This is a genomic window from Sphingomonas sp. Y38-1Y, from assembly GCF_032391395.1.
In the GTDB taxonomy this organism is placed as follows: Bacteria; Pseudomonadota; Alphaproteobacteria; order Sphingomonadales; family Sphingomonadaceae; genus Sphingomonas.
Window position 1 is genome coordinate 3514695 of the sequence record NZ_CP135916.1, and the last position, 55550, is coordinate 3570244.

General features: G+C 69.5%; 55 protein-coding genes, 1 tRNA gene and 1 pseudogene (2 of these 57 cut by a window edge). 24 read left to right on the forward strand and 33 right to left on the reverse strand.

Annotation, left to right across the window (positions count from 1 at the left end; all coding sequences use genetic code 11):
* From RS883_RS16755 to chrA, 3 genes are all read left to right on the forward strand, one after another.
* On the forward strand, window positions 1–476 hold the 3' portion of the coding sequence (locus RS883_RS16755) for a thioredoxin domain-containing protein (protein ID WP_315761318.1). Its footprint begins 250 nt before the window's first position; the window shows 476 of its 726 coding nt (coding positions 251–726); its start codon lies beyond the left edge, outside the window; the stop codon is at window positions 474–476.
* A gap of 35 nt (window positions 477–511) precedes the next feature.
* Entirely contained in the window at window positions 512–3916 is a 3405-nt protein-coding gene (gene smc / locus RS883_RS16760; protein WP_315761319.1) for a chromosome segregation protein SMC, read from the forward strand.
* A gap of 127 nt (window positions 3917–4043) precedes the next feature.
* The gene (gene chrA / locus RS883_RS16765; protein WP_315761320.1) at window positions 4044–5216 is read left to right on the forward strand and encodes a chromate efflux transporter; all 1173 of its coding nucleotides are present in this window, start codon (window positions 4044–4046) and stop codon (window positions 5214–5216) included.
* A gap of 83 nt (window positions 5217–5299) precedes the next feature.
* Here the strand turns inward: chrA and RS883_RS16770 are convergent, their stop codons facing one another.
* Window positions 5300–6175 carry an LOG family protein gene (locus tag RS883_RS16770; protein WP_315761321.1) on the reverse strand — a complete coding sequence of 292 codons (876 nt, stop codon included), beginning with the start codon at window positions 6173–6175 and terminating at the stop codon, window positions 5300–5302.
* 38 nt (window positions 6176–6213) lie between these two features.
* A complete protein-coding gene (locus RS883_RS16775) occupies window positions 6214–6888 on the reverse strand; it encodes an extensin family protein (protein ID WP_315761322.1) in 675 nt (224 codons plus the stop codon).
* A 204-nt stretch (window positions 6889–7092) separates the two neighbouring features.
* Between RS883_RS16775 and RS883_RS16780 the strand changes: the two genes are divergently transcribed.
* Window positions 7093–7521 (forward strand): cupin domain-containing protein, encoded by a 429-nt coding sequence (locus RS883_RS16780; protein ID WP_315761323.1) that lies wholly within the window; start codon window positions 7093–7095, stop codon window positions 7519–7521.
* A 3-nt stretch (window positions 7522–7524) separates the two neighbouring features.
* Here RS883_RS16780 and RS883_RS16785 read toward each other — a convergent pair whose 3' ends face one another.
* The 6 genes and pseudogenes from RS883_RS16785 to RS883_RS16805 all read right to left on the reverse strand — a co-directional run bounded on the left by RS883_RS16785 (window position 7525) and on the right by RS883_RS16805 (window position 14193).
* Window positions 7525–8346, reverse strand: a complete 822-nt coding sequence (locus RS883_RS16785) for a CoA ester lyase (protein WP_315761324.1) — start codon at window positions 8344–8346, stop codon at window positions 7525–7527.
* Entirely contained in the window at window positions 8343–8792 is a 450-nt protein-coding gene (locus RS883_RS16790; protein ID WP_315761325.1) for a MaoC family dehydratase, read from the reverse strand. Before RS883_RS16790 ends, RS883_RS16785 begins: the two co-directional genes overlap by 4 nt.
* A gap of 94 nt (window positions 8793–8886) precedes the next feature.
* Entirely contained in the window at window positions 8887–10773 is a 1887-nt protein-coding gene (locus RS883_RS16795) for an acetyl/propionyl/methylcrotonyl-CoA carboxylase subunit alpha (protein WP_315761326.1), read from the reverse strand.
* A gap of 144 nt (window positions 10774–10917) precedes the next feature.
* Window positions 10918–11166: pseudogene (locus RS883_RS17155) on the reverse strand (endonuclease domain-containing protein); the annotation flags it as partial.
* Between the two features lie 110 nt (window positions 11167–11276).
* Window positions 11277–12878 (reverse strand): carboxyl transferase domain-containing protein, encoded by a 1602-nt coding sequence (locus RS883_RS16800; RefSeq protein WP_315761327.1) that lies wholly within the window; start codon window positions 12876–12878, stop codon window positions 11277–11279.
* A 145-nt stretch (window positions 12879–13023) separates the two neighbouring features.
* The gene (locus RS883_RS16805; protein ID WP_315761328.1) at window positions 13024–14193 is read right to left on the reverse strand and encodes an acyl-CoA dehydrogenase family protein; all 1170 of its coding nucleotides are present in this window, start codon (window positions 14191–14193) and stop codon (window positions 13024–13026) included.
* Between the two features lie 94 nt (window positions 14194–14287).
* On the opposite strand from RS883_RS16805, the gene RS883_RS16810 reads away from it, so the two are divergent.
* Window positions 14288–15145 (forward strand): LysR family transcriptional regulator, encoded by an 858-nt coding sequence (locus RS883_RS16810; protein ID WP_315761329.1) that lies wholly within the window; start codon window positions 14288–14290, stop codon window positions 15143–15145.
* A 241-nt stretch (window positions 15146–15386) separates the two neighbouring features.
* Here RS883_RS16810 and RS883_RS16815 read toward each other — a convergent pair whose 3' ends face one another.
* Window positions 15387–15677, reverse strand: a complete 291-nt coding sequence (locus RS883_RS16815; protein ID WP_315761331.1) for a 4a-hydroxytetrahydrobiopterin dehydratase — start codon at window positions 15675–15677, stop codon at window positions 15387–15389.
* Window positions 15678–15718: 41 nt separating this feature from the next.
* On the opposite strand from RS883_RS16815, the gene RS883_RS16820 reads away from it, so the two are divergent.
* Genes RS883_RS16820 through RS883_RS16830 form a run of 3 tightly spaced genes read left to right on the forward strand, consistent with a single transcriptional unit; the run spans window position 15719 to window position 17324 of the window.
* Window positions 15719–16129: a metallopeptidase family protein gene (locus RS883_RS16820; protein ID WP_315761333.1), complete on the forward strand. Its 411-nt coding sequence runs from the start codon at window positions 15719–15721 to the stop codon at window positions 16127–16129.
* Window positions 16126–16692: a heme ABC exporter ATP-binding protein CcmA gene (ccmA, locus tag RS883_RS16825; RefSeq protein WP_315761335.1), complete on the forward strand. Its 567-nt coding sequence runs from the start codon at window positions 16126–16128 to the stop codon at window positions 16690–16692. The genes RS883_RS16820 and ccmA overlap by 4 nt, the downstream gene beginning before the upstream one ends.
* Complete coding sequence (locus RS883_RS16830) at window positions 16689–17324, forward strand: heme exporter protein CcmB (protein WP_315761337.1); 636 nt, start codon at window positions 16689–16691, stop codon at window positions 17322–17324. The genes ccmA and RS883_RS16830 overlap by 4 nt, the downstream gene beginning before the upstream one ends.
* 113 nt (window positions 17325–17437) lie before the next feature.
* On the opposite strand, the gene RS883_RS16835 is transcribed toward RS883_RS16830, so the two are convergent.
* From RS883_RS16835 to thrC, 3 genes are read right to left on the reverse strand one after another with little or no spacing between them, the layout of a single operon-like run.
* Window positions 17438–17725 carry a hypothetical protein gene (locus RS883_RS16835; RefSeq protein ID WP_315761339.1) on the reverse strand — a complete coding sequence of 96 codons (288 nt, stop codon included), beginning with the start codon at window positions 17723–17725 and terminating at the stop codon, window positions 17438–17440.
* A gap of 58 nt (window positions 17726–17783) precedes the next feature.
* Window positions 17784–18656 (reverse strand): class I SAM-dependent methyltransferase, encoded by an 873-nt coding sequence (locus RS883_RS16840; RefSeq protein ID WP_315761340.1) that lies wholly within the window; start codon window positions 18654–18656, stop codon window positions 17784–17786.
* Window positions 18656–20050: a threonine synthase gene (gene thrC, locus RS883_RS16845; protein WP_315761342.1), complete on the reverse strand. Its 1395-nt coding sequence runs from the start codon at window positions 20048–20050 to the stop codon at window positions 18656–18658. Before thrC ends, RS883_RS16840 begins: the two co-directional genes overlap by 1 nt.
* Before the next feature lie 95 nt (window positions 20051–20145).
* Between thrC and RS883_RS16850 the strand changes: the two genes are divergently transcribed.
* A complete protein-coding gene (locus RS883_RS16850) occupies window positions 20146–20583 on the forward strand; it encodes a hypothetical protein (protein WP_315761344.1) in 438 nt (145 codons plus the stop codon).
* On the opposite strand, the gene RS883_RS16855 is transcribed toward RS883_RS16850, so the two are convergent.
* From RS883_RS16855 to coxB, 8 genes are all read right to left on the reverse strand, one after another.
* Entirely contained in the window at window positions 20580–21179 is a 600-nt protein-coding gene (locus tag RS883_RS16855; RefSeq protein WP_315761346.1) for an SURF1 family protein, read from the reverse strand. The two genes, RS883_RS16850 and RS883_RS16855, sit on opposite strands and share 4 nt — an antisense overlap.
* Window positions 21176–21568 carry a DUF983 domain-containing protein gene (locus RS883_RS16860; RefSeq protein ID WP_315761348.1) on the reverse strand — a complete coding sequence of 131 codons (393 nt, stop codon included), beginning with the start codon at window positions 21566–21568 and terminating at the stop codon, window positions 21176–21178. Before RS883_RS16860 ends, RS883_RS16855 begins: the two co-directional genes overlap by 4 nt.
* Window positions 21568–22464, reverse strand: coding sequence for a cytochrome c oxidase subunit 3 (locus RS883_RS16865; protein WP_315761350.1), 897 nt, complete (start codon window positions 22462–22464; stop codon window positions 21568–21570). The genes RS883_RS16860 and RS883_RS16865 overlap by 1 nt, the downstream gene beginning before the upstream one ends.
* A 49-nt stretch (window positions 22465–22513) precedes the next feature.
* Complete coding sequence (locus RS883_RS16870; protein WP_315761352.1) at window positions 22514–23050, reverse strand: cytochrome c oxidase assembly protein; 537 nt, start codon at window positions 23048–23050, stop codon at window positions 22514–22516.
* Window positions 23050–23175 carry a hypothetical protein gene (locus RS883_RS16875; protein WP_315761354.1) on the reverse strand — a complete coding sequence of 42 codons (126 nt, stop codon included), beginning with the start codon at window positions 23173–23175 and terminating at the stop codon, window positions 23050–23052. Before RS883_RS16875 ends, RS883_RS16870 begins: the two co-directional genes overlap by 1 nt.
* Entirely contained in the window at window positions 23172–24080 is a 909-nt protein-coding gene (locus tag RS883_RS16880; RefSeq protein WP_315761356.1) for a heme o synthase, read from the reverse strand. The genes RS883_RS16875 and RS883_RS16880 overlap by 4 nt, the downstream gene beginning before the upstream one ends.
* A gap of 253 nt (window positions 24081–24333) precedes the next feature.
* Complete coding sequence (gene ctaD / locus RS883_RS16885) at window positions 24334–26019, reverse strand: cytochrome c oxidase subunit I (RefSeq protein ID WP_315761358.1); 1686 nt, start codon at window positions 26017–26019, stop codon at window positions 24334–24336.
* Window positions 26020–26022: 3 nt separating this feature from the next.
* Window positions 26023–27216, reverse strand: coding sequence for a cytochrome c oxidase subunit II (coxB, locus tag RS883_RS16890; RefSeq protein WP_315761360.1), 1194 nt, complete (start codon window positions 27214–27216; stop codon window positions 26023–26025).
* A gap of 175 nt (window positions 27217–27391) precedes the next feature.
* On the opposite strand from coxB, the gene pyrE reads away from it, so the two are divergent.
* The 5 genes from pyrE (at window position 27392) to maiA (ending at window position 30776) form a co-directional block, all read left to right on the forward strand.
* Entirely contained in the window at window positions 27392–27976 is a 585-nt protein-coding gene (gene pyrE / locus RS883_RS16895) for an orotate phosphoribosyltransferase (RefSeq protein WP_315761362.1), read from the forward strand.
* Window positions 27973–28701, forward strand: coding sequence for a pyridoxine 5'-phosphate synthase (locus tag RS883_RS16900; protein WP_315761364.1), 729 nt, complete (start codon window positions 27973–27975; stop codon window positions 28699–28701). Before pyrE ends, RS883_RS16900 begins: the two co-directional genes overlap by 4 nt.
* A gap of 148 nt (window positions 28702–28849) precedes the next feature.
* A complete protein-coding gene (gene acpS / locus RS883_RS16905) occupies window positions 28850–29263 on the forward strand; it encodes a holo-ACP synthase (protein ID WP_315761366.1) in 414 nt (137 codons plus the stop codon).
* Window positions 29263–30144: a signal peptidase I gene (gene lepB, locus RS883_RS16910; RefSeq protein WP_315761368.1), complete on the forward strand. Its 882-nt coding sequence runs from the start codon at window positions 29263–29265 to the stop codon at window positions 30142–30144. Before acpS ends, lepB begins: the two co-directional genes overlap by 1 nt.
* Window positions 30141–30776, forward strand: coding sequence for a maleylacetoacetate isomerase (maiA, locus tag RS883_RS16915; RefSeq protein WP_315761370.1), 636 nt, complete (start codon window positions 30141–30143; stop codon window positions 30774–30776). The genes lepB and maiA overlap by 4 nt, the downstream gene beginning before the upstream one ends.
* Here the strand turns inward: maiA and RS883_RS16920 are convergent.
* On the reverse strand, window positions 30739–31836 hold the full coding sequence (locus RS883_RS16920; RefSeq protein WP_315761372.1) for a glycosyltransferase: 1098 nt from the start codon (window positions 31834–31836) through the stop codon (window positions 30739–30741). The two genes, maiA and RS883_RS16920, sit on opposite strands and share 38 nt — an antisense overlap.
* A 145-nt stretch (window positions 31837–31981) precedes the next feature.
* Here RS883_RS16920 and RS883_RS16925 point away from each other — a divergent pair, with 145 nt between their 5' ends.
* From RS883_RS16925 to RS883_RS16935, 3 genes are read left to right on the forward strand one after another with little or no spacing between them, the layout of a single operon-like run.
* Complete coding sequence (locus RS883_RS16925) at window positions 31982–32965, forward strand: hypothetical protein (RefSeq protein ID WP_315761374.1); 984 nt, start codon at window positions 31982–31984, stop codon at window positions 32963–32965.
* Window positions 32962–33492 (forward strand): DUF2141 domain-containing protein, encoded by a 531-nt coding sequence (locus tag RS883_RS16930; RefSeq protein ID WP_315761376.1) that lies wholly within the window; start codon window positions 32962–32964, stop codon window positions 33490–33492. The genes RS883_RS16925 and RS883_RS16930 overlap by 4 nt, the downstream gene beginning before the upstream one ends.
* 4 nt (window positions 33493–33496) lie before the next feature.
* Window positions 33497–34678, forward strand: coding sequence for a glycosyltransferase (locus RS883_RS16935; RefSeq protein ID WP_315761378.1), 1182 nt, complete (start codon window positions 33497–33499; stop codon window positions 34676–34678).
* A 125-nt stretch (window positions 34679–34803) separates the two neighbouring features.
* Here the strand turns inward: RS883_RS16935 and RS883_RS16940 are convergent, their stop codons facing one another.
* Complete coding sequence (locus RS883_RS16940; RefSeq protein WP_315761380.1) at window positions 34804–36189, reverse strand: DUF2029 domain-containing protein; 1386 nt, start codon at window positions 36187–36189, stop codon at window positions 34804–34806.
* 82 nt (window positions 36190–36271) lie between these two features.
* On the opposite strand from RS883_RS16940, the gene RS883_RS16945 reads away from it, so the two are divergent.
* Window positions 36272–37900, forward strand: a complete 1629-nt coding sequence (locus tag RS883_RS16945) for an alkaline phosphatase D family protein (protein ID WP_315761382.1) — start codon at window positions 36272–36274, stop codon at window positions 37898–37900.
* A gap of 112 nt (window positions 37901–38012) precedes the next feature.
* Here RS883_RS16945 and RS883_RS16950 read toward each other — a convergent pair whose 3' ends face one another.
* Window positions 38013–40307 (reverse strand): TonB-dependent receptor, encoded by a 2295-nt coding sequence (locus RS883_RS16950; RefSeq protein ID WP_315761384.1) that lies wholly within the window; start codon window positions 40305–40307, stop codon window positions 38013–38015.
* Between the two features lie 145 nt (window positions 40308–40452).
* Between RS883_RS16950 and RS883_RS16955 the strand changes: the two genes are divergently transcribed.
* A complete protein-coding gene (locus RS883_RS16955; RefSeq protein WP_315761386.1) occupies window positions 40453–41580 on the forward strand; it encodes a cobalamin-independent methionine synthase II family protein in 1128 nt (375 codons plus the stop codon).
* A 113-nt stretch (window positions 41581–41693) separates the two neighbouring features.
* Here RS883_RS16955 and RS883_RS16960 read toward each other — a convergent pair whose 3' ends face one another.
* The 4 genes from RS883_RS16960 to RS883_RS16975 are packed head-to-tail and all read right to left on the reverse strand — an operon-like array spanning window position 41694 to window position 46532.
* Window positions 41694–42902 (reverse strand): ABC transporter permease, encoded by a 1209-nt coding sequence (locus RS883_RS16960; protein WP_315761387.1) that lies wholly within the window; start codon window positions 42900–42902, stop codon window positions 41694–41696.
* Entirely contained in the window at window positions 42902–43615 is a 714-nt protein-coding gene (locus RS883_RS16965; RefSeq protein WP_315761389.1) for an ABC transporter ATP-binding protein, read from the reverse strand. Before RS883_RS16965 ends, RS883_RS16960 begins: the two co-directional genes overlap by 1 nt.
* The gene (locus RS883_RS16970) at window positions 43605–45044 is read right to left on the reverse strand and encodes an efflux RND transporter periplasmic adaptor subunit (protein ID WP_315761392.1); all 1440 of its coding nucleotides are present in this window, start codon (window positions 45042–45044) and stop codon (window positions 43605–43607) included. The genes RS883_RS16965 and RS883_RS16970 overlap by 11 nt, the downstream gene beginning before the upstream one ends.
* Window positions 45045–45047: 3 nt before the next feature.
* Entirely contained in the window at window positions 45048–46532 is a 1485-nt protein-coding gene (locus RS883_RS16975) for an efflux transporter outer membrane subunit (protein WP_315761394.1), read from the reverse strand.
* Between the two features lie 154 nt (window positions 46533–46686).
* Between RS883_RS16975 and acs the strand changes: the two genes are divergently transcribed.
* Together acs and RS883_RS16985 are read left to right on the forward strand one after the other, a co-directional pair.
* The gene (acs, locus tag RS883_RS16980) at window positions 46687–48630 is read left to right on the forward strand and encodes an acetate--CoA ligase (RefSeq protein ID WP_315761396.1); all 1944 of its coding nucleotides are present in this window, start codon (window positions 46687–46689) and stop codon (window positions 48628–48630) included.
* Window positions 48631–48678: 48 nt separating this feature from the next.
* The gene (locus tag RS883_RS16985; RefSeq protein WP_315761398.1) at window positions 48679–49377 is read left to right on the forward strand and encodes a zinc transporter; all 699 of its coding nucleotides are present in this window, start codon (window positions 48679–48681) and stop codon (window positions 49375–49377) included.
* Between the two features lie 238 nt (window positions 49378–49615).
* Here the strand turns inward: RS883_RS16985 and yihA are convergent, their stop codons facing one another.
* From yihA to rpmH, 5 genes are read right to left on the reverse strand one after another with little or no spacing between them, the layout of a single operon-like run.
* Window positions 49616–50305 carry a ribosome biogenesis GTP-binding protein YihA/YsxC gene (yihA, locus tag RS883_RS16990; RefSeq protein ID WP_315761400.1) on the reverse strand — a complete coding sequence of 230 codons (690 nt, stop codon included), beginning with the start codon at window positions 50303–50305 and terminating at the stop codon, window positions 49616–49618.
* Complete coding sequence (gene yidC, locus RS883_RS16995) at window positions 50254–51951, reverse strand: membrane protein insertase YidC (RefSeq protein ID WP_315761402.1); 1698 nt, start codon at window positions 51949–51951, stop codon at window positions 50254–50256. The genes yihA and yidC overlap by 52 nt, the downstream gene beginning before the upstream one ends.
* 44 nt (window positions 51952–51995) lie before the next feature.
* Complete coding sequence (yidD, locus tag RS883_RS17000) at window positions 51996–52208, reverse strand: membrane protein insertion efficiency factor YidD (RefSeq protein WP_315761404.1); 213 nt, start codon at window positions 52206–52208, stop codon at window positions 51996–51998.
* Between the two features lie 13 nt (window positions 52209–52221).
* Complete coding sequence (rnpA, locus tag RS883_RS17005) at window positions 52222–52494, reverse strand: ribonuclease P protein component (RefSeq protein ID WP_315761406.1); 273 nt, start codon at window positions 52492–52494, stop codon at window positions 52222–52224.
* A gap of 56 nt (window positions 52495–52550) precedes the next feature.
* Entirely contained in the window at window positions 52551–52685 is a 135-nt protein-coding gene (gene rpmH, locus RS883_RS17010) for a 50S ribosomal protein L34 (protein ID WP_096343204.1), read from the reverse strand.
* Between the two features lie 191 nt (window positions 52686–52876).
* Between rpmH and RS883_RS17015 the strand changes: the two genes are divergently transcribed.
* The 3 genes from RS883_RS17015 to RS883_RS17025 all read left to right on the forward strand — a co-directional run bounded on the left by RS883_RS17015 (window position 52877) and on the right by RS883_RS17025 (window position 54970).
* The gene (locus RS883_RS17015; protein ID WP_315765193.1) at window positions 52877–54385 is read left to right on the forward strand and encodes a YifB family Mg chelatase-like AAA ATPase; all 1509 of its coding nucleotides are present in this window, start codon (window positions 52877–52879) and stop codon (window positions 54383–54385) included.
* A gap of 59 nt (window positions 54386–54444) precedes the next feature.
* A complete protein-coding gene (locus RS883_RS17020) occupies window positions 54445–54843 on the forward strand; it encodes a DUF805 domain-containing protein (protein ID WP_315761410.1) in 399 nt (132 codons plus the stop codon).
* Window positions 54844–54886: 43 nt separating this feature from the next.
* A tRNA-Leu gene (locus tag RS883_RS17025) sits at window positions 54887–54970 on the forward strand.
* A gap of 6 nt (window positions 54971–54976) precedes the next feature.
* Here RS883_RS17025 and RS883_RS17030 read toward each other — a convergent pair.
* Window positions 54977–55550, reverse strand: partial view of a GMC family oxidoreductase gene (locus tag RS883_RS17030; protein ID WP_315761412.1) — the 3' portion only. Its footprint extends 1121 nt past the window's final position; only the last 574 of its 1695 coding nucleotides appear in the window; its start codon lies off the right edge, out of view; its stop codon occupies window positions 54977–54979.

Below are 55550 nucleotides of genomic sequence, written 5' to 3' on the forward strand. Positions count from 1 at the left end.
GGTTCGAGCCGCTCACCAAGCTGGTCGAGACCGGCAAGGTCAGCTTCGAGTTCCGCGACTTCCTGATCCACGGCGCCCCTGACCTCGCCAGCGCGGTGCTCGGCCGCTGCGGCGGACCGACCACCTTCTTCCCGCTGCTCGAGCAGATGTACGCCAACCAGGCCGCGACGCTCGACAAGCTCCAGTCGACGCCCGAGAGCTTCCAGGCACAGATCCAGTCGATGGCCCCGCCGCAGCAGGTCGCCGCCTGGGCGCAGCAGGCGGGCTATCTCGACTTCGTCAAGCAGCGCGGCATCCCGGAGGCGCAGGCGCGCCAATGCCTGGCCGACATGAACACCGTGCAGAAGCTGGTGAACATGACGGACAAGGCGACCGAGGTCACGGGCACCCCCACCTTCATCATCAACGGCAAGAAGGCCGAGGGCGCGGTGAGCTGGCCGCAGCTCGAAACCGCGCTCAAGCAGGCCGGCGCCTGACCGCCGGGGCGTAGCCGGCAATCTGCGCTCCAGCGATGCAGATCACGCGGCTGCGCCTCACCGGCTTCAAGAGCTTCGTCGATCCGGCCGACCTCCGGATCGAGCCGGGCCTGACCGGCGTCGTCGGCCCGAACGGCTGCGGCAAGTCCAACCTTCTCGAGGCGCTGCGCTGGGCGATGGGCGAAAGCTCCGCCCGGTCGCTGCGCGGCGCGGGGATGGAGGACGTCATCTTCGCGGGCACCGCCACCCGCCCGCAGCGCGACTTCGCCGAAGTGGCGATCCACGCGATCGCGGCGGACGCAGAAGAGGTCGAGGTGGTCCGCCGGATCGAGCGCGGCGCGGGCTCCGCCTATCGACTCAACGGCCGTGACGTGCGCGCGCGCGACGTGTCGCTCCTCTTCGCCGATGCCGCGACCGGCGCGCACTCGCCCGCGCTGGTCAGTCAAAATCGCATCAGCGCGGTCATTTCCGCCAAGCCGACCGAACGGCGCGCGATGCTGGAGGAGGCGGCGGGCATCGCCGGACTTCACGTCCGCCGCAAAGAGGCCGAGACCCGGCTGCGCGCGACCGAGACCAATCTCCAGCGGCTGGGTGAGCTGATCGGCGACCAGGATGCACGCGCCGCCGCGCTCCGGCGACAGGCGCGCCAGGCCGAGCGCTATCGCGCGCTCAGCGACCAGATCCGCACCGCGGAAGGCCGGCTGATCTTCGCGCGCTGGCGCGACGCCGCCGCCGCTGCCGACACCGCGCGCAGGCAAGCGACCGAAGCCGAGGCGCACGTCGCCGCCGCCGCGACCGCGCACGAGGCGGCGACCCAAGCGCAGGCGTCGGCGCAGACCGCGCTTGCCGACGCACGCGCCGCCGCCCAGGCTGCGCGCGATGCCGCGACCCAGGCGCAGCACCGGCTCGAAACCTTGTCGCGCGAGCGGCGCGGGATCGAGCGACGCCTGGACGAACTCGCCGCCGCCGCCGCCCGGCTGAACGACGATCGCGCACGCGAAGGCGACCTCGCGCAGGATGCCGCCGCGGCGATCGCCCAGCTTGGCGAGGAAGCGGCAACGCTCGAAAAGCGCATCGCGGAGGCGGGCGCGCGCGTCCCCGCATTGGATGCCGCGCTGGCCGATGCCGAGCGCGCGGCCCGCGATGCCGAGGTGACCTTGGCCCAGGCACTCGCCGCGCAGGCGCAGGAAGCGGCTGAGGTCCGCGTGGCACAGGCCGCGCTCGCCGCCGCTCGTCAGCGGCTCGACCGCGCAGCGCGCGACGTCGCCCGCGTCGAGAGCGAAGCCAGCGCACTGCCCTCGCCAGAACCGCTGCGCGCGGAGGGCGCCGCCGCAGCCACCACGCGCACGCAGGCACAGGGCCGCATCGCCGCCGCCCGCGCGACGCTGGCCAGCGCTGACGCGGACGAGCGCGCCGCGATCGAGTCGCGCCAGCGCGCCGATGCCGTACGCGCGGCCGCGCAGGCCGAACTCGCCGCGCTGGATGGCGAGGCGGCAGTGCTCGCACGCGCGACGCGACCGGGCGGACGCGCGCGGATGCTCGATTCGGTGCGCGCGGCGCCGGGCTATGAACGCGCGCTCGCCGCGGCGCTTGGCGACGATCTGGAAGCGGGCGTCGACCCCGCCGACGATCGTCACTGGGCGGGTGCCGACCGACAGGCGGGCGACCCGCCGCCGCCCGCCGGCACCGCCGCGCTCGCCAGCCATGTCGAGGCGCCCCCTGCGCTCGCCCGCCGGCTGGCGCAGATCTTCGTGGCCGAGGTCGATGACGGCCGTCCGCTCGCGGTCGGCCAGCGGCTGGTGACGCTCGCGGGGGTGCTGCGCCGCTGGGACGGCCTGATCGCGCGCGGCAGCGGCGCCGCGGCGGCCGAACGGCTCGAACGCCTCAACCGCCTGCGCGCAATCGAAGCCGCCCGCCCCGCGGCGGTCCGCGCCGTCGAGGCAGCGGAGCAGGAGACGACGCGGATCGCCACCGCGATCGCCGATGCTCGCGCCGCCGCCACCGAAGCACGGCGCGTGATCGAGGCGAGCGAGCGCGCCGAACGCGACGCCGCCCGTGCCGAGGATCGCGCCGCCGCCGGACTCGAGCGGCTGGACGCGCAAGCCGCCGACCTCGCTCGCCGCCGCGAACGCAGCGCCGCCGACCTCGCCGAGGCGCAGGCGGAGGTCGCGCGTGCCGACGCCGCCGTCGCTGCGCTTCCTGACGGCAGCGCCACCCGCGCCGAAGTCGCCGCGCTTTCCGCCGCCGCGGAAGGGGCCCGCGCCACCGTCGCGGGCGCGCGCGCCGAACGCGCCGCGCTCGACCGCAGCCTCGCCTTCGATCGCGAGCGCCGCGCCGCCGCACAGGCCGAAGCCAAGAACTGGCGCACGCGCGCCGGCGAGGCGGCCAAGCGAATTGCCGAGCTCGACAAGCGCGCCGCCGAAGCCGCCGCCGAGCACGCCCGCCTCGCCGACCGCCCCGCCGCCTTGCTCGCGCAGCAGGCCGACGCCGACACGCGCGCCCGCGCCGCCACCGCCGAAGCCGCCACTCGCGCCGCCGCCGAGCGCACCGCGGAAACGGCGCTGCGCGACACCGAAGCCGCCGCTCGCCAGGCCGCCGAAACGCTCGCCGCCGCGCGGGAGGCGCGCGCCGGTGCCGCCGCCCGCGCAGAGAACCAGGATCTGCGCCGCGTCGAGATGGGCCGCGTCTCCGGCGAGCGCTTCGAATGCCCGCCCCCGCTCCTGCCCCAGCGCGCCGGCTTCGACGCCGACGACGTCGGCGACCCACAGGACGAAAGCACGCGCCACGACCGCCTCGTCGCCGAGCGCGAGCGGATTGGCCCCGTCAACCTGATCGCCGAACGCGAACTCGCCGAACTCGATACCGAGCGCACCCGCAACGCCGCCGAACTCGCCGAGCTGGAGGCCGCGGTGCATCGCCTGCGCGGGTCGATCGGCACGCTCAATCGCGAGGGGCGTCAGCGCCTGCTCGCCGCGTTCGAGGCGGTCGACGGCCATTTCCGGCGCCTGTTCACGACCCTCTTCGACGGCGGGCAGGCGCACCTCACCCTCATCGACTCGGAGGATCCGCTCGACGCCGGGCTCGAGATCATGGCCCAGCCGCCGGGCAAGAAGCTCCAGTCGCTGACGCTCTTGTCCGGCGGCGAGCAGGCGCTGACCGCGGTCGCGCTGATCTTCGGGCTGTTTCTCACCAATCCGGCGCCGATCTGCGTGCTGGACGAGGTCGACGCGCCGCTCGACGACGCCAATATCGACCGCTTCTGCGACCTGCTCGACCGAATGACCCGCGAGACGCAGACCCGCTATCTGATCGTCACCCACAATGCCGCGACGATGAGCCGGATGCACCGGTTGTTCGGCGTGACGATGGTCGAGCGCGGCGTCAGCCGGCTGGTCAGCGTCGATCTGGGCGCGGCCGAGGAACTGCTCGCCGCCGAATAGGGGATTGCCAAGCCCGCGAGAGCCGGGCAGCAATCGCGCACGGGCTTGCCGCGGACGCCCGTTCAGACGGTTCCCGTCCAAGTCCGCTCCCCATGTCGCGCCCGCGCGACCCGGAGCGAATTGAATGATGGCCGACGCACGCCCCCCCGTCCTGACCCTACCCCAATTGTTCTGGCGCTTCCTGCGCTTCGGCTTCAACGCCTTCGGTGGCCCCGTCGCGCAGATCGCCATGATCCGGGAGGCGCTGGTCGAGCGTGAGCGCTGGATCGAGCCCGCGCGCTTCAATCGCCTGCTCGGCGTGATGCAGGTGCTGCCGGGGCCGGAGGCGCATGAATTGTGCGTCCATATGGGGATGCTCGCACGCGGTCGGATCGGCGGGCTGCTCGCGGGGCTCGGCTTCATGCTGCCGGGTCTCGTGCTGATGATGGTGGCCGCGGCGGCTTATACCGCGTTGGTGGAGGGGCGCGCGGGGTTTGAGGGCGTGCTGCTCGGCGTGCAGGCCGCGGTGCTGGCGGTGATCGTGCGCGCGGTGTGGCGGATCGGGCGCCATGTGCTGGCGGAGCGGGTGGCGGTGGGGCTTGCGCTGATCGCCTTCGCCGCGACGCTGGCGGGCGTGCCCTTCTGGCTGCTGCTAATCGCCGCCGGTCTCGCGAGCGCCCTGGCGACGCGCGTAGCGGCGGTGCTGATGCCCGTGGCGCTGGCCGCGATCGCCGGCCTGTGGTTGCCCGGCGTCGGGCCGGGACCTGCTCCATCGGCGGCGAGCGCGGCAAGCCTCGCCGCGCTGTTCGTCGCCGGGCTGAAGGGCGGGCTGCTCACCTTCGGCGGCGCTTACACCGCCATCCCCTATGTCCGCGCCGACACGGTGGGACGCGGGTGGCTGAGCGACGGCGCCTTTCTCGACGGCGTGGCGGTGGCGGGGTTGCTGCCCGCGCCGCTCGTCATCTTCGCCACCTTCGCGGGCTATGTCGCCGGCGGGCCGGCGGGTGCGCTGGCGATCACCGCGGGCATGTTCCTTCCCGCCTTCGCCTTCTCGATGATCTTCTTCGAGCGGCTGGAGGCGGTGGTCGCCGATCCGCGCCTCCACCGCACGCTCGACGGCGTCGCCGCGGCGGTCGTCGGGATCATCGCCGCCACCGTCGTCGACCTTGCGATCGGTACCGCGACACGCACCCCCGCGCCGGTCGCCACGGCCGCGATCTTCGCCGTGGCAGCGGTGGCGGCGTGGCGGCTCAAGGGCAGCTGGGTAACGCCGGCGCTGGTCGCGGGAGGCGCGGCGATCGGCTCGCTGGCGATCCGCTGAAAACCCCGCTCGTGCCGAGCTTGTCGAAGCACGTGCCCCGGGGCACGCCCTTCGACAAGCTCAGGGCGAACGGGTGCGTTTGATCACCCGGCCGCCGCTTCCTTCTCGCGCCAGAACCGGCGGACGATGTCCCAGCCTTCCTCCGCGCTCTCGACCCAGGTGATGAGGTCGAGGTCCTTGGGGCCGATCACCCCTTCCTCGCACAACGCCTCGAAGCTGACGACGCGCTCCCAGAACTCGCGGCCATAGAAGAGGACGGGGATACGCTCGATCTTGCCCGTCTGCATCAGCGTCAAAAGCTCGAACGCCTCGTCGAACGTGCCGAAGCCGCCGGGGAACACCGCCACCGCCCGCGCGCGCAGCAGGAAGTGCATCTTGCGAAGCGCGAAATAGTGGAACTGCATCGACAGTGACGGCGTCACATAGGCGTTGGGCGCCTGTTCGTGCGGCAGCACGATGTTGAGCCCGACCGATTCGGCGCCGACGTCGGTCGCGCCGCGGTTCGCCGCCTCCATGATCGAAGGGCCGCCGCCCGAACAGACGACGAAGTGCCGCTTGCCCGCCTCGTCGCGCGGAAAGTCGCTCGCCAGCCGCGCCAGCTCGCGCGCGACCTCGTAATATTTGGCCTTCTCGGCCAGCCGCTCGGCGACCTTGCGGCCGGGGCCGTCGCCCGCGAGTTCCAGCAGCGCCGGCGCCTTGTCGGGCTCGGGGATGCGCGCCGATCCGTACATGACGAACAGCGAGGCGATATTCGCCTCGTCGAGCAGCAACTGCGGCTTCAACAGCTCGAGCTGAAAGCGCACCGGCCGCAGATCCTCGCGCAGCAGGAAGTCGAGATCCTGGAACGCGAGGCGATAGGCGGGATGCTCGGTCTGCGGCGTCGTCGTGCCGGTGCGAGCGGTTTCGGCATCCTGCTCGGCACGGCGAAAGACCCGATCGGGAACTCGTGTATCACTCATGCCCGCGCCCTAGCCTACACCGGGCGCCGCGGAAAGCGTCAGCGGCAGAGCGGGCGCCCGCCCATGTCGAGGTGGAAGTGGTTGGCATGCGCGCTGTTGTATTCGGGGCCAAGCGCGGTGGTGAAGCGGCGGCAGGCCGACTTGAACACGGTGCGCAGGAAGCGGCGCTGGTCGTCCGCCCCCTGCCAGCCGTTGAGGACGCTCACCCGCCGCCCGTCGGCCAGGACGAAAACGGCGATGTCGACCGCGTTGGCGCGGCCATGCTCGGACAGGCGGCCGCTTCCTGCGATCGGCCGGCAGTTGAACGTGCCATAGCTTTCGATTCGGACCAGATCGCTCCCCAGCATCTGCTTGGCCGCCGGCGCGACGCCGTAGCGCACCCAGTTCGAGAAGTTGCGGGCGAGCGGACAGCGCATCGACTTGAGCCCGCTGACCGGCACGCCGATGTCGAGCAGCTGCACCGCGCCGACGACGACGCAGCCGCCGCCGAAATCCTGGGTCGGCAGCGTGCGGTAATCGACGCGGTCGGCGTCGAGATCGGCAAGGCACTGGCGCGTTTCCGCCGTTGGCGGCTCCGGCGCGCGGGGCGCCGGCCGCGGCTTGCGCGCTGTCTTCGCCGCCGGGCGCCGCGGCTCGGGCCGATCGTCGCCCGACACGCAGCCGAGAAGCAGGAGCGGCGCGAGGCCCGCGAGACCGATCCAACCGAAACGCATGCGCCTTTCTAGCGCGATGGGCTGAACGGGTGGCTAACGATCTCGATCGGTCCGCCGCGAGCGAGAGGCAGATGAGCGGACACGCCATTCATAAAGAGGCTTCCACCCCGGCGCAAGCCGGGGTCCAGGGTTACTGACGCTGCGCTGCTTGGTTCTGGACCCCGGTCGCCGCCGGAGTATTGCTGAGCCGTCAGGAGAAGCCGAATGACCGACGCGGACGCCCTGATCGCCGCATTGAACCTCGCGCCGCATCCAGAAGGCGGCTGGTACCGCGAGACCTGGCGCGCATCAGCGGCATCGGGCGAACGCGCGTCCGCAACCGCGATCCTGTTCCTGCTGAAGGCCGGCGAGCGGTCGCACTGGCACCGCGTCGATGCGACCGAGCTGTGGCTGTGGCACGCCGGCCATCCGCTCGCGCTCTCGCGGGCCGACAGCGATGCCCGCCCTGCCGAGACGCTGCGGCTCGGCTCCGACATCCTCGCCGGCGAACACCCACAGCTTCGGATCGAGCCCGGGCAGTGGCAGGCGGCGTATGCCGACCGCGGCTGGACGCTGGTCAGCTGCGTCGTCTCGCCCGGCTTCGACTTCGCCGGCTTCGAGCTCGCGCGGCCCGGCTGGGCGCCCGGCCGGTAACGCTCAGCCCGCGCGCGCGAGCAGCGCCTGCGCCTGCTTGAGGTGCGGCGCGTCGACCATGCGGCCGTCGAGCTGAAGTGCGCCCGCCCCCGGCGCCGCGGCGAACGCATCGACGATCCGCTGAGCGTCGGCGATCGCTTCGGCGGACGGCGTGAAGGCGGCGTTGATCGCCGCGACCTGGGCCGGATGGATCGCCATCATGCCGGTGAAGCCGTCGCGCGCGCCCGCCGCGGCATAGCGCGCCAGCCCCGCTTCGTCCCTGATCGCCGGAAACACCGTCTCGATCGCCGCCACCCCGGCGGCGTGCGCGCCGAACAACGTCAGCGCGCGGACCATGCGATAGGGATCGGTGTAGCTGCCATCCTCGTGTCGGCTGTTCGTCGCGCCGATCGCCGCGGGCAGATCCTCCGCGCCCCAGGTCAGCCCCGCGAGCCGGTCCGCGACCGAGCCGTAATCGCCGAGCGCGAACACCGCCCGCGGCGTTTCCGTCGCGATCGGCAGGATCGGCGGCGGCTCGGCCCCGAGCAGTGCCGCCAGCGCCTCGACACTCGCGGCGCCCTCGGCTTTCGGCAGCACCACGCCATCGGCATGGCGCGCGATCTCGGCATCGGCCGCCACCCATTCGCCGCCGAGCGGATTGACGCGGACGAAGATGCGGGCGGGATGCCGCCCTTGCAGGAACGCCGCCACGGCTTCTCGCGCCCGTGCTTTGGCATCGGGCACAACCGAATCCTCCAGATCGAGGATCAACGCGTCGGCGCCCGAGGCGATCGCCTTTTCGAACCGCTCGGGCCGGTCGCCCGGGACGAACAGCATCGACCTCATGCGCGCGACTTCAGGAGTGCCGACCGCAGGCAGCGGCAGACGACCTCGTCCCGCTGGTTGAGCATCTCATGCCGCCAGGTGACGATCCCCTGCCCCGGCCGCGACTTCGACGGGCGAAGCTCGGTCACCTCGCTCGTCGCGCGCAGCGTGTCGCCGATGAACACCGGCGCGGGCATGACGAGCTGGTCGTAGCCGAGATTGGCGACCAGGCTGCCGAGCGTCGTCTCGCCGACGCTCAGCCCCACCATCAGCGCGAAGGTGAAGGTGCCGTTGACGAGGATGCGCCCGAACTCCGACGCCCTCGCCGCCTCCGCGTCCAGATGCAGCGGCTGCGGATTGTGGGTCATGGTGGAGAACAGGAGATTGTCGGTCTCGGTCACGGTGCGACGGATCTCATGCTCGATCCGATCGCCCACCTGCCATTCGTCGAAGAAACGTCCTGCCATCCTACTTACCTTGGACCTTCCGAACCGTTCGCCCTGAGCTTGGCGAAGGGCGTGTTCCGGGACACGTGCTTCGACAAGCTCAGCACGAACGGATTTAGGGTTCCGCCCGCTCGATCCGCGCGAGCAGCGCCTCGACCTGCACCTGCCCGCCCGCGACCGCATTGAGCTCGGCCACGGTTCCGGCGAACGGCGCGGTCAGCGTGTGCTCCATCTTCATCGCCTCGAGCGTCAGCAGCTTCTGGCCCTTGGTCACGGCATCGCCCGCCGCCACCTCGACCGACAGCACGCGGCCGGGCATCGGCGCGAGGATCGCACCATCGGCAGCCGCGCCGGCGCCGGTCCCGCCCGCCCGCCAGCGGGTGAAGGCGAACGCGCTCCCCGCCTCGACGATGACGAGTGTGTCGTCGACCAGCCGGCCCGCCGTCTCCGGCTCGCCCGCAAGCAGGTCGACGTCGCGATGCGTGGTCCCGGTCGCCACGGTCAGTCGGCTGCGCGGAGCGGCGTTCAGGCGGATCGGCCCGATCTCGGCCCAGGCGCCGCCCGACGCCGTGATATCGCTCTCGGCCCAAGCCAGCGTGTGCGCCGCCGCCGTCCACACCGCCTCGCTGGGCTCGCTGGCGGGGAGCAGATCGTCGAGATGCGCGGCGATGAACCCGGTGTCGATGGCACCCGATCCGAAGCCCGGATGGCGCAGCGCGCGGACGATGAAGCCGGCATTGGTTGCGACCGGCCAGACGCCGACGCCCTCGACCTCGTCGGCAAGCAGCTCGATCGCCGCCTCGCGATCGGCCGCATGGACGACCAGCTTGGCGATCATCGGATCGTAGAACGGCGTCACCGCATCGCCCTCGACCACCCCCGTTTCGACGCGCAACGCGCCGTGCGGCAGGTCGAGGACCGAGAGCGCGCCCGTCGAGGGAAGGAAGCCGCTGGCCGGGTTCTCCGCATAGAGCCGCGCCTCGATCGCATGCCCGTCGATCGACAGCTCGTCCTGCCGCTTGGGCAGCGGTTCGCCCGATGCCACGCGCAGCTGCCACTCGACCAGGTCGACGCCGGTGATCTCCTCGGTCACCGGATGCTCGACCTGGAGGCGGGTGTTCATTTCCATGAACCAGATGCGGTCGGCGGACAGGCCTTCGCTCGCATCGGCGATGAACTCGATCGTGCCCGCGCCGACATAGTCGACCGCCTTTGCCGCGCGCACGGCGGCGGCGCAGATCGCCTGCCGCGTCGCCTCGTCCATGCCGGGCGCGGGCGCTTCCTCGATCACCTTCTGGTGGCGGCGCTGGAGCGAGCAGTCGCGCTCGAACAGGTGAACGACGTTGCCGTGCGTGTCGCCGAACACCTGCACCTCGATATGCCGGGGCGACAGAACGTATTTCTCGATCAGCACGCGATCGTCGCCAAAGCTCGCCGCCGCCTCGCGCTGGCAGGAGGCGAGCGCGTCGAGGAAGTCCGCCGATGCATCGACGCGGCGCATTCCCTTACCGCCGCCGCCCGCCACCGCCTTGATGAGCACGGGATAGCCGATCGCATCGGCCTCCGCCTTCAGCCGTTCGGGCGACTGGTCCGCGCCCAGATAGCCGGGCGTCACCGGCACGCCCGCCTCTGCCATCAGCGTCTTGGCCGCATCCTTGAGGCCCATCGCCCGGATCGAATGCGGCGTGGCGCCAACCCAGATCAGCCCCGCGGCGGCCACCGCCTCGGCGAACTCGGCATTTTCGGACAGGAAGCCGTAGCCTGGATGGATCGCCTCAGCGCCGGTCGCCTTGGCCGCGGCGATGATCTTCTCACCGACAAGATAGCTTTCGCGCGCCGGCGAGGGGCCGATATGCACCGCCTCGTCGGCTTGGGCGGCGTGCAGCGCGCCGGCGTCGGCGTCGGAATAAACCGCGACGGTGCGGATGCCCATCGCGCGTGCGGTGCGGATGATGCGGCACGCGATCTCGCCGCGATTGGCGATGAGGAGGGAGCGGATCATGCGATGTCCTTCAGCACCTCCCCGGAACGGGGAGGGGGACCGCTCGCCAAGGGCGAGGGGTGGAGGGGTGCGCGCCGCGGCGCGCTCGACGATAGCGGCGATGACGCCGTCGAGGTTGCCCATTACATCCGGGGCGGCGATCCGGATCGTTTCGAAGCCCTGAACGGCGAGCCATTCGTCACGTCGCTGATCGTGGATTGGACGATCGCCGCGATTGTGAGCCTCGCCATCGACTTCGATCGCGAGACGAGCGGAAAGACAGGCAAAGTCGAGGCAGTAGAAGCCGAGTGGATGCTGGCGCCTGAACTTCAATCCTCCCGGGCGCTTGCGCAGTTCGCGCCAGAGCAACACCTCGGGCAGGTTGCCGCTACGTCGTTCGCGGCGTGCCAGCATTTTTGCCGATGCGGAGGCGCGCAGGGCAGGCGGCACGACCCCTCCACCATTCGGCTGCGCCGAACGGTCCCCCTCCCCGTTCCGGGGAGGTGCTTTGGCCGCCCCCACCCTCACATCCGGAACACGCCAAACGACGGCCGCTCCGGCACCGGCGCGTTGAGGCTTGCCGCCAGCGCCAGCCCGAGCACGTCGCGCGTCTGCACGGGATCGACGATGCCGTCGTCCCACAGTCGCGACGTCGCGTGCCAGGGATTACCCTCGTCCTCGTATCGCTGGCGGATCGGCGCCTTGAACGCCTCCGCCTCCTCCGGCGACCAGCCGGCCGCATCGCGGTGGACGGTGGCGAGGACCGAGGCTGCCTGCTCGCCGCCCATCACGCTGATCCGGCTATTGGGCCAGCTGAACAGGAAGCGGGGGGAATAGGCGCGCCCGCACATCCCGTAATTGCCCGCGCCAAAGCTGCCGCCGATCAGCACGGTCAGCTTGGGCACGCTCGCCGTCGCGACCGCGGTGACGAGCTTGGCGCCGTGCTTGGCGATCCCCTCCGCCTCGTACTTGCCGCCGACCATGAAGCCGGAGATGTTCTGGAGGAACAGGAGCGGCACGCGCCGCTGGCAGGCGAGCTCGATGAAGTGCGCGCCCTTGACCGCACTTTCGCTGAACAGCACGCCGTTGTTGGCGAGGATCGCGACGGGCATGCCCCAGATATGCGCGAAGCCGCAGACCAGGCTCGACCCGTACAGCGCCTTGAACTCGTGGAACTCGCTGCCATCGACCAGCCGCGCGATCACCTCGTGCACATCGTACGGCGCACGCACGTCCTGCGGCACGATACCGTAGAGCTCATCGGCGGCATATTTCGGCGCGCGCGGCTCGCGGAGCGTCAACCCGTGGGCAAGATCGGCGGGCAAAGTCGAGACGATGTCGCGGACGATCGTCAGCGCATGCTCGTCATTCTCGGCGACATGGTCGACCACGCCCGATCGCCGGCCGTGCAGGTCGCCGCCGCCCAGATCCTCGGCGCTGATCTCCTCCCCCGTCGCCGCCTTCACCAGCGGCGGGCCGGCGAGGAAGATCGTGCCCTGATTACGGACGATGACACTCTCGTCGCTCATTGCGGGGACATAGGCGCCGCCCGCGGTGCAACTGCCCATCACGCAGGCGATCTGGGCGATGCCCTTGGCACTCATGTTCGCCTGGTTGAAGAAGATCCGGCCGAAATGCTCGCGATCGGGGAACACCTCGGCCTGGTGCGGCAGGTTGGCTCCGCCCGAATCGACCAGATAGATGCACGGCAGCCGGTTCGCCTCGGCGATCTCCTGCGCGCGCAGATGCTTCTTCACCGTCATTGGGAAGTAGGTGCCGCCCTTCACCGTCGCGTCGTTGGCGACGATCATGACCGACCGGCCAGACACGCGGCCGATGCCGGCGATCACGCCGGCGCCGGGCACCTCGCCGTCATAGAGGTCGAACGCGGCAAGCTGGCCGATCTCGAGGAACGGCGATCCGGGGTCGAGCAGGCGCTCCACCCGTTCGCGGGGAAGGAGCTTGCCGCGCGCCGTATGCTTCGCTCGCGCCGTCTCGCTGCCGCCAAGCCCGGCCTTGGCGACGTCGGCGCGGAGCCGCTCGGCCAGCGCGCGGTTGTGCGCGGCGTTGGCACGAAAGGTGTCGCTGTCCGGCTGGACGGCGGTGGAGAGGACGGGGGCGGTCAAACGATCCTCCCCGGCACGGGGAGGAAGACCATGCGAAGCATGGTGGAGGGGGATGGCCAAGAGCGGAACGCCTGCGGCAGCCCCCCTCCACCACGCCCTGCGGGCGCGGTCCCCCTCCCCGTTTCGGGGAGGATCAACACACCCCTCACTGCGCCACCCGCTCGGGCGCGCCGATCAGCTCGCGCCCGATCAGCATCCGCCGAATCTCGTTGGTCCCCGCACCGATGTCGAGCAGCTTGGCGTCGCGCAGGAACCGCTCGACGGGCCAGTCCTTGGTATAGCCAGCCCCACCCAGCGCCTGCACCGCTTCGCCAGCGACCTTGAAGGCATTCTCGCTCGCCAGCAGGATCGCGCCCGCCGCATCGAAGCGCGTCGTCCGCCCCGCATCGCACGACCTTGCCACCGCATAGACATAGGCGCGCGCCGAATTGAGCGCGACATACATGTCGGCGACCTTGGCCTGCATCAGCTGGAAGCTGCCGATCGGCTGACCGAACTGCTTGCGTTCGCGAAGATAGGGCAGCACGACATCCAGGCACGCCTGCATGAGCCCAAGCTGGATGCCCGCCAGCACCGTCCGCTCATAATCGAGGCCCGACATCAGCACCGCGACGCCGCCATTCTCCGGCCCCATCACATTGTCGGCAGGCACGAAGCAGTCGTCGAACACCAGCTCGGCGGTCGGCGAGCCGCGCATCCCCATCTTGTCGATCTTCTGCCCGATCGAGAAGCCGGGCATGTCCTTCCCGATCAGGAACGTCGTGATCCCGCGCGACCCCTCGCCCGTCTTGGCATAGACGACGAGCGTGTCGGCATAGGCCGCGTTGGTGATCCAGAATTTGGTGCCGTTGAGCCGCCACCCGCCCTCGACCGGGGCGGCCTTGAGCTTCATCGAGACGACGTCGGACCCGGCCCCCGCCTCCGACATCGCCAGCGACCCGACATGCTCGCCGGAGATGAGCTTGGGCAGATACTTGGCCTTCTGCTCCGGGTTGGCCCAGCGCGCGATCTGGTTGACGCACAGGTTCGAATGCGCGCCATAGCTGAGCCCGATTGAGGCGGAGGCGCGCGCCACTTCCTCGCACGCGACGACATGCTCCAGATAGCCGAGCCCAAGCCCGCCATCTGCCTCCGCCACGGTCAGCCCGTGCAGGCCGAGCTCGCCCATCGGCGCCCACAGCTCGTCGCGCGGGAACCAGTCCTCGGCATCGATGCGGGCAGCGAGCGGCGCGATGCGGTCGGACGCGAAGCGCTGCGTCACGTCGCGGATCATGTCGGCGCTTTCGCCGAGCGCGAAGTCGAAATCGGGGGTCATGTCCTCTCCCGGAATGCCGGTTTCCGAACACTCTAGCGGGTCGGCAGTTGCGTGGGAAATTGATGCCGGCGGATCGAGGCGATAGATGGCATCTATGATCGACCGCTATCTGCTGCGCTATTTTCTGGGCGTCGTCGATCATGGCAACTTCTCGCGCGCCGCCCGTGCGGCCGGCGTTTCGCAGCCGACGCTGTCGGCGGGCATCGCCAAGCTGGAACGGCTGGTCGGCGCGCCGGTGCTCGAACGCGACAGCCGCCGTGTCGAGCTGACGCCCGCGGGCACGCGCCTCCTCACCCACGCCCGCCGGATCGAGGCCGAGTTCGCCGAGGCCGAGCGCGCCGCCGCCGACGCCGCGCCCGCCCGTCTGGTGCGGATCGGCATCGCGCCGTCGCTGCCGGTGGCGCTGGTCGAGCGCGCGGTCGCCGCCGCCCGCACGGCCGCCCCGGACGAGCGGTTGGAACTGGTCGAGGGCACCCGCCGCGACCTCATCGCCCGGCTCGACCGCCGCCGCCTCGATGCCGTCGTCGCGCCCGCCGAAGGGACGTTCACCGGCGAACTGCTGTTCGAGGAGGGCTATGCCGTCGCGATGCCCGCCGGCCACCGCCTTGCAGCGCGCGAGCGCGTCACCGCCGACGACCTCGCCGACGAGACGATGCTGGTCCGCCGCCATTGCGAGGCGCTGGCCGCGGTCAGCCGCTACTTCACCGACCGCGGCGTCCGCCCCTTCATGGCCGCGCGCACGACCAACGACGAATGGGCGCTCGCGCATGTCCGCGCGGGGCTCGGCATCACGGTGATGCCCGCGTGCTTCGCAGGTCCCGGCATCGCGATGGCGGAGTTGGCCGGCTTCGACCGGCGGCGGCGCGTGGCGATGCTGGTGGACCCGGAAGGCGCAGCCAGGGCGGGCGCGTCGCGGAGTTATCGGGCGATGCGGGATGCGTTGCGAACCTGACCACCTCCCCTCCGTCCGTGCTGAGTAGCGGCCGATTAGCCCGCAGGGCGTATCGAGGTCGCGTATCGAAGCACCGCCCCGAACACCAACATCCTTCGGTACGCCATCTCGATACGCGCCAATGCGCTACTCGACGGCTACTCAGGACGAACGGTGGGGGACAGGATACAAATGAATCCTGTCCTGCAAGGACGGGAAGCGCGGTGAGGCCGCAAGCGCCGCATTCGCAAATCGCCCGCCCTCAATCCACCAGCGCGTCGATCGCCTGCGCCAGGTCGATGTCGCGAGCCGATAGTCCGCCGGCGTCGTGCGTCGTCAACAGGATTTCCACACGGTTATACACATTCGACCATTCGGGATGATGGTCCGCCTTCTCGGCCAGGAGCGCCACCCGCGTCATGAACCCGAACGCCTCCGAGAAGTCGACGAAGGCGAAGCTGCGCGTGATCGCGTCGCGGCCCTCGTCATGGTCCCAGTCGGGCAGGTCCTCCAGCGCCTCGACGCGCTCGGCTTCGCTCAACGGCTCGATCATGCCCGCTCCCCTTGGGTCCTTGCGCTTGCTATGCCGCCCTCATGGCCGAACCCGCCCCCGCTTGCCAAGTCGCCCCCGACGCCGCCGCGATCGAGACGCTCGCCCGCGCCGCGCTCGCGCGCATTCCCGCGCCATTTGCCGAGCATCTTGCCGGCGTCGTGCTGATCGTCGAGGACTATGCCGACGAAGCGGTGCTGGACGATCTCGGTATCGAGGATCCGATCGAGCTGACCGGCATCTATCACGGCCGTCCGATCGGCGAAAAATCGAGCTTCGATTCGGGCGCGTTGCCCGACCGCATCCACCTCTATCGCCTGCCGATCCTGTGGGAGTGGATCGAAGCCGGCGTCGCGCTCGACGCGCTGGTGCATCATGTCGTGGTGCACGAGGTCGGGCATCATTTCGGCCTGTCCGATGACGACATGCACGCGCTCGAAGCCGCTGCCGGGTGAGCCTGCTCGCCTTTCACGACGTCGCCTGCGACCGCGGCGGTCGCCGGCTGTTCGAGGGGCTGAGCTTTGCGCTCGCCCCCGGCGAGGCGGCGCTGCTGACCGGTCCCAATGGCATCGGCAAGTCGAGCCTGGTTCGCCTCGCCGCCGGCCTCGCTGCGCCTGCCGCCGGCCGGATCGAGCGGGGCGGCCCGGCGGCATTGGCGGCGGAAGCGGCGGCGCTCGATGCCGAGTTGCCGCTCGGCGAAGCGCTCGGCTTCTGGGCAGCGCTCGACGGCCACCGCGATCGCGTGCCGCGGGCGCTGGCCGCGATGGGGATCGACCATCTCGCCGAAGTCCCCGTCCGCTTCCTCTCGACCGGCCAGCGCAAACGCGCCGCGCTCGCCCGCGTCATCGCGAGCGGCGCGCCCCTGTGGCTGCTCGACGAGCCTGCAAACGGCCTCGACGCCGCCTCGGTCAAATCGCTGGAGGCGGCGATCGAGGCGCATCGGGCGAGCGGCGGCGCAGTGCTGGTGGCGAGCCATGTGCCCGTCGCCCTTCCCGCCGCGCAGGACCTCCGCCTGTGACCGCATTCGCCGCGATCGCCTGGCGCGAGCTTCGGCGCGCCTGGGTCGGCGGCGGCGTGATGCTGCCGATCGCCTTCTTCCTCCTCGTCTCGATCCTCTTTCCCTTCGCGGTCGGCCCCGATGCCAGGCTGCTCGGCCGGATTGCGGGCGGCGTCGTCTGGTCGGCAGCTTTGCTCGCAGCGCTGATGCCTGTCGAGCGGCTGGTCGGCCCCGATATGGAGGCCGGCGTCATCGACCAGTTCGCCACGCGTGGCCTGTCAGACACCGGCGTCGCGCTGGCCAAGACCGCGGGCCACTGGCTCGGCTTCGGCCCGCCACTGATGCTCGCCTGCGTCGTCGCGGCGGGGCTGCTCGGCATGGATGCGACGACGTTGGTGCGCGTGCTGACGGGCCTGGCGATCGGCACACCGGGCCTCGCGGCGCTCGCGGTCGCGACGGGCGCGCTCACCGCCGGGCTCCGCGGAGCGGGCGCGGTCGCGGGGCTGGTCATGCTGCCGCTCGCCCTCCCGCTCCTGATCTTCGGCGCTGGCGAGGGACCGGGCGCGCTAAAGCTGCTCGGCGCGGTCTCGCTGCTGCTACTCGCCGGTGCACCGTTCGTGGCGGGCGCGGCGATGAAGATCGGGCGGGGTTAGGCAACCTTCTCCCCTCCCTGGAAGGGGGGGCTGGAGGTGGGTCGGTGGCGAGGGCAACCTCCGCTACGAACCCATCCACCCCCGACCCCTCCCTTCCAGGGAGGGGAGAAGCGTCAGTCGAAGAGGCCGACCGCGCCTTCTGCCCAGATCAGCGCGACGCATAGCACCGCCGATCCGCCGAGCACGACACGAGCGCGCGTCGATGGTGCGAATCGCACCGCCAGCTCGATCGCCACGCCAAGTCCGACCAGCAACACCGCCGCCGCGGCAAAGTCGAATGCGGTCCAGTGCGCGTCGGCGTTGAGCAACATCGCGGTGACGGGTAGCAGGTAGAGCGCGGCAATCGCGCCCCAAAGCATCAGACGCCAGTGTCGCGGTCCGGCAAGCGTGCGGCTGGTCATGCGGCAACCTCCTGGATTCGCCCAAAGCTACACCCGAACGCCCCCGGCGCCAACCGGCTTAGTCCCGCGACCACCGTGCGAAAAGCGCCGTCGGCAGTTCCAGCCGCCGCGCTTCCTCGCGCACCGTCAGCTCGCCCGCTTCGACGCGGCCGGGCAGGTCGGCGAAGTGCTGGCGGACGAGCTCGCCGATCGCGATTGCCGACAGCCGCACGGCATAAACGGTGAGGAACAGGAACCGGCTGTCCGCATCGAGTAGCTGCCGGCAATCGGCGATGAGGCCGGGCAGACCCTCTTCCAGCTTCCAGACCTCACCATTCGGCCCCCTGCCCCATTTGGGCGGGTCGAGGATGATCCCGTCATAGCGCCGCCCCCGCCGCACCTCGCGCGCGACGAACTTGCCCGCATCCTCGACCAGCCAGCGGACCGGCTTGTCGGCCATGTCGGACAGCGAAGCATTGCCGCGCGCCGCCTCGACCGATTTCTTGCTGGCGTCGACATGCACCATCCGCGCACCCGCCGCCGCCAGCGCCAGCGTGCCGACGCCGGTATAGCCGAACAGGTTGAGGCATTCAGGCTCGGCCGCGCCGTCGATCCGCTCGCGCATCCAGTCCCAGACGGGCGCCATGTCGGGAAAGAAACCCAGGTGCCGGAACGGCGTGTTGCTCGCGGTGAAGCTGACCTCCCGCCAGGACAGCGGCCAGCCGCCCTGCGGCACGTCCGGCGACAATTGCCAGCGCCCGCCGCCGTCGTCGTCGGCACCGGGGATGAACTCGCCGTCCGCCTTCCACTGGTCGCTCGCGGGCGCCCACATCGCCTGCGGCTCGGGCCGGATGAAGCGGAAGCGGCCATAGCGCTCCAGCTTTCGACCATGCCCCGTATCGATCAGGCCGTAATCGGCCCAGGGCTCCCCCGTGAGCGTGACCAGCGCCATCAGCCGCGCGGCTTCGCCCGCTCGGCGATGTACGCCGTCACCGCCTCGAACGTCGCGGGCAGCACGTCATAGCGCTCCTCGCGATCGAACAGGTCGCCGACACGGCGCGGCAGCGCCGGCCGCACGCCGACCGCGCGTTCGACCGCATCGACGAACTTGGCCGGATGCGCGGTGGCGAGCGTCACCATCGGCGCCTCGCCCTTGTGCTGGATCGCGGCGGCGTAACCGATCGCGGTATGCGGATCGAGCACCTGCCCCGCCCCGTCGCACGCGCGCGCCATCGCCGCGGCCATGCCGCTTTCGTCCACCGCCATGCTGCGGAACAGCGCCGCCGATCCTTGCGACTGTGCATTGGTCAGCCGCATCGCGCGGCTTGATTCGAACCCGGCCATCTGCGCCGCGAGCGCACCGCCGTCGCGGCCACCCAGGTCGAACAGCAGCCGCTCGAAATTCGAGCTCACCTGGATGTCCATCGACGGCGTCGCGGTCGGCGTCACCGTTCCGCTCGAATAATCGCCCGACGACAGCGCGCGGTGGAGGATGTCGTTGACGTTGGTCGCGACGACCAGCCGCTCGATCGGCAGCCCCATCCTTGCCGCGACATAGCCCGCGAACACGTCGCCGAAGTTGCCGGTCGGCACGCTGAACGCCACCGGCCGCCCGGGCGCGCCCAGCCGCACCGCGGCGTAGAAATAATAGACCACCTGCGCCATCAGCCGCGCCCAGTTGATCGAGTTGACCGCCGACAGCTTGAACCTGCCGCTGAAAGCGGAATCGCGGAACATCGCCTTGACCAGCGCCTGCGCGGTGTCGAAGTCGCCCTCGATCGCGATGTTGTGGACGTTCGGCGCGAGCACCGTCGTCATCTGCCGCCGCTGCACGTCGCTGACGCGGCCATGCGGGTGAAGCATGAAGATGTCGACGCCGACGCGGCCAGCGAGCGCATCGATCGCCGCCGAGCCGGTATCGCCGCTGGTTGCACCGATCACCGTCAGCGGCTCAGTCGCGCCCGTCAGGAAGCGCTCGAACAACAGGCCGACGAGCTGCAGCGCGACGTCCTTGAACGCCAGCGTGGGCCCGTGGAACAGCTCGAGCAGCCACTGGTCGCTCTCCAGCTGGACGAGCGGCGTCAACGCCTTGTGCGCGAAGCGGCCATAGGCGGCGGTGCACAGCGCGCGAAGCTCGGCCTCGTCCAGGCTGCCCGCGACGAACGGCGCCATCACCCGCACCGCCGTCTCGACATAGTCGAGCCCGGCCATCGCGGCGATCTCGTCCGCCGAGAAGCTCGGCCATGTCTCGGGCACATACAGCCCGCCGTCCGACGCCAACCCCGCCAGCGTCGCGCCCTCGAAATCGAGGACGGGCGCGCTCCCCCTGGTGCTCACATACCGCATGGCCGGTTCGCTTAGGCGCGTGGGGGACGCGGAGCAATGCAAGGGTTGGTTGACGGGCGGATGCTTTGGGTATCGCGCGCTGCTAGACAATGCCGATGCGCTGGCTGCTTCCCATCCTTGCCGCATGTGTCGCGATGCCCGTGCAGGCGGCGGAGGACTGCTACGACCGGATCGTAACCGGGACGATCGCGGCGCAAGTCCCGGCACCCGTTCCCGAGCTGGAGGACGGCTCGATCGTCATGAGTTGGCCGTGGTTCGTCGATCTCACCGTGGATCGGCCCGGCGGCGGCGCCGAGCGCCTGTCGGTCCAGACGGTACAGCACACCTATTTCGCGCGAGCACTACGCGGGCGCTGGCTGCTGCGTCGGAACCGCATGGGCGGCTATAATGCGCGGTGGAGGGCCCACGCGCCTCGGGCTCGGCGATGTTCGCGCGATGCGCCGCCTGCCCGGCCCTACCTGGGTGCCGAAAGCCCGGCGGCACTCGAGAAGCTCCGCCGCGAAAGCGAGGCGCGCGACGGCGTCCGCCGCTAGCGCCGCCGCCTGAGCGCAACGGCGTAGATGATGAGCGCCAGCGCGGCGAAGGCGAACCACTGAACGGCATAGGCGAGATGATTGTCGGGCACGTTTGCCGGATCGGGCGCGCGGCTGGACAACAGGCCGGGGGCGAGCGCGGTAGCCGGCACCACCATCGGCGCCGGGCTAGGCCGCGCGCCGAACAGCCGCGCGATGAACGACGTCGAATCGGGCGCGCGTGTCAGCACGCCGCGCACCGCGCCGCCCGCCCAGGTCGGCGTCAGCCGCGGATCGCTCGCGACGCCCAGGTCGACCACGAAGCCTTCGCGGCAGGTGACGAGGAAGCGATAGCCGCTCACGCCGCCCGCGCTACGACCCGCCGATCGCGTCGGCGGCGACGGCGCGGTGCAGGTCGCCGCCACGCGCGAGAACAGCATGTCGTCGCGCACCGGCAGCGCCAGCGCACGCTCGGGCAGGGCGGCATTGTGCGCGAAGCTGGCGAGCAGCGCATGCTTCGCCTCGCGCCGCTGGAGCTGCCAGATGCCCAGCCCTACCATCGTCGCCGCTGCGAGCAGGACGATCGCGGTGGCGAGGATCGGCACGCGGCGCGTCACTTGATCCGCCCCTCGCCCGCGCCGTTGCGCCACTCGAGCGCGGCCAGCGCCGCCTTGGTCCAGCGCGTCGTCAGCATGACCGATGCGATCGTCAGCGGCAGCCACAGCGCGACATGCACCCACCAGGGCGGTGACCAGGCGAGCTCGACGACGATGCCGAGAATGGTGACGATCGTGCCGATGCCGAGCGTCAGGAACGCCGCCGCGCCGTCACCGACGTTGAAGGCGGAGAAGTCCAGGCAGCAGGCCGGGCAGCGATCGGCGAAGCGCAGCACGCCCGCGAACAGCGTCGGCGCGCCGCAGCGTGGGCAGAGGCCGCGCGTCGCCTGAACGAACAAGGGGGCCGGCGCACCGTCCGGCACGCCGACCCCCTGATTGTCCTTTGGCATCAGCCGTGCGCCGGTGCGCCCCAGCCGCCCCAGACATAGACGACGACGAACAGGAACAGCCACACCACGTCGACGAAGTGCCAGTACCAGGCCGCCGCCTCGAACCCGAAATGCTGGCGCGGGGTAAAGTGGCCGCGATAGGCGCGGACGAGGTTGACGATCAGGAAGATCGTGCCGACCGCGACGTGGAAGCCGTGGAAGCCGGTCGCCATGTAGAAGGCAGAGCTGTAGTTCGACTTGCCGAAGTCGAACGGCGCGTGGGCGTATTCATAGGCCTGGATCGAGCTGAACAGCAGACCCAGCAGGATGGTGAGCCACAGCCCCTTCAGCACGCCATCACGATTGCCGACGCCGATCAGGCCCCAGATCCCCGTCTTCTCGCCGCCGCGCTCTCCATGGATCAGCGCGTGATGCGCCCAGGTGACGGTCGTGCCGGAGAGGAGCAGGATGAAGGTGTTGAGGAGCGGGAATTCGAAGGCGTTGATGACCTCCAGCCCCTTGGGCGGCCAGGAGGCGACCGCGTCGGCCGCGACCGACACCGCGCCCTCGGCATATTCCACGGGCACGGGGAACAGCGAATAGTCGAAGAACGCCCAGAACCAGCCGAGGAAGAACATCACCTCCGAGGCGATGAACAGGATCATGCCATAGCGCAGATGGAGCTGCACGACCGGCGTGTGGTCGCCGGCATGCGCCTCACGCACCACATCGGCCCACCAGCAATACATGGTGAACAGCACGCCCGCGAGGCCGGCGAGGAACAGCCAGCCGCCGCCCACCGTCTCGTGCATCCACATGATGCCGCCCGACGCCATGCCCAGCGCCGACATCGATCCGATCAGCGGCCACGCGCTGGGGGGCAGAATATGGTAATCGTGGTTCTTGGCGCCGGCCATCTACTCGTCCCTGTCGTGTCGCCTGTCCCAGGCGGTCTTGCCCTGTGCTCTAGCTTGGCTTTTTGCCTGAATCCACCGGGTAAAAGGTGTAGCTGAGCGTGATCTCCTGGACGCTGGACGCATCGGGGTCATCGGCGATCCGCGGATCGACGAAATAGACCACCGGCATGCGCACCTCCTCGCCCGGCTTCAGCGTCTGCTCGGAAAAGCAGAAGCACTGGATCTTGCTGAAATACTTGCCCGCCTGATCGGGGGTGACGTTGAACGTCGCGGTGCCGGTGACCGGCTTGTCAGACAGGTTCTTGGCGGTGAAGAACGCCATCTTGCGCGCGCCCAGCGCCGCGCGCTCGGTCCGCTGCTCGGGCGCGAACTGCCAGGGCATGTCCTTGGACACGTTGCTGTCGAACGCGACGGTGACGATCTTGCCCTGGACGGCGCCGGGCGCCGCATCCGCCGTCTGCGTCGTGCCGTTGAGGCCTGTCACCTGACAGAAGACGCGGTAGAGCGGCACGCTGGCAAAGCCGAGGCCACCCATGCTGACCACGCCGATCACGGCAAGCATCGCGGTGCGGGCGTTGCGGTCCATCAGTGGCTCATCTTGACGATGCTGATCGCGAACACGAGCACGACGAAGCCGCCGAGCAGCAGCGCCATCACGGTCGCACGGCTCTTCTGGCGGCCGCGGATCATCCGCTCGTCCTCCGGGCTCATGCGAGCAGCCAGCGATCGGCGACCAGCGCGCCGAACAGGATGAAGAGATAGAGGATCGAGAATTTGAAGAGCTGCTTCTCGGCCTTCATCTCGGCATCGCTGGTCCGAAGCGTCACCACCGTGGCAAGCGCGGCGAAGATCGCGGTCGTGACCACCGCGGTCCCGCCATAGATCCAGCCGACCAGGCCCAGCGGCCAAGGCGCGATCGCGGCGGCGGCCATCGGCAGCGTGTAGAGGCCGATCTGCTGGCGCGTCACCCGCTCGCCCGCGACGACGGGCAGCATCGGCACGCCGGCATTGCCGTAATCGGTCTTCACGAACAGCGCGAGCGCCCAGAAATGCGGCGGCGTCCACAGGAAGATCAGGCTGAAGAGCAGCACCGGCAGCAGCGTCACGTCGCCCGTCGCCGCGGCCCAGCCGATCATCGGCGGGAAGGCACCCGCCGCACCGCCGATGACGATGTTCTGTGGCGTCCGGCGCTTCAGCCACACGGTATAGACGAGGACGTAGAACAGGATCGAGACGAGCAGGATGGCGGCCGCCACCCAGTTGGTCGCCAACCCCATCAGCACGACCGAAAAGCCGCCCAGCCCGACGCCGAAATGCAGCGCCGATTCGCGCGTCATCCGGCCGGCCGGCAAGGGCCGCGCCCGGGTGCGCTTCATCAGGGCATCGATGTCCGACTCGTACCACTGGTTGAGCGCGCCCGCCGCGCCCGCCGCCATCGCGAGGCACAGGATCGCGGTAAAGCCGATCACCGGATGCACGCTCACAGGCGCAGCGAGCAGCCCGCAAAGGCCGGTGAACACGACGAGCGTCAGCACGCGCGGCTTGGTCAGCGCCAGGAAGTCACGCCAGTCGGCGACCGGCGGCACGGCCGTCAGGGTCGATGCGGTGGGGGTCATGGGCCCTGCCCATAACGTCAACCGGCGCGAGGGGGAAGAGACGTGGGTTAACGTGGGCGGGCGGGTCTGTTCGCGCAGAGGCGCAGAGAGCGCAGAGAGCAGGCAAGGCGCCAACGGCGCTCTTCGCAACGCTCGGCATCGGAGCGGCCGCTTCGCGGTCAGAGCGGCCCCTCTGCGCTCTCTGCGCCTCTGCGCGAACCAAAAAGGGCGGCCCATTAGGACCGCCCTCTTCGTTAGCGCCGGATCGAACCGATCAGTGATGCTTGCCGTCGTCGATGACGGGCAGCGTCTCGAACTGGTGGAACGGCGGCGGGCTGGTCAGCGTCCACTCGAGCGTCGTCGCGCCCTCGCCCCACGGATTGCCCTCCGCCTTCTTGCCCGCGAACAGCGAGAGGAAGACGTTGACGAGGAAGATCACCACGCCCAGCGCCATGATGCCGTAGCCGACGCTGGCGATGTGGTTCCAGTACGCAAAGGCGTCCGGATAGTCGGGGTAGCGACGCGGCATGCCCTGCAGGCCCAGGAAGTGCATCGGGAAGAACAGCACGTTCACGCCGATGAAGAACACCCAGAAGTGCAGCTGGCCGAGGAACTCGTTGTACATCTTCCCCGACATCTTGGGGAACCAGTAGTAGAAGCCCGCGAACAGCGCGAACACCGCGCCCAGCGACAGCACGTAGTGGAAGTGCGCCACCACGTAATAGGTGTCGTGCATATAGTCGTCGACGCCGCCATTGGCGAGCACTACGCCGGTCACGCCACCGACGGTGAACATGAAGATGAAGCCGATCGCCCAGACCATCGGGGTCTTGAAGCTCATCGAGCCGCCCCACATCGTCGCGATCCAGCTGAAGATCTTGATGCCCGTGGGCACCGCGATCACCATCGTCGCGGCGGTGAAGTACATCTTGGTGTTCACGCTCAGACCGGTCGTGAACATGTGGTGCGCCCACACGACGAAGCCGACGACGCCGATGGCGACCATGGCGTACGCCATGCCGAGATAGCCGAACACGGGCTTGCGGCTGAACGTCGCGACGATCTGGCTGACGATGCCGAAGCCCGGCAGGATCATGATGTACACTTCGGGGTGGCCGAAGAACCAGAACAGGTGCTGGTAGAGCACCGGGTCGCCGCCGCCGGCCGGATCGTAGAAGGTCGTGCCGAAGTTACGATCGGTCAGCAGCATCGTGATCGCCGCGGCAAGCACGGGGAGCGCGAGCAGCAGCAGGAACGCGGTAACCAGCACCGACCACACGAACAGCGGCATCTTGTGCAGGGTCATGCCCGGCGCGCGCATGTTAAAGATGGTGGTGATGAAGTTGATCGCGCCCAGGATCGAGCTGGCGCCCGACAAGTGGAGCGACAGGATCGCCATGTCGACCGCAGGCCCAGGCGAGCCGTAGGTCGAAAGCGGCGCATAGACCGTCCAGCCCGTGCCGGCGCCCGACCCAAAGAAGGGCGAGGCGAGCAGCAGCAGGAACGACGGCGGCAGCAGCCAGAACGAGATGTTGTTCATGCGCGGGAACGCCATGTCCGGCGCACCGATCATGATCGGCACGAACCAGTTGCCGAACCCGCCGATGATCGCCGGCATCACCATGAAGAACACCATGATGAGGCCGTGCGCGGTGATGAGCACGTTCCACAGGTTGAGCGCCTGATCGAACGTCACGTCGCCGCCCGACAGCATCGCCGCCCAGGTCGGCAGATACTGGATGCCGGGCGCGGCGAGCTCGGCGCGCATCAGGCCCGAGATCCCGCCGCCGATGATCCCCGCCAGGATGGCGAAGATCAGGTACAGCGTGCCGATGTCCTTGTGGTTGGTCGACATGAACCAGCGGGCGAAGAAGCCCGGATGGTCGTGGCCGGCGTCATGGTGGTGGCCATGATCGTCATGCGCCTGGAAGGCGGAAGGATTGAGTGCGGTGTCGGTCATGGCTCAGTTTTCCGTCCGACCGCTGCCGCCAGCGACGCCTTCGGCAGACTGGTTGGAAGTGACCGCCTCGGCGGCGGCGGGAATGGTGGGGCCGGTACCCGTGGCGGGCGTGGCCGTGTCGTCGGCATTGTCGGCGCCGGGCTGCGGCACCGGCGCGGTCGCGGGCGCCGCGGCAGCCGCCGCACCCGGCATCGTGCCGCCCTTCGACGCGACCCAGCGCGCGAACACCTCAGGCGCCACCGCCTCGACGGCGATCGGCATGTACGCATGCCGCGCGCCGCACAGCTCGGAGCACTGGCCAAAATAGAGGCCCGGCTCCTTGATGGTGAAGCTCGTCTCGTTGAGGCGTCCGGGCACCGCGTCGAGCTTGACCCAGAATGCCGGCATCGCCCAGCTGTGGATCACGTCGTTGGCGGTGGTGATCAGGCGGATCGGCACGCCGACCGGCAGGACGATGCGATTGTCGACCGCCAGCAGGCGCGGACCGTCGGCGGCGGTGCGGTAACGCTGGCCGGCCGGGACCTCGCTCTGCTCCTTGAGCATGTTGGCGGTGACCGAGAAGCCGCCATGGTCGGGGAACTCGTAGCTCCAGAACCACTGGTTGCCGATCGCCTTCAGCGTCACGGCATTGTCGGGCGCGGGCGTGTACTGCGCGGCGAGCAGGCGGATCGACGGGATCGCGATCAGCGCCAGGATGATGACCGGCGCGGCGGTCCAGATCACCTCGATCACCGTGTTGTGGCTGGTCTTCGACGGCGTCGGGTTGGCACCGCGGCGATAGCGTACAACGACCCAGCCGATCAGGCCTAGCACGAGCAGCGAGATGAAGGTGATCGCCGGCAGCAGGATCGCGTTATGGAACCACTTGGCACTTTCGCCCAGGTCCGTCGCCTGGTGCTGGATGCCGATCGCGCGGTCGCTCGGCTGGCCGATGCCGTCGCGCGGCGTCAAGAGCGGCTGACCCGCGGCATTGAGCGTCGGGTCGGCAGGCTTGGCCACGGCGGCGGGCGCCGGTGCCGTGGCGGGCGACGCCGCCGGCGCCCCGGCCGCGGGCGCACCCGGGGCGGGCGCGGTCGCCGTCGTCGCGGCAGGTGCGTCGGCAGCGGCGGTCGGCGCCGCCGGCGTCTGCGCCCCCGCGCCGCCGGCGATCGCCAGCGAGGCCGCAAGCGCCAAAATCGTCAGTCCCTGTTTGCGCATCGTCTCAGGTCATCCCACATTCTCATTGCACGGCCGATGGCCGCGCCAAGCGCCGGCGAAGGACGCTTCTTCCCGGGCCTATACGCACGCTTTCCGCTGGCCTCAAGCGCCCGCGCACCCCTTCTTTCGGCGCGCCATGTTGCGGGCGGGCGCGCGCGCCACTAATCAGCGGCGCATGACCGAAGACGAGATCCTTGGCGAGTTCCGGGCCGCCGATGCGCTGCTCGAGGGGCATTTCATCCTCTCCTCCGGCCTGCGCAGCCCGCGCTATCTTCAGTGCGCGCGCGTGCTGATGGACCCGCGGCGCGGCGCGCGGCTGGCCGAGGCGCTGGTCGCCCGCCTGCCCGCCGACCTTCGCGAGTCGATCCAGGCCGTCGTCTCGCCCGCGATGGGCGGCGTCATCGCCGGGCACGAGATGGGCCGCGCGCTCGGCGTGCCGGCGATGTTCCTGGAACGGCCGGAGGGCGTGTTCGAGCTTCGCCGCGGCTTCCGCCTCGATCCCGGCACGCGCGTGCTGATGATGGAGGACGTCGTCACCACCGGCCTTTCGAGCCGCGAGGCGATCGCCGCGATCGGCCGCGCGGGTGGCGAGGTGGTCGCGGCCGCGTCGCTCGTCGACCGGTCGGGCGGCAGCGCCGAACTCGGCGTCCCTTTCATTCCGCTGATCCGCATCGACGTGCCGACCTATACCGCCAACGCCCTCCCCCCCGAACTCGCGGCCATTCCCGCGATCAAGCCGGGGAGCCGGGCGGCGGCGTGAGCGAGCATCTGCGCCTGGGCGTCAATATCGACCATGTCGCGACCGTCCGGAACGCGCGCGGGTCGGGCTATCCCGACCCCGTCCGCGCGGCGCTGCTGGCGGCGGAGGCGGGCGCCGACGGCATTACCGCGCACCTGCGCGAGGATCGGCGGCACATCACCGACGACGACATCGCCCGGCTGGCCGATGGCCTGACCATCCCGCTCAACTTCGAAATGGCGGCGACCGAGGAGATGCTGGGCATCGCGCTCCGCCACCGTCCGCACGCCGCCTGCATCGTGCCCGAACGACGCGAGGAGCGCACGACCGAGGGCGGTCTCGACGCGGCCGGGCAGCACAATCACCTCGCCCCGATGGTCGCCGAGCTCGGCGCCGCGAACATCCGCGTCTCGCTCTTCATCGAGCCCGACGCGCGTCAGATCGAGGCGGCGCTGCGCCTCGCCGCGCCGGTGGTCGAACTCCACACCGGCCGCTATTGCGAGCTGGAGGGCGAGGCGCAGACAGCCGAGCTTCGCCGCATCGCCGACGCCGCCGCGCTCGCCGCCAAGAACGGGATCGAGGTCCATGCGGGCCACGGCCTCACCTTCGACAATGTCGCGCCGATCGCCGCGATCCCGCAGGTGCGCGAGCTCAACATCGGGCATTTCCTGATCGGCGAGGCGATCTTCGACGGGCTGGGGCCAGTGGTGCGGCGGATGCGCGAGCTGATGGACGCGGCGCGGTGAGGATGCTTTTCAGCACCTCCCCGGGACGGGGAGGGGGACCATTGCGCAGCAATGGTGGAGGGGGCCGCCGGCACGGCGGCTTCGCCGCCACCCCTCCACTCCCCGCTTCGCGGGCGGTCCCCCTCCCCGTACCGGGGAGGTGCTTACAATGATCGTCGGCCTCGGCTCCGACCTCTGCAACATCGAGCGAATCCAGAACTCGCTCGACCGCTTCGGCCAGCGCTTCCTCGACCGCGTCTTTACCGATCGAGAACAGGCCAAGGCTGCGCGCCGCCCCCATACCCGCGCGGGCACGCTCGCCAAGCGCTTCGCCGCCAAGGAGGCGTTTTCCAAGGCGGTAGGCACCGGGTTCAAGGCGGGTGTGTTCATGCGCGACATCGGCGTCGTCAACGCAGCCTCCGGCGCGCCGACGCTCGAACTCACCGGGGGTGCGAAGGCGAGGCTTGACGCCCTGACGCCCGATGGCCACTTCGCCCGCGTGCATCTGACGCTGACCGACGATCATCCCTGGGCGCAGGCGTTCGTCATTATCGAGGCGGTGCCGCTGGAGACAAAGGCCTGATGGCAACCGACGAGCTGACGCTGAACAACGAAACGCCTGCCCATGATCGGCCCGAGAAGAAGAAGGGCAGCACCGACTGGCTGGGCGAAGTGCGCAGCATCGCGGTGCTGATCCTGGTGGTGCTCGGCTTCCACAGCTTCGTGGCCAAGCCCTTCTACATCCCATCCGAATCGATGATGCCGGGGCTGCTCGTCGGCGACCGGCTGGTGGTGACGAAGTACCCGTACGGCTATTCGTTCATCTCGCCGACCTTCCACCTATTGCCGCCGATCGCCGGGCGGCTGTTCGGCCGGCTGCCGGCGCGCGGCGACGTCGTCATCGTGACGCCGCCGGGATCGCGCACCGACTATATCAAGCGGGTGATCGGCCTGCCCGGCGACACGATCGAGATGCGCGCGGGCCAGCTGTTCCTCAACGACCAGGCGGTGCCGCGGAAGTCGATGGGCGACCGGTTGATCCCCGTCGACGCCAACACGCGCTGCGACCCCGACCATTACCCGGGCGCGCTGGTCCGCGGCGCCGACGGCAAGCCCGCCTGCCGCATCGCCATCTATCGCGAGACGCTGCCGGGCGGCGCGACCTATGACACCGCCGACATCGAATACAGCTATGGCGACGTGTTCGGACCGGTGACGGTGCCCGATGGCCATGTGTTCCTGATGGGCGACAATCGCGACAATTCGGCCGACAGCCGCTTCCCGCTCGACCAGGGCGGCCTGGGCGGACCGGTGCCGTGGGAGAATATCGGCGGCCGCGCCGAATTCATCACCTTTTCGCTCGACGGGACGGCCAACTGGAACCCGCTGACCTGGTGGGGCGCGTTGCGGCCGGGTCGTGCCGGCACCTCGCTCCACCCGGATCGCGAGCCCGCGGCATCGTGAGCGGCTACGTCCTTCACGATTACTACCGCTCCTCGGCCAGCTATCGCGTCCGTATCGCGCTCAACCTCAAGGGGTTGGACTATGCGCGGCACGACGTTTCGCTGCTGAACGGCGACCAGCGCAGCCCGGAGCATCTGGCGCGCAGCACCCAAGGGTTCGTGCCCGTGCTCGAGCTACCGGGCGGGCGGATGCTGGTCCAGAGCCTCGCCATCGTCGAGTGGCTGGACGCCGCGCATCCCGAGCCGCGGCTGATCCCCGCCGATCCGCTGGAGTGCGCCGACGCGATGGCGCGCGCGCTGGTGATCGCGTGCGACATCCACCCGCTCAACAATCTGCGCGTGCTCAAGCGATTGAAGCATCAGTTCGGCGTCGACGATGCCGGTCGCGACGACTGGTACCGGCACTGGGTGGCGGAAGGACTGTCAGCGCTGGAGGCGATGGCGGGCGACGGCGCGTTCCTGGGCGGCGACTCGCCCGACGTGTCGGACGTGTGCCTCGTGCCGCAGCTCTACAATGCGCGGCGCTTCGATCTCGACCTGTCGCCCTATCCCCGACTGACCGCGATCGACGCGGCGATGCAGGCGCTGCCGCCGGTCAGCGCCGCGCACCCCGACGCGGTGGCGCCGCGCTGACCAGGGCATCGAACAGCGCGAGGTAGTCCCCCGCTGGATCGCCGCGGTCGATCGTCGGCAATGGCCGCGGAGCTCCCGGCGCCAGCCATTTGGCCAGCGCTGCGACGAGCGCGTCCTCTTCGCCCCGCGCAACGATGCTGCCCTTCGCCGGCGAATCGATCAGTTCGGGGATCGCCACGCTCGAATCGGTCGAGACGACGGGGGTCCCCTGCCCCAGCGCCTCACGGATCGCGCCGGGCACCCCCTCATGCTCCGAGGTCAACGCGACGACGGTGGCGCGCGCCATCGCGGGCAGCGAGTCCGCGACATGGCCGGGCAGATGGACGCGGGCGGACAGGTTCAGCGCCGCCACCTGCGCCTCCAGCGCCGGCCGCAATGCGCCCTCCCCCAGGATGACGAGCGCGACGTCGGGGTCGAGCAGGGGCATCACGGCAATCAGCCGGTCCCACCGCTTCTGTGGCGCGAGTCGCCCCACGCCCAGGATGAAGCGTCCGGCCGGAAGCGGGATCGCCGCCGCGCCGCCTCGCGTCACTGCCGGCGGGTTGGCGATCACGCTGAGTCGCGCCCGCGGCATGTGCATCAGCCGCTCGGCCTCCGCGGCCGACGCGGGCGTCATAGCCACCAGATGGTCGACGAAGCGCGGGTGCAGCGACAGCCAGCGGCGATAGGCGAAGTCCGCCACACCCCGGTGCGTGCCCGCCAGCGAATTCGACAGCTTGGCGACGATCGGCGCGCGCACGAACGGCCGCACTGACGCCGCCACGCCGGTATAATGGTTGCCGGGACAGAAGATCACGTCCGGCGCCAGCGCCCTGGCTTGCCGCCTTGCCGCTACGGCAAGCGCGGCATAGCCGCCGCCCCCGCCCGCCGCGACCTCGACGCCGCCGGGCAGCTCCGCCGCCAATGGCCCCGTCGCGTCGCCGATCACCAGCGTCACCCGCCGCCCACGCTGCGCCCACGATCCGGCCAGCCGCAGCAGCACGCGCTCGACCCCGCCGCCGGCCAGCGTCTGTGCAAACGAGAGGATGTGCCCCGCGCGTGCGGGCGCCTGAATCGTCATGGGCTTGCCTTGTGCCCTGCAAAAGCCCAAATCTTCGGCCAATGGAACCGCAATCCGCCAGTCGTGGCGGACAGACTGCGGCCGATCAGGGGGCCAGTGCGGGCATTTGCCGGTAGCCGCGGCAAGAGCCCATCTTCATGACGACATGGCCCGAGACGGAACGACCGACCCCGTGAAGCAACCCGATTACGGCGTATCCCCCGCGGCGCCTGCCGCTGCCGCTGCGCCCATCGTGCCCCCTGTGGCCGAGATCGAAGCCCTCGAACCGATCCGCCAGATCCGTCGCCGCTGGCCGGCGATCCTCGGCGCGCTGCTCAGCATCGCGATGGTCGCCGGCCTCGCGCACGAGCTGTTCGACGAAGGGCTGCTCGCGCTCGAACAGTCGGTGCCGACGCATCCTGCCTTCTATATCTGCTTCCTCCTCCTCTACATGTCGCCGCCGACGTTCGACTACGTCATCTTCCGGCGGCTTTGGCGGCTGCCGCTGTCGGGGATGATCGCGCTCCACAAGAAGCGGATCGCGAACGAGGTGGTGTTCGGCTATTCGGGCGAGGCGTTCTTCTACGCCTGGGCACGCCAGCGGATGAAGATGGTCACGGCCCCGTTCGGTGCGGTCAAGGACGTGTCGATCCTGTCGGCGATCGCGGGCAACGCGATCACGCTCGGCATGATCGTCGTCGCGCTCCCCTTCGCCTCCGGGCTGCTGACCCCCGATCAGTTCCGCACGCTCGCCTGGTCGACGACGATCATCGTCGGCATGTCGCTCCCCTTCCTCATCTTCTCGCGCCGCGTTTTCTCGCTCGACCGGCCGACGCTCTGGTGGGTGTTCGGCGTCCACTGCCTGCGCCTCATCTGCGGGTCGACGCTGATCGCGCTCGCGTGGCATTTCGCGATGCCGGAGGTGTCGATCGGCATGTGGCTGTTCCTCGCCGCCGGTCGCCTGCTGGTGTCGCGCCTGCCGCTGGTGCCCAACAAGGACCTTCTTTTCGCCAACTTCGCCATCATACTGATCGGACAGGGCGAAGCGCTTTCCGAACTGGTGGCACTGACCGCGGCGTTCACGCTGCTGATGCACGTCGTTCTGATCGTCGGCTTCGGCCTTCACGCCGTGTTGGAAAAGCAGAAATGACGTCGAACCGATTGGCCCTCGCAGCAACTGCCGCCGCCGCCTTGCTGGCCGCGCCCGCGGGCGCGCAGGGCGAGGTACTGGGCAGCGACCGCGCGGCGTGCGTGGGCGGCGGCGGGCCGGCGATCCGCGTCAACGTGATGGGCCTGAAGGACCGCATCGGCCGCCTCAAGCTCGAGCTCTATCCCGCGAACGAGGAGGATTTCCTCAAGGACGACCGCGACCTTGCCAAGGAGGGCAAGTTCTTTCGCCGGATCTGGGCCGACACGCCTGCCGAAGGCCAGGTATCCTTGTGCATCAAGGCGCCGCGCCCCGGCCGCTATGCGCTGCTCTTCACCCACGACCGCGACGGCCGCAACAAGTTCGACTTCTGGAAGGACGGCGCGGGCTTCGCCAGCAACAAGCGGCTGGGCCGCAGCCGGCCCAAGGTGGAGCAGGCGGTGATCGAGGTCGGATCGGGCGTCACCACCACCAACATCCGCGCGCAGTATCTGCGCGGCTTGGGCGGCTTCGCGCCGATCGGAACCTGATCCCATGCGCATCGTCGACGTCAACGAATTCTACTCGCCGACCGGCGGCGGCGTGCGCACCTATATCGACCGCAAGATGGGCATCCTGGCCGATCTCGGGCACGAACTGATCGTCATCGCCGCCACGACCGATCCCGACTGGGTCGAGGAGCGCCCCGGCGGCGGCCGCATCTTCTGGGTGAAGGCGCTGCCGATGGTGGTCGACAAGAATTACTGCCTGTTCTGGGATGCCGAGCCGATCACCCGCCTGCTCGACGAGCTCGCGCCCGACGTGGTCGAGACGAGCTCGCCCTGGCGTCCGGCGACGATCGTCGGCGACTGGCAGGGCGATGCGGTGAAAATATTCTTCGCGCACAACGACAACATGGCCGCCTATCCGCTGCGCTGGTTCGAGGGGCTGGCGAGCCCCCGCAATATCGAGCGCGCGTTCGGCTGGTACACGCGCCGCTACGACCGCTTCCTTGCCCAGTTCGACGCCTTCGTCACCAACGGTCCTGCGCTCGCCAAGCGGTTCGCGGCGCGCGGGCACCGCGTTCATGCCTCGATGCCGCTCGGCATCCCGCGCCGCGCCTTCTCGCCCGAACGGCGCGACGAGGGGCTGCGGCGGGCGCTGCTGGCGCAGGTGGGCTTGCCGCCCGAGGGGCATCTGTTGCTCGGCCTTGGCCGCCATCACCGCGAAAAGCGCTGGCCGCTGGTCATCGACGCGGTCGAGCGTGCGGGCGCCGACCTGCCTGTCGGCCTGATCCTGCTCGGCGACGGGCCGGAACGCCGGGCGCTCGCCAAGCGCGTTGCAGAAAGCCCGCACATCCGCCTGTTCCGGCCGGTCTACGACAGCGAGCGCTTCACCCGTATCCTCGCCAGCGCCGACGCGTTGATACACGGGTCCGATGTCGAGCCGTTCGGCCTCGTCGCCTCCGAAGCGCTGGCGAGCGGCCTGCCGTTGATCGTTCCGGACGAGGGCGGCTGCGCCGAACTCGCCGAGCCCGCCTTTGCCGAGACCTATCGCGCGCGGGACGCGCGATCGGCGGCCCAGGCGATCCGCCGCCTGTTCGCACGCGAGCCGCGCATCCTGCGCGCCGCCAGCGTCGCCGCGGCCGGCAAGGTGCGAACCGACGTCGATCATGCCCGCGACCTGGTGGCCTATTACGAGACGCTGCTCGCCGCGCGACGGACGCGGGCGGCCTGACTCAAAGCCCGCGCACGGGGCACGTGCTTCGACAGGCTCAGCACGAACGGTTGGGGGTGCGCCGTCTATCCCCGTTCGTCCTGAGCTCGTCGAAGGACGTGCCTCAAGCGCCCTGACGGGTCAGGTCAGGAGCCGGACGGTAGCCAAAGCCGGAACCGCTCCGACACCGGCACCCGACGCCACCCCTGCCCTTTCGCCCAAGCCTCCATCTGCCGTTCAAGCGCATCGTCGCCGCTGGTCCACTTGCCCTCACCCCCGACGAGGATCGCCGCTGGCGGGCGCGTCCCAAACTGTGCCGCGAGGGTCCGCGGCGTAACCACCCGGCGCGGCACTTCGTCGTCCGCCAGCAGAAACCGCCGGATGCGCCAGGCGAAGGGCCCGGTCGCGAACCGCGGATCGGGATTGGCCACGAACTGCGGCGACAGCGTCGCGATCTCGCCGTTCTCGCCGTCCAGCGCCGCCGCGATCGCCGTCCGCTCCTGCATCGCGGCGACGATGCCCGTGCCGCCGAACAAAGCGATGAGACTTGGCGCCAGCCCCGCTACGACGAACACCGCCGCTGCGATCCGCAAACCCCGCCCCGCCGGTCGCCGCTCGATCGCCAGCGCCGCGAGCACGAACAGCGGCGGCAACGTGGGCAGCAAATATTGCCGCCACGTCGGCTCCGGCAGCAGCGCCGCGACCAGCCCTGCCCCAGCAAGCCACACCCACGGCCCCCGCCCAACCCGCTCACGCACGACCAAGAACGTCGCGATGAGCGCAGGCCCGAGCGCCAGGAACTTGAGCGTGTCGATCGCTTTCGCCGCCAGCGACAGCTTCCACGGTCGATCGGCATAATAATCGGCCGGCGCCTGCGCGGGAAAGGTCAGCACGCCGAACACGAAATCGGCGGGCGCCAGCCACCACAGCCACAGCACCACCGCCGCGGGCAGCACCGCCCCGGCGGCGACCCAGCCCGGTCGCTCGCGCCGATCCAGCAGCGTCCAGACCCCGTACGCCGCGGCAGGCAGTGCATAGCTCACCTTCGCCGCCGCCGCGCCCGCCAGCAGCAGCCCCGCCACGAACCGACGCGCGCGGGTCGGCGGTCCCGCAATCAGCACCATCGCACCCGCCAGCATCGCCGCGGGCAGCGCGTCGTTGCGCGCCATCGCCGCGCTGAACAAGAGGATGTCGCACGCCGTAAAGCCCAGCGCCGCGATCAGCGCCGCGCGCTCGCCCGCCGCGGCCCGCCGCGCCACCACGAACGTCGCCGCCACCGCCGCCCAGCCGAGCAGCGCGTTGAGGAGGCGGAGCGCCGGCCAGGTCCACGCCCCCGCCAGCGCCGCCACCGGCGCGAACAACAGCGGCTGGAGCGGCGTCTGGAGATAGGCATAGTCGCGATACGGCAGCAGCCCCTTGGCGCTCAGCACCGCGGCGGCGACATACTGGCTCTCGTCATGATCGATCGGCCGCGCCAGCGCGAGCGCGAGCAGCAGGACCAGCAGCAGCGACAGGATCGGCCAGGGACGCACCGCCGCGTCTTAGCCACCGTGTAATGCAGACGCCACATGCGCGCGCCAAGGCGGCGTCCAGAACCAAAAAGGGGGCACGCACATGACCATCCGCATCGATCGCCGCTCGCTGATCGTCACCGGCACGCTGGGGCTCGGCGCCTTCGCGCTGCCCGGCTTCGCGCGTCAGGCGAACATCACCCAGGCGAAAGGCTTCAGCCACGGCGTCGCCAGCGGCGAACCTGGTGCTGACTCGATGCTCCTCTGGACCCGATACGTCCCCGCGGGCGGCGACGCGGCCAAGGTGAAGGTCGAGATCGCCGAGACGCCCGACTTCGCGCGCGTCGTCGCGGGCGGCGAGATGACGACGGGCCCTTGGCGCGACCACACCGTCAAGATCGCGGTCGAAGGGCTGAAGCGCGGCACCCGCTACCATTACCGCTTCATCGCGCCCGACGGCAGCCGCTCGCCCGTGGGACGGACCAAGACGCTGCCCGATGGCCCGGCGCGCAGCTTCAAGGCGGCGATCTTCTCCTGCTCGAATTACGGCTTCGGCTTCTTCAACGCCTATGCCCATGCCGCGGCGCGCGAGGACTACGACCTCGCCATCCATCTCGGCGACTACATCTACGAATACGCGCCGGCCAACTATCCGGCGAAGGAAGACGTCGTCGCCAACCGCGTGCCGCTTCCGTTCAAGGAGATCGTCGCGCTCGCCGACTATCGCCTGCGCTATGCCAGCTATCGCGCCGATCCCGACCTGATGGCGCTGCATGCGGCGATGCCGATGGTGGTGCAGTGGGACGATCACGAATCGGCCAATGATTCGTGGGAAGGCGGTGCCCAGAACCATTCGCCCGACGAAGGCGAATGGAGCACCCGCCGCAACGCCGCGGTCCAGGCTTACCGCGAATGGATGCCGGTCAGCGAGGAGCCGTGGAAGGCCTATGCGATCGGCGACCTCGCCACGCTCTATCGCACGGAGACGCGGCTGTTCGCCCGCTCGCAGCCGCCCGAACTCGCGCCCCTGTTCCTGAAGGGCGGCGATCCGGTGCCCGCGCTCAAGGCGTTCCGCGATGGTCCCTGGCAGGACCCGGCGGTGACGATGATGGGCACCGAGCAGGAGGGCTGGCTGGACGCCGCGATGGCCGCGTCGGTGCGCGGCGGCACGCGCTGGCAGGTGGTCGGCTTCGGCACGATCATGGGCAACACCCGCGCGCCGGAGGAAGCGCTGGGCTGGATCAAGGCGGATGCGCCCGCCCGGACGCAGGCCTATGTGAAGGCGGGCGTCACCGCCAGCCGGCTCGGCCTGCCGTCGAACCTCGACAATTGGGGTGGCTACCCGGCGGCGCGCGCGCGTTTCCTCAAGTCCGCGCAGGCGCATGGCGGCAGCACGATCGTCATCGCCGGCGACAGCCACAATGCCTGGGCCTACGACCTGGCGCAGGACGACCGCCCTGCCGCGGTCGAATTCGCGGGTCAGGGCGTGACCTCTCCCGGCTATGAAAGCGCGATCGGCATCGATCCCAAGCGTGTCGCCACGGCGATGGTCGCGGCGAACCCGGAACTCAAATGGTGCGACACCTCGCGCCGCGGCTACATGGCGCTGACGCTCACGCCGGATGCGGCGACCAACGAGTGGCTGTTCGTCGACACCATCCGAAAGCGGCGTGCGACGGCCAGCGTGGGACACAAGGCGACGGTGACGCGCGGCCGGAACGTCATGGCGTAAGCACGAGAATGTGCCCCGGCGAAGGCCGGGGCCCATCCACGGAACGCTGCTGGCAGCGCGAAACAATCAAGGCCTTCCCGACTGGGCCCCGGCCTACGCCGGGGCACAAGCATCAGAAGCGGTAGCCCACCGACGCGCCCCATTCCCTCGGCCGCCCATAGCTCACCTCGGCCAGCCCGAACGCCGGGCTGGCATTGCCCGAGACCAGGTACAGCGTGTCGGTCAGGTTGGTGCCGAACACCGACAGCGTGATCGCCTCGCCGGGCAAGGTGTAGGACAGCCGCGCGTTGACCAGCGCATAGCCGTCGTCGGTAATGATCGGCGTGTTCGCGACATCGTGGAAGGTGCGGCTGAAATAGCTGACATCGCCGCGCAGCGACGCCTTGCCGCCGGCGATCTCGCGGCTCGCCTCGAACCCGGCGGTGGCGGTCACCTCGGGCGCCTTCACGAACTTGCTGTTGGTGGTGATCGGCAGGATCTGGGTCGGCCCCAGCCCCTGCCCGACCTCGGTATAGCGCGCACGCAGCAGGCCGAGCGACGCGTTGGCGCTGAACCAGTCGGCCGGGCGCGCGACGAACTCCGCCTCGACGCCCTCGACACGGCCCCGCGCGGCATTGGCGACGAAGTTGAACGGCGTCTGGTTCACGGTGAGCTGGATGTCGTTGTAATCGCCGCGGAACACCGCGACGTTGGCGGTAAGCTCGCGGTTTGCCGTCTCCGCCTTGATGCCGAGTTCATAGCTGTCGAGCGTCTCGGGATCGTAGCGCGTCACCTCGTCGTTGGTGACGAGCGGACGGCCGTTGAACCCGCCCTGCTTGAACCCCTGCGAATAGCTCGCATAGACCAGCACCGTCGGCGACAGCTTCCAGTTGACGCCGATCCGCGGGGTGAAGTCGTCGAACGTGTCCGATCGCGTCACGTCGATGAAGGTGACGTTGTCGCGCTGGCGCACGACGAACGTGCGGAACGTCTTCTTGTCCGAGCTGTATCGGCCGCCGAGCTCGATCGAGAAATCGGGAAAGATCTCGAAGCTCGCCTGCGCGAAGACGGCATAGCTTTCGTTGTTGGTGAAGTTGTTGGGGAACGCCGCCGGGCTGAACGGCGGCGGCAGCGGCGGGTTGAGCCCGACCGCCAGGTCCGCACGGGCCAGATCCTGCGCCTTTTCCTTGAAGTAGAAGCCACCGAGCACGAAGGTCAGGCGATCGTCCAGCAGGTTGCCGGAGAGCTGCACTTCCTGGCTGAACTGCCACTGGCGATCGTCGTTGCCCGTCTCGCGGAAGGTGAAGGGCGTGTTGTCGCCGTCGCGATTGAAGATCGCGTGCATGTCCCGATAGGCGCTGATCGACTTGAAGGTCAGCCCTTCGGCAAAGTCCCAGGCGATCGTGCCCTGCACGCCCCACAGGTCGAGGTCGTTGCGGTTCGGCCCGCCCGCCCAGGTGGTGAAGGGGTCGTCGGTGATGAAGCTGGGGTTGAGCGTCGGCAGGCCGTTGGGCGCGATGATGCCGCGCCCCGGCGCCACGAAACGGTTGTAGTTGGCCAGGAACGGCACGCCGGTGATCCCCGGCACGTTGCCGACCGCGAGCAGCTTGCTCGGCGCGCTGTTCTCCCGCGCGCGGGTATAGTCGCCGCCGATGTCGATCGTCAGATTGTCGCTCGGCTGGAGGCGCAGCTTGGCGCGGATCATGTCGGAATTGCGGTTGCCCAGCGTGCCGCCGTCGAACAGCCGCGTGACATAGCCGTCGCGGTTGAGCGTCGCGCCCGAGATGCGCAGCGCCGCCATGTCGCCGAGCGGGATGTTGATCGCGCCCTTCACGTCGACGCGGTCGAAGCTGCCCGTGGTCGCCTCGATCCGCCCCGACCATTCGCCGATCTCCGGCGCAGCGGTGGTGATGAGCACCGCGCCGCCGATCGTGTTGCGCCCGAACAGCGTGCCCTGCGGCCCGCGCAGCACCTGGACGCTGGCGATGTCGACCGCGTCCATGATCCCGCCGATCGAGCGGGCGTAATAGACGTCGTCGACATAGAAGCCGACGCCGGGGTCGGAGAAGATCGCGAAGTCGTTCTGGCCGACGCCGCGCACGAACACCGTGGCGTTGTAATTGCCGCCCGACAGCGCGGCGGCACCGTCGAAACGGATGTTGGGCGTGTACCGCGCCACCTGGTCCAGCGTGTCGATGCCGCGCGCGGTCAGCGCCTCGCCGCTCAGCGCGGTGATCGCGACGGGCACGTCCTGAAGCCGTTCGGTCGTGCGGCGGGCGGTGACGAGGATGTCGTCCCCCGGCGTCTCGGCCGCGGCATCCTGCGCCGGTGCCGCGATCTCGCTACCCTGATCCTGAGCGTGTGCAGGCGCCGCCAGCGCCATCAGTCCCGCGCCCGACACGAGTGCAAAACGGAGCTTCCCCGTCATCATCCATCTCCCCTGCCGCGGCCTCTATTCAGGACCGTCGATGCGAAGACTGTAGTAGCTGCCAACAATAAGCAAGTCGTCTTTGCGAGATTGAACTTCGCATATGCGAGCCGTACAGCCCGGCGAAGGAAGAAGGAGGGATTTCATGACCATCGCGACCACGCATGTCGGCAGCCTGCCGCGGGGCGACGCCCTCACCCCGCTCCTTCTCGCGCGCGATCACGGCGAGCCCTACGATCCCGACGCCTTCGACTCGGCAGTGCAAGCGGCGGTCGATGACGCCGTTGTGCGCCAGGTCGAAGCGGGCGTGACGGTCGTCAGCGACGGCGAACTCGGCAAGGTCGGCTACTCCACGTACATGATCGAGCGGCTGTCGGGGTTCGGCGGCCATACCGATCGCAAGCCCGCCGCCGACCTGGCACCGCTGCCCGAGCTTCGCGCCAAGCTCGCGCACATCATGGGCTCGCAGGAATTCACCCGCGCCTCATGCATCGGCGACGTGCGGCTGATCGACCTCCAGCCGCTTCACGACGACATCCGCCGGTTCGAGGCCGCGCTGTCCAAGCTGCCCAGCCGCCCGCATGCGTTCATGAACGCCGCGTCGCCAGGGCTCATCACCGCCTTTCAGGTCAACCGCCACTATGCCAGCCACGAGGCGTATCTCGCCGACCTCGTGACCGCGATGACGCCGGAATATCAGGCGATCGTCGATGCCGGGTTCGAGCTTCAGCTCGACTGTCCCGACCTCGCCATGTCGCGGCATACCGGGTACCAGGAGATGGACGAGGCCGACTTCCTCAAGGTGATCGAGGCGAATGTCGAGGCGCTGAATGCCGCCACCGCCGGCATCGACCCCGCCAAGCTGCGCATGCATGTCTGCTGGGGCAATTACGAGGGGCCGCACGACCACGACATCCCGCTCGAGCGGATCATCGACATCGTGCTCAAGGCGCGGCCTGCGACCATCCTGTTCGAGGCGGCCAATCCTCGGCACGAGCATGAGTGGAAGGTGTGGGCGGCGGCGGGCGTGCCCGACGACAAGGTGCTGGCGCCCGGCCTGATCGACACCTGCTCCAACTATCTCGAGCATCCAGAACTGATCGCGCAGCGCATCGAGCGGTTCGCCGCGATCGTCGGCAAGGACCGCGTGGTGGCGAGCACCGATTGCGGCTTCGGCACGTTCGCGGGTTACGGCAAGATCGACCCGGCGATCACCTGGAAGAAGCTGGCCGCCCTGCGCGAAGGCGCGGATATCGCCGACGCGCGGATCTGATCCGCCGTCCGTTCGTGCTGAGTAGGGGCTGAGCCTGGCGAAGACCCGTATCGAAGCACCCTTCGATACGCTGCTTCGACTTCGCTCAGCCCCTACTCAGCACGAGCGGATAGCTACTCGTGCCGCAGCGCATCGATCGGATTGAGCGCCGCCGCCCTTCGTGCCGGGAAGAACCCGAACACCACGCCGATCACCGCCGAGATCAGGAACGCGACCAGGTTGATCTGGGGCACGAAGATCCACGGCACCTGCATTACAGGCGCCAAGAGCGCGATCGCGATCTGGCCCAGGATCAGCCCGACCAGTCCGCCCAGCATCGACAGCACGATCGCCTCCACCAGGAACTGGAGCAGCACCTCGCGTGCGACCGCGCCGATTGCCAGGCGGATGCCGATCTCGCGCGTGCGTTCGGTGACGCTCACCAGCATGATGTTCATGATGCCGATGCCGCCCACGACCAGGCTGATCGCCGCCACCGCGGTGACGATGCTGGTGAGCAAAGTCGTCGTGCCGGTCAGCGTCGCACTGATCTGTGCCGTGTCGAAGATGTTGAAATTGTCCTCGGCACCCGCATCGATCCGCCGCCGCTCGCGCAGCAGCGTCGATAGCTGGTCCTGGACCTGCGCGGTGTCGTAATCGCCGTCGACACCCACCAGCATCAGCCGGATGTCGCGGCTGCCCGTCAGACGGCGCTGCACCGTCTTGATCGGCATGATGATGATATCGTCCTGGTCGCCGCCGAAACCCGCCTGCCCGCGTGTTTCCAACGTGCCGATCACGTCGCAGCTGATGTCGTTGACTCGCATCCGCTTGCCGATCGCGTCGGTGTCGCGAAACAGGTTGGTGCGCACGGTATTGCCGATGATGCACACCGCCTTGCCCGCTTCCTCCTCGGCCGGAAGGAAGGTCCGCCCTGCGGTCAGGTTCCAGGGCTGCACCTGGAAATAGGCGTTGGTGGTGCCGTTGACCGTCGTCGACCAGTTGGCGCCATTGTAGATCGCGGTGGCGGTCGACTGCGCTTGCGGAGCGACCGCGGTCACGCCGGCGATCTGCTCGCGCACCGCGTCGACATCCTCCTGGTCGAAGTCGGGCGGCCTTGGGCCCCCGCCGCCACGGCCGAAGCCCTGGCCGGGGCGCACCTGAAGGATGTTGGTGCCGAGACTCGCGATCTGCTGCTGCACCGCCGCGGTCGTCGCCTGGCCCAGCGTCACCATGGTGACCACTGCCGCGACGCCGATGACGATGCCGAGGATCGTGAGAAACGAGCGCAGCAGATGCCGCCGGATCGACCGCACCGCGAGCGTGAAGGTGGTGACGAGCATCAGACCGCCGCGCCTTGTTGATGGTTCTGGTCGATGCGCTCGACCAAGCCGTCCTTGAAGTGGACGACGGTGTGCGCGAACGCGGCCATGTCGGGTTCGTGGGTGACCATCAGCACGGTGATGCCGCTCGCCTGGTTGAGGTCGGTGAGCAGCTCCATGATCTCCACCGACCGCTCGCTGTCGAGGTTGCCGGTGGGCTCGTCGGCGAGCAGCACGTCGGGGCTGGTCACGATCGCGCGGGCGATCGCGACGCGCTGCTGCTGGCCGCCCGACAGCTCGGCGGGCGTGTGGTCCCACCATTTGGCCAGGCCGACTTTCTCCAGCGCCGCCATGCCGCGCTCGCGGCGCAGCTTCTTGTCCTCGCCGCGATAGAGGAGCGGCAGCTCGACATTCTCGAGCGCGCTCGTCCGGCTCAGCAGGTTGAAGCCCTGGAACACGAAACCGAGATACTTGCGGCGAAGCAACGCGCGCTGGTCGCGGTCCAGCGTCTCGACATGCACGCCCTTGAACAGGAAGGTCCCGCCGGTCGGCACGTCGAGGCAGCCGAGGATGTTCATCGTCGTCGACTTGCCCGATCCCGACGGGCCCATGACGGCGACGAAATCTCCCTTGGCGATGTCGAGGTCGACCCCCTTCAGCGCCTGAAACGCCGTCGGACCGTCGCCATAGATCTTGGTGACGCCGTGCAGGTGGATGATCGGATCAGCTGCCACGCTGACCCCCACCGCCTGCACCGCCGCCGCCCTGGCGACCCTGGCCGCCCTTCTTGCTCAGCTGGCCGCCCGTCTTGCGGGCATTGTCGCCGGCAAGCTGGCCGGTGACGATCTTCATGCCCGGGCGAAGGCCGCCCGACAGGATCTCCGTCACCTGGCCGTCGCTCTCGCCCACCGTCACCCGGACCGGCTGGGGCGTGCCGTCGTCGCCCAGGATGTAGACGGTCTGCTGCGAACCGCGGCCGATCGTCGCGCTGCGCTCGCCGCCGCCACCGCCGCCGCGGCGCCGACGCGGCCCGGGGACGATCTGGCTGGCAAGCCCGCCCTTGCTCGCATCCGCCCCCTGCTGACCCGTCGAAGGCTGGAAGCGGAGCGCCGCATTGGGAACGAGCAGGACGTTCTGCCGCTCGGTCGTGACGATCTCCGCCGTGGCGGTCATGCCGGGGCGCAGGCGCAGCTCGGCATTGGCCACCGACAGCGTCGCGGCATAGCTAACGACCTGACCCGCGGTCGTGCCCGTCCCGGTGCTGGTCGACGAGGACGAGCTCGCCTCCGAAACCGACAGGTTGGAGCCGACATCGACACGGTTGATTGTCGCGGGGAAGCGCTCGCCGGGGAAGGCGTCGACGGTGAAGGTCGCGCGCTGGCCGTTCTTGACGCTGCCGACGTCCGCCTCGTCGATCGCAACCTCCAGCTCCATCTTGCTGAGATCCTCGGCGATGACGAACAGGGTCGGCGTGTTGAACGACGCGGCGACGGTCTGGCCGGGATCGACCTGACGCGCGAGCACGACGCCGTTGACGGGCGAGCGGATGATCGCCCGCTCGCGCTGCGTCTGGCTGGCGGACAGCTGCGCGCGGGCGGCGGCGACGTTCGCCTCCGCGGTGCGCACGCCGGCCACGCCGCGCGCGGCGGCGGCGCGCGCGGTGTCGAGCTCGGTCTTGGCCGGCACGCGCCCGCCCGACAGGCGGCTCACCTCCTCGAATCGGGCAAGCGTCGCGCGCGCTTCGGTCAGCGTCGCCTGTGCCTGCTGGACCGAGGCCTGCTGCGCGGCGAGCTGCGCGCGATTCTGGCTGATCTGGTCGTCGAGCTGCTCGGGATCGATCAATGCCAGCGCCTGACCGGCGCGGACGCGGTCGTTGACGTCCACGACCACCTGCGTGACCAGGCCCGACAGCTGCGAGCCGACCGTCACCTGATTGGTGGGGGCAAGCTTGCCCGTCGCCGACACGGTGACTTCCAGATTGCCTTGCCGCGCGGGCACGGTCGCATATTCGGTCTTCTGCTCGCCGCCGAAGAACGACATCGAGCCCCAGACGAGCAGCACGACGCCCAACGCGATCAGCGCCCATTTGGCATAGCGCTTCCATGCGGGCTGCGCCTTGGTGCCCAGAAAGGCGTCGATATCGGCGGGGGTCTGGTCGGCCATGGCTCAGTCCTGCTGGCGCGCGTCGAGGGCGCGCGTCGTCGTGTTTTCGGTGGTCGGCACGGTGCCGGCATCCCAGCCGCCGCCCAGCGCCGAGAAGAGCTGGACGAGCGCGCTCGCCTCGTCGCTCGCCGCGGTGGTCAGGCTGTTGCGCGCTGACAGGAGCTGCGTCTCGGTCTGGTTGAGGGTGGTGAAGTCGGTCAGGCCCGCGCGGTACTGGCTCCGCGCCAGGATCGCCGAGTTGTTGGCGGCGTCGAGCGCGATGCGGAATTGCACCGTCCGGTCCTGCGCGGTGCGCAGCGCGACGACGGCATTCTCGACGTCCTCTAGGCCCGTCAGCACGCTCGACTTGTAGGCGAGGAAGGCCGCGTCGGCGGCGGCGCGCTGGCTGCGCACCGCGGCGCGGGTGCGCCCACCGTCGAAGATCAGTTGGTTGAGCCCGGCGAACAGCGTTCCGGTGATGATGTCGCCCAGGCTGCCGATCACGTTGGCCGCGGTGTTGATGCCGCCCGAGAAGCCGAGCGCGGGATAGAGCTGTGCCTCGGTCACGCCGATCTGCGCGGTCGCGGCGGCAAGGCCGCGCTCGGCCGAGCGGACGTCGGGACGCTGGCGAAGCGTATCGGCGGGAATGCCGGTGCCGACGATCGCGGGGCCGCGCGGGATCGGCCGCACCGCCGCCATCTCCGCCTTGAGCGCGCCGGGCGCCTGACCCGTCAGCACGCCGAGGCGGGAGACCGAACTGTTGTACGTCGCCTCCAGGCTGGGGATCGTCGCGGCGGTCTGTGCCCGCTGCGCGCGCGCCTGCTCGGCGTCGAGCGAGGAAACGAGGCCTGCCTGGACGCGGAAGCCGGCGATTTCAAGATTTTCGTCCTGGATGCCCAGGCTCTGGCGCGCATTGGCGATCTGCGCCTGTGCCGCGCGGGCGAGGATATAGTTGCGCGCGATCTCCGCCTGGGTGCTGACCAGCACCGTCGCATAGTCGTAGCCCGTCGCTTCATAGGTCGCGCGCGCACCCTCGACCGAGCGGCGGATGCCGCCGAACAGGTCTGCCTGATAGCTGGCGTCGAGCCCGAGCGAGAAATTGTCGGTGCTGCCCTGCCCGGTATTGATGATCGTCCCGTCGGGCAGCTGGGTCTGCTGGCTGCCGCCCGTGATCGCCTGGCGCCGCGAATAGCCGGCCGAGCCCGACAGCGAGGGCAGGAACGCGGCGCGTGCCTGGACGAGCTGCTCGCGCGCCTGGCGGAGCCGTGCGACGGCCTGCGCGACGTCGAGATTGTCGGGCGCCGCCTGCTCGACCAGCCGGCGAAGCAGCGGATCGTCGAACCGGTCCCACCAGCGACGCAAGTCCTCGACAGTGGCGGTGCCCGGCACCGAATAGGCGGGCGGGACGCCAAGCTCGGACGGCGCGGCGGGGCGATAATCGGGCCCGGCTGCGCATCCGGCAAGCGGCACGGCGCAGGCGAGCAGGAGCGGGAGAGCGCGGACGGTCATCGGCAGGGTTGATGCCGGGGCGCCTTCGCAGCGGCAACCGCTTTTGTGTCGCAGATTGTATCGGACCGAGCGTGGCGGTTCAGCGACGCACGGGTTGACCGGCACGGCGATGCGCGGCTTACGGTGGGCAACCACGACCATCCGGAGAGGCACCATGGCCGAGCGCGACACCTACCCCGTCCCCGCAGACTGGGCCGCGCGCGCGCATGTCGACGCCGCGGAGTATGAGCGGCTCTACGCCGCCAGCATGGACGATGCCGACGCCTTTTGGCTCGACCAGGCCAAGCGGCTCGACTGGATCGAGGCACCGACGAAGGCGGGCAACTGGTCGTTCGACGAGGCCGATTTCGGCATCAAGTGGTTCGAGGACGGCGTCCTCAACGTCTCCGCCAACTGCATCGACCGCCACCTGCCCACCCGCGCCGACGAGGTCGCGATCATCTGGGAACCCGACAGCCCGGACGCCGAGGCGAAGACCTATACCTACGCGCAACTGCACGCCGAGGTCTGCCGCTTCGCCAATGTGCTGAAGGCGGAGGGCGTCCGGAAGGGCGACCGCGTCACCATCTACCTGCCGATGATCCCGGAGGCGGCGTTCGCGGTGCTCGCCTGCGCGCGGATCGGCGCGATCCATTCGGTGGTGTTCGGCGGCTTTTCGCCCGACGCGCTCGCCGGGCGGATCGAGGATTGCGATTCGAAGCTCGTCATCACCGCCGACGAGGGCTGCCGCGGCGGCAAGCGCATACCGCTCAAGGCCAATGTCGACGCCGCGGCCGAGCGCGCGCCGAGCCTCAAGACCGTGCTCGTCGTGAAGGCGACGGGCGCCGACGTGCCGATGACCGAGGGCCGCGACCGCTGGTTCGACGAGACGGCAGAGGGTGTCGACGCCGACTGCCCGCCCGAGCCGATGAAGGCGGAGGACCCCCTGTTCATCCTCTATACCAGCGGATCGACGGGCAAGCCCAAGGGCGTGCTCCACACGACCGGCGGCTATCTGCTCTGGGCCAGCCTCACCCATCATTGGTGCTTCGACTACAAGCCCGGTGAGATCTGGTGGTGCGCCGCCGACATCGGCTGGGTCACGGGGCACAGCTACATCGTCTATGGCCCGCTCGCCAACGGCGCGACGACGCTGATGTACGAGGGGCTGCCCAACTGGCCCGACGCCAGCCGCATCTGGCAGGTTGTCGACAAGCACCGCGTCGACACGCTGTTCACCGCCCCCACCGCACTTCGCGCGCTGATGAAGGACGGCGACGGGCCGGTGAAGGCGACCAGCCGCGCGTCGCTTCGCCTGCTCGGCACGGTGGGCGAACCGATCAATCCGGAGGCGTGGCGCTGGTACCACGACGTCGTCGGCGAGGGCCGCTGCCCGATCGTCGACACCTGGTGGCAGACCGAGACGGGCGGCGCGATGATCGCTCCGCTGCCCGGCGCCACCGACCTGAAGCCCGGTTCCGCGACCAAGCCGCTGCCCGGCGTCGCGCCGCAGCTGGTCGATGCCGAGGGTCAGGTGCTGGAGGGCGCTGTCGATGGCAACCTCTGCATCACCCGCTCCTGGCCCGGCCAGATGCGGACGGTCTGGGGCGACCATGACCGCTTCTTCCAGACCTATTTCACCACCTACAAGGGCAAGTATTTCACCGGCGACGGCTGCCGCCGCGATGCGGACGGCTATTACTGGATCACCGGCCGCGTCGACGACGTCATCAACGTCTCCGGCCACCGCATGGGCACGGCCGAGGTCGAGAGCGCGCTGGTCGCGCACGCCAAGGTCGCCGAGGCCGCGGTCGTCGGCATGCCGCATCCGGTCAAGGGTCAGGGCATCTACGCCTATGTGACGCTCAACGCCGGCGAGGAAGCGTCCAACGCCCTGCGGGACGAGCTCTGCAAATGGGTGCGCAAGGAGATCGGCCCGATCGCCACGCCCGACGCGCTCCAGTTCGCGCTCGGCCTTCCGAAGACACGCTCGGGCAAGATCATGCGCCGCATCCTTCGCAAGATCGCGGAGGGCGACGTGTCGAGCCTGGGCGACACCTCGACGCTCGCCGATCCGGCAGTGGTCGACGACCTGGTCGAGAACCGCGTTTCGCTCTGACGCAGGTTATGGCGTCGGCGTCCCCCGGGTGAGACGCTGGCGCGCATGATGGCGATGGCGATCACCGTGCTGACCGTCTCCGGCGCGCTGCTGGTCGGCGCCGCCTGGGGCATTTTCGGTCGGCTGCGCGAGGGGCTCGAGGGATTCCTGATCGCGATGGCGGGCGGCGCGCTGCTCGTGTCGTTGGTGACCGAGCTGGTCGAGCCCTCGATCGAGGAGAGCGCGCTTCCTGTCGCGTTGGCGGGTCTGGCGGCGGGCGCGGCGGTGTTCGCGCTGGTCGATTACTGGATCGACGAGAAGATCGGCGCCGATTCGGGCGGGGGTCTGCTCGCGGCGATCACGCTGGATGGCGTGCCGGAGAACCTCGCGCTCGGCGTCGCGCTGATCGGCGCGGGCGCGCCGGAGGTGGCGGCGTTGGCGGGATCGATCTTCCTCTCCAACCTGCCCGAAGCCGCCGGCGGCGCGCGCGAGATGAAGGAGGGACGGTCGAAGGCGGCGGTGTTCGGCCTGTGGGCGGCGACCGCGGCGCTGCTGTCGGCGGCGGCAATCGCCGGCAATCTGCTGCTCGAAGGATCGAGCCCGCACGTCCTCGCGGTGATCCGCTGCTTCGCCGCAGGCGCGGTGGTCGCGAGTCTGGCGACCGAGGTGTTCCCGAAGGCGTATAAGGACGACCGGAACTGGGCCGGGGTCGCGACGGCGGTAGGGGTGGTGCTGGCGTTCGGATTGGGGTCGCTGGGGGGCGGGTGAAACAACTCTCTCCCTTGTTCCCCGGCGTAGGCCGGGGCCCAGTTGGGAAGGCCTTGGTAATGGATCGCCACGCTACTCGCTAACGTCCCCCAACTGGACCCCGGCCTTCGCCGGGGAACAAGAAGGGGAGAATAGCCGTGCTCCCGCGCAGGCGGGAGCCCAGAGCCAAGCAGCGTCTCGATTGCCGCCCTAGGCTCCCGCCTCCGCGGGAGCACGGCAGCCTGCGTCGCGCGGGGGGTTAGCCGATCGCTTCGACCACCGCCGCGCGCAATTCCGCCATGCCCATCCCCTTCTCGCTCGACGTCGCGAGGATGTCGGGATGCGCGGCCGGCCGCTTGCGCGCCTCGGCCTCGGTGCGCGTGCGCACGTCGGCGAGCTCGGTCGCCTTCACCTTGTCCGCCTTGGTCAGGACGATGCGATAGCTGACGGCGGCGGCGTCCAGCATCTCGAGGATGTCGCGATCGACGTCCTTGATCCCGTGGCGGCTGTCGATCAGCACCAGCGCGCGCTTCAGCACCATCCGCCCGCGCAGATAGTCGTTCACCAAGTACCGCCACTTGCGCACCATATCCTTGGGCGCCTTGGCAAAGCCATAGCCGGGCATGTCGACCAGCCGCATCGCCAGCGGCTCGCCCACATCGAAGAAGTTGAGCTCCTGCGTCCGCCCGGGCGTGTTCGACGTGCGCGCCAGCGCGTTGCGGTTGGCCAGCGCGTTGAGGAGCGACGACTTGCCGACGTTCGATCGGCCCGCAAACGCCACTTCGGGCACGTCCGGGTCGGGCAGGAAGCGCAGTTCCGGCGCCGATTTCAGGAACGAAACCGGCCCCGAGAACAGCTTGCGCGCGTCCTCCGTCAGATCCTCGTCGAAGGTCGGGTTCACTTTGCGGTCGCTGCCTTCATCGACGGGTGCTGGCGGTACAGCCACCATTGCTGCGCCATCGTCAGCACGTTGGAGGTGATCCAATAGACCTGAAGCCCGACCGCGAACGGCGCCATCACGAACATCAGCATCCACGGCATGATCGCGAACACCTGCTTCTGAACCTCGTCCGCGGGCTGCGGATTGAGCTTGAACTGGAGCCACATCGACACGCCCAGCAGGATCGGGATCACGCCGATCGCCAGGAAGTGCGGCGGCGTGAAGGGCAGCAGGCCGAACAGGTTGACCGGCGTCAGCGGATCGGGCGCGGACAGGTCGCGGATCCAGCCCACGAACGGCTGGTGCCGCATCTCGATCGTCAGGATCAGCACCTTGTAGAGCGCGAACATGATCGGGATCTGGAGCAGCATCGGCAGGCAGCCCGCGAGCGGGTTGACCTTCTCCGTCTTGTAGAGCTGCATCATCTCCTGCTGGAGCCGCGGCTTGTCGTCCTTGTACTTTTCCTGGAGCGACTTCACCTTGGGCTGTAGCGCGCGCATCCCCGCCATCGACGCGAACTGCTTCTGCGCGATGGGGAAGAGGAGCAGGCGGATCGTCAGCGTGAGCAGCATGATTGCCACGCCGAAATTGCCGACCGCCCCGAACAGCCAGTCCAGATAGTAGAAGATCGGCTTTTCCAGGACCTTGAACCAGCCCCAGTAGATCGCGTTGTCGAAGTTCCGGATGCCGAACTGCGTCGTATAGGCGTCGAGGACCTTCACTTCCTTGGCGCCCGCGAACAGGCGGACGGTCTGCGTCACCGCCTTGCCCGGCTGGACGACCGTCGGTGCCTGCGCCAGCGCCTCCGCGCCGTAGCGCCCGGCGGCGCTGCGGCGGATCGTCAGGTCGACGGGCGTGCGCTGGTCGGGGACGATCGCGGTCAGCCAGTAATGGTCGGTGAAGCCCGCCCAGCCCTTGGTGGTCGAGAAGCGCTGGCCGGCTTGCGTGACCTCGTCCCACTTCAGGTTGGTCTCGTCATTGTCGACGACGGCGATCGGGCCGATCCGCGCCGTGTACGAATCGGGATCGGTCGATTTGTCCGCCCGCTGGACATAGGTGTAGGGGCGCACTTCGATCGCCGACGGGCCGGCGTTCGCTACTGTCTGCTCGGCGGTGAACATGTAGTTCTCGTCGACCGACAGCTTGATCTGGAAGCGCTGGCCCGCGGCATTCGTGGTCTGGAGCGTCACCGGACGGTTGACGCCCAGCACGTCGCCGGTCGCGGACCAGACGGTGTTCGCATCGGGAACGCCCGTTCCCTGCCAGCCAAAGCCGCCGAAATACGCACCCGCCGCGCCCGAGGGCGAGAGCAGGTGGATGGGCGGCGAGTTCTTGGCGACCGTCTCGTCGTACCGCTTGAGGACCAGGTCGTCGAGACGCGCACCCTTGAGGTTGATCGACCCGGCGAGCGCCGGCGTGTCGATCCGCACGCGCGGCGTCTCGGCCAGCACGATGCGGCGATCGCGCAGCGCACCGGGCGTGTCCGCGGTGGGATCGGCCGAGGGGTTCGGCACGACCTTGGTCTTGCCGCCCTCGATCTTCGTGACCGGCGGGTTGGCGGCGGGGAAGAGATAGCCGGTGACGACCGGCCAGCCGAACAGGATGAGCGCGGCGAACACCGCGAACAGGACGAAATTCTTGCTGTCTTGCTTCACCGAACGACTTCCCGACCTATGGCCGACCCACCGGGCCGGCGACTTCAGGGCACCGGATCATGGCCGCATCCGCCCCAGGGATGGCACCGCGCGATCCGCTTGAGCGCGAGCCAGCTTCCCCGCCCCGCGCCATAGCGGGCAAGCGCCTCGATTGCATAGGCCGAACAGGAGGGGCTGTACCGGCAAGAGGGCGGCAGGATGCGCGACGGCCCGAACTGCCAGGCGCGCGCGACGAGAATCAGCGCCCGGGCGATCATCGAACCGGGTCGATCATGGCCGTGGGGCCACCCGGCCGATCGCCTTGACCAGATCGCGGACGAGATCGGCATAGGGCCGCTCGATCCCGCCGGCGCGCCCGATCAGCACATGGTCGTGGCCGGGCAGGCCGTGCGCCGAGAGAACCTCGCGCGCGAGCGACCGGAACCGCCGCTTCATCCGGTTGCGGACGACGGCGTTCCCGACCTTCTTCGACACGGTGATACCGATGCGCCGGGCAGGATCGCCGTCGGCGCGATCGCGCGCGAGCAGCACGAAGCCCGGCATCGGCGCGCGCCTGCCCCCGTTCGCCGCGAGATAGTCGCGGCGACGGGTCAGGCCGATCAGGCGCTCAGCTTCTTGCGACCGCGGGCACGGCGCGCGCGGATCACCTTGCGGCCCGCTGCCGTCGCCATCCGCGCGAAGAAGCCGTGCCGGCGCGCGCGCACCAGATTGCTCGGCTGAAAAGTCCGCTTCATCGCTCATTCCCTGGCATAACGAAAAAGGGCCGCCCGAAGACGGCCGCGTCAAGCCCGCGCCCATACCCATGGGGGGCACCCGAGTCAATGCACGCCCCCGCCCCTGTCACGCGGCTCGGCGTGCTCAGGACGAGCTTGTCGAACCCTTGTCCTTCTTCCACAATGGCTTCGGGCAAGCGGGGGGGCAGGCATTGGTCGCGATCGTATCGACGGTGGCGTATCTGGGGCTGGAGGCGCGCGGAGTCGAGGTGCAATGCAACCTCGTCGCCGGCCTGCCCGCCTTCGTCATGGTCGGGCTCGCGGACAAGGCGGTGGGCGAAAGCCGTGAGCGGGTGCGCGGTGCGGTCGCCGCGATCGGCCTTGCCCTCCCGCCCAAGCGGATCACCGTCAACCTGTCGCCCGCCGACCTGCCCAAGGAAGGCTCTCACTACGATCTGCCCGTCGCCCTCGCCCTGCTCGGCGCGATGGGCGTGGTCGATGTCGAGACGCTGGCCGATTACGTCGTCGTCGGCGAACTCGGCCTCGACGGGCGCCTCGCCCCCTCCCCTGGCGTGCTGCTGGCGGCGATGCACGCCGCGTCGATCGGCAAGGGACTGATCTGTCCTGCCGCGCAAGGCTCCGAGGCGGCATGGGCGGGCAGCATCGAGGTGATCGCCGCCGAGGACCTGATCGGCCTCATCAACCATCTCAAGGGCTCGTCGCTGGTCGCCGCGCCCGCCCCCGGCGAGGTCGAGGATGCCGCGCACGGCCCCGACCTGCGCCAGGTCAAGGGCCAGGAAACCGCCAAGCGCGCGCTGGAGATCGCCGCGGCGGGCGGTCACAATCTCCTTTTCGTCGGCCCGCCCGGCGCGGGCAAGTCGCTGATGGCGGCCTGCCTGCCCGGCATCCTGCCCCCGCTCGAAGCCGCCGAGGCGCTGGAAGTGTCGATGGTCCAGTCGGTGGCGGGGACGCTCACCGGTGGCCGGCTGACGCGCGCGCGGCCGTTTCGCAGCCCGCATCACTCCGCGTCGATGGCCGCGCTGACCGGCGGCGGGTTGCGGGTGAAGCCGGGCGAGGTCAGCCTCGCGCACCTGGGCGTCCTGTTCCTCGACGAATTGCCCGAGTTTCAGCGCGCAGTGCTCGATTCGCTCCGCCAGCCGCTGGAAAGCGGCACGGTCAGCGTCGCGCGTGCGAACGCACACGTCACCTTTCCCGCCCGCGTCCAGCTGATCGCGGCGATGAACCCGTGTCGCTGCGGCCATCTGGGCGACCCGGCGCTCGCCTGCGCGCGCGCGCCCAAATGCGCGGCGGACTATCAGGCGAAGGTGTCCGGACCACTTCTCGACCGCATCGACCTGCATGTCGAAGTCGCCCCCGTGACCGCCGCCGATCTCGTGCTGCCGCCGCCCGCCGAGGGATCGGCGGAGGTCGCCGCGCGGGTCGCCGCCGCCCGCCGCGTCCAGACCCTGCGCTATAACGGCACGCCCGCGCGCACCAATGCCGAGGCGGAGGGCACGCTGCTCGACGCCCACGCCGCGCCCGACGAGCCCGGCCGCGCGCTGCTGGCGCAAGCGGCGGAAGCGACGCGGATATCGGCGCGCGGCTATACCCGGGTGCTGCGCGTCGCGCGGACGATCGCCGACCTGGCCGGCGCCGAGCGCGTCGGGCGGCTGCACGTCGCCGAAGCGCTCTCCTATCGCCGCAGCGCGCCGCGAAGCTGATTGCACGCCGGGCGCCTATCGGTCAGCTTGCCCACGGACGGAAAATAGGGGAACGATCGATGCAGTGGATGCTGTTGCCGCTCCGACGTTATGCCGATTTCCAGGGCCGCTCGCGACGGCTGGAATATTGGATGTTCACACTGTTCCTGACGCTCGTGACGCTCGTCGCGGTGCTGTTCGCGCTGATGACGGGCATGATGAACGCCGATGATTCGCAGCCCGGCAGCTTCTTCCTGATCTTGCTCGGCATCGGCACGATCGCGGTGATCGTGCCGTCGATCGCGGTCCAGGTCCGACGCTTCCACGATCAGGACAAGACCGGCTGGCTCGTGCTGCTCGCCTTCATCCCCTACATCGGCGGGATCATCATCCTGGTCTTCATGTGCCTGCCCGGCACGCGCGGAACCAACCGCTTCGGTCCCGATCCTAAGGAAGACGTCAGCGCCGCGTTCCGCTGACTTGCCCCGGCCGCACCGATCGCCTAGTCGCGGTGATCGGTGCGCCCCTGTGGCGAAATGGTAGACGCATTCGACTCAAAATCGAACGCCGAAAGGCATGCTGGTTCGAGTCCGGCCAGGGGCACCACCCTCCTTACAGCGACCCCGCCTTCAGCCGCTCGACCGCGTGCGCGGCGGCGCGGGCGGTGAGCGCCATATAGGTCAGCGACGGGTTCTGGCACGCCGACGAGCTCATCTGTGCGCCGTCGGTCACGAACAGATTGCCCGCATCATGCGCGCGGCTGAAGCGATCGAGCACCGACCTCTTCGGGTCGAGGCCCATGCGCGCGCCGCCCATCTCGTGGATCGCACCGCCGGCCGGATTGGGCTGGTCGAGGCCCATGATGACCTGTCCGCCCGCATGGCTCAGCATCGCCGCCGCCTCGGCCTTGGCATCGGCGAGCGCCGCGCGCTCCTCCTTGCCAAAGGCGAACGCGATCTCGAGCGCGGGAAGGCCGTTGGCGTCGGTCTTGGTCTTGCTGAGCGTCAAGCGGTTCGACGCGCGCGGCATGCAGTCGGCGAATGCGACTAGCACGATCCGCCATGGCCCCGGCGCCTGGAGCCCGTTCTTGTAATCCGCGCCGATCCCCGCCTCGCGCTTGCCGCGCGTCCAGCCCGATTGCAGCGCGCCGCCCTGGTAGGAGAAGCCGCGCGTGTGGCCCTTGCCG

Coding starts and splice junctions, on each gene's coding strand:
- rnpA (WP_315761406.1), bottom strand. CDS start 52,494: ATGCCGGGCTTCGTGCTGCTCGCGCGCGATCGCGCCGACGGCGATCCT.
- RS883_RS16775 (WP_315761322.1), bottom strand. CDS start 6,888: ATGCGTTTCGGTTGGATCGGTCTCGCGGGCCTCGCGCCGCTCCTGCTT.
- RS883_RS16975 (WP_315761394.1), bottom strand. CDS start 46,532: ATGACCGTCCGCGCTCTCCCGCTCCTGCTCGCCTGCGCCGTGCCGCTT.
- RS883_RS16860 (WP_315761348.1), bottom strand. CDS start 21,568: ATGCCAAAGGACAATCAGGGGGTCGGCGTGCCGGACGGTGCGCCGGCC.
- chrA (WP_315761320.1), top strand. CDS start 4,044: ATGGCCGACGCACGCCCCCCCGTCCTGACCCTACCCCAATTGTTCTGG.
- RS883_RS16960 (WP_315761387.1), bottom strand. CDS start 42,902: ATGCTCGTCACCACCTTCACGCTCGCGGTGCGGTCGATCCGGCGGCAT.
- acpS (WP_315761366.1), top strand. CDS start 28,850: ATGATCGTCGGCCTCGGCTCCGACCTCTGCAACATCGAGCGAATCCAG.
- RS883_RS16935 (WP_315761378.1), top strand. CDS start 33,497: ATGCGCATCGTCGACGTCAACGAATTCTACTCGCCGACCGGCGGCGGC.
- RS883_RS16785 (WP_315761324.1), bottom strand. CDS start 8,346: ATGAGGTCGATGCTGTTCGTCCCGGGCGACCGGCCCGAGCGGTTCGAA.
- RS883_RS16865 (WP_315761350.1), bottom strand. CDS start 22,464: ATGGCCGGCGCCAAGAACCACGATTACCATATTCTGCCCCCCAGCGCG.
- RS883_RS16920 (WP_315761372.1), bottom strand. CDS start 31,836: ATGACGATTCAGGCGCCCGCACGCGCGGGGCACATCCTCTCGTTTGCA.
- RS883_RS16780 (WP_315761323.1), top strand. CDS start 7,093: ATGACCGACGCGGACGCCCTGATCGCCGCATTGAACCTCGCGCCGCAT.
- RS883_RS16930 (WP_315761376.1), top strand. CDS start 32,962: ATGACGTCGAACCGATTGGCCCTCGCAGCAACTGCCGCCGCCGCCTTG.
- RS883_RS16850 (WP_315761344.1), top strand. CDS start 20,146: ATGCGCTGGCTGCTTCCCATCCTTGCCGCATGTGTCGCGATGCCCGTG.
- RS883_RS16790 (WP_315761325.1), bottom strand. CDS start 8,792: ATGGCAGGACGTTTCTTCGACGAATGGCAGGTGGGCGATCGGATCGAG.
- RS883_RS16795 (WP_315761326.1), bottom strand. CDS start 10,773: ATGATCCGCTCCCTCCTCATCGCCAATCGCGGCGAGATCGCGTGCCGC.
- RS883_RS16770 (WP_315761321.1), bottom strand. CDS start 6,175: ATGAGTGATACACGAGTTCCCGATCGGGTCTTTCGCCGTGCCGAGCAG.
- acs (WP_315761396.1), top strand. CDS start 46,687: ATGGCCGAGCGCGACACCTACCCCGTCCCCGCAGACTGGGCCGCGCGC.
- ctaD (WP_315761358.1), bottom strand. CDS start 26,019: ATGACCGACACCGCACTCAATCCTTCCGCCTTCCAGGCGCATGACGAT.
- RS883_RS16810 (WP_315761329.1), top strand. CDS start 14,288: ATGATCGACCGCTATCTGCTGCGCTATTTTCTGGGCGTCGTCGATCAT.
- RS883_RS16870 (WP_315761352.1), bottom strand. CDS start 23,050: ATGGACCGCAACGCCCGCACCGCGATGCTTGCCGTGATCGGCGTGGTC.
- RS883_RS16840 (WP_315761340.1), bottom strand. CDS start 18,656: ATGGCGCTGGTCACGCTCACGGGGGAGCCCTGGGCCGATTACGGCCTG.
- RS883_RS16945 (WP_315761382.1), top strand. CDS start 36,272: ATGACCATCCGCATCGATCGCCGCTCGCTGATCGTCACCGGCACGCTG.
- RS883_RS16820 (WP_315761333.1), top strand. CDS start 15,719: ATGGCCGAACCCGCCCCCGCTTGCCAAGTCGCCCCCGACGCCGCCGCG.
- yihA (WP_315761400.1), bottom strand. CDS start 50,305: ATGGTGGCTGTACCGCCAGCACCCGTCGATGAAGGCAGCGACCGCAAA.
- smc (WP_315761319.1), top strand. CDS start 512: ATGCAGATCACGCGGCTGCGCCTCACCGGCTTCAAGAGCTTCGTCGAT.
- RS883_RS16835 (WP_315761339.1), bottom strand. CDS start 17,725: ATGACCAGCCGCACGCTTGCCGGACCGCGACACTGGCGTCTGATGCTT.
- pyrE (WP_315761362.1), top strand. CDS start 27,392: ATGACCGAAGACGAGATCCTTGGCGAGTTCCGGGCCGCCGATGCGCTG.
- RS883_RS16985 (WP_315761398.1), top strand. CDS start 48,679: ATGGCGATGGCGATCACCGTGCTGACCGTCTCCGGCGCGCTGCTGGTC.
- RS883_RS16815 (WP_315761331.1), bottom strand. CDS start 15,677: ATGATCGAGCCGTTGAGCGAAGCCGAGCGCGTCGAGGCGCTGGAGGAC.
- rpmH (WP_096343204.1), bottom strand. CDS start 52,685: ATGAAGCGGACTTTTCAGCCGAGCAATCTGGTGCGCGCGCGCCGGCAC.
- RS883_RS16875 (WP_315761354.1), bottom strand. CDS start 23,175: ATGAGCCCGGAGGACGAGCGGATGATCCGCGGCCGCCAGAAGAGCCGT.
- thrC (WP_315761342.1), bottom strand. CDS start 20,050: ATGCGGTATGTGAGCACCAGGGGGAGCGCGCCCGTCCTCGATTTCGAG.
- RS883_RS16925 (WP_315761374.1), top strand. CDS start 31,982: ATGGCCCGAGACGGAACGACCGACCCCGTGAAGCAACCCGATTACGGC.
- RS883_RS17020 (WP_315761410.1), top strand. CDS start 54,445: ATGCAGTGGATGCTGTTGCCGCTCCGACGTTATGCCGATTTCCAGGGC.
- RS883_RS16955 (WP_315761386.1), top strand. CDS start 40,453: ATGACCATCGCGACCACGCATGTCGGCAGCCTGCCGCGGGGCGACGCC.
- RS883_RS16805 (WP_315761328.1), bottom strand. CDS start 14,193: ATGACCCCCGATTTCGACTTCGCGCTCGGCGAAAGCGCCGACATGATC.
- lepB (WP_315761368.1), top strand. CDS start 29,263: ATGGCAACCGACGAGCTGACGCTGAACAACGAAACGCCTGCCCATGAT.
- RS883_RS16970 (WP_315761392.1), bottom strand. CDS start 45,044: ATGGCCGACCAGACCCCCGCCGATATCGACGCCTTTCTGGGCACCAAG.
- RS883_RS16950 (WP_315761384.1), bottom strand. CDS start 40,307: ATGACGGGGAAGCTCCGTTTTGCACTCGTGTCGGGCGCGGGACTGATG.
- yidD (WP_315761404.1), bottom strand. CDS start 52,208: ATGATCGCCCGGGCGCTGATTCTCGTCGCGCGCGCCTGGCAGTTCGGG.
- coxB (WP_315761360.1), bottom strand. CDS start 27,216: ATGCGCAAACAGGGACTGACGATTTTGGCGCTTGCGGCCTCGCTGGCG.
- RS883_RS16880 (WP_315761356.1), bottom strand. CDS start 24,080: ATGACCCCCACCGCATCGACCCTGACGGCCGTGCCGCCGGTCGCCGAC.